This window comes from Pseudomonadota bacterium, from assembly GCA_039815145.1.
GTDB lineage: Bacteria > Pseudomonadota > Gammaproteobacteria > Steroidobacterales > JBCBZW01 > JBCBZW01.
Genome location: JBCBZW010000031.1, coordinates 1 through 48,035, shown reverse-complemented (window position 1 = coordinate 48,035; position 48,035 = coordinate 1). Strand labels below are relative to the sequence as shown.

At 65.3% G+C, this 48,035-nt stretch carries 19 protein-coding genes; 8 read left to right on the top strand and 11 right to left on the bottom strand.

The window, feature by feature from the left end; all coding sequences use genetic code 11:
* The 3 genes from AAF184_10475 to AAF184_10465 form a co-directional block, all read right to left on the bottom strand.
* On the bottom strand, positions 1-382 hold a 382-nt coding region (locus AAF184_10475; protein ID MEO0422751.1), incomplete at its 3' end, for a PEMT/PEM2 methyltransferase family protein.
* Positions 379-861, bottom strand: coding sequence for a rhodanese-like domain-containing protein (locus tag AAF184_10470; GenBank protein ID MEO0422750.1), 483 nt, complete (start codon positions 859-861; stop codon positions 379-381). The genes AAF184_10470 and AAF184_10475, both read right to left, overlap by 4 nt.
* Entirely contained in the window at positions 858-4,145 is a 3,288-nt protein-coding gene (locus AAF184_10465) for a glycosyl hydrolase (GenBank protein MEO0422749.1), read from the bottom strand. The genes AAF184_10470 and AAF184_10465 overlap by 4 nt, the downstream gene beginning before the upstream one ends.
* 469 nt (positions 4,146-4,614) lie before the next feature.
* Between AAF184_10465 and AAF184_10460 the strand changes: the two genes are divergently transcribed.
* The 4 genes from AAF184_10460 (at position 4,615) to AAF184_10445 (ending at position 11,213) form a co-directional block, all read left to right on the top strand.
* Positions 4,615-6,870: an NHL repeat-containing protein gene (locus tag AAF184_10460; GenBank protein ID MEO0422748.1), complete on the top strand. Its 2,256-nt coding sequence runs from the start codon at positions 4,615-4,617 to the stop codon at positions 6,868-6,870.
* Between the two features lie 188 nt (positions 6,871-7,058).
* Positions 7,059-7,559, top strand: coding sequence for a hypothetical protein (locus AAF184_10455; protein MEO0422747.1), 501 nt, complete (start codon positions 7,059-7,061; stop codon positions 7,557-7,559).
* 607 nt (positions 7,560-8,166) lie between these two features.
* Positions 8,167-9,288, top strand: a complete 1,122-nt coding sequence (locus AAF184_10450; GenBank protein ID MEO0422746.1) for a hypothetical protein — start codon at positions 8,167-8,169, stop codon at positions 9,286-9,288.
* Positions 9,285-11,213, top strand: coding sequence for a DUF3857 domain-containing protein (locus tag AAF184_10445; protein ID MEO0422745.1), 1,929 nt, complete (start codon positions 9,285-9,287; stop codon positions 11,211-11,213). Before AAF184_10450 ends, AAF184_10445 begins: the two co-directional genes overlap by 4 nt.
* 91 nt (positions 11,214-11,304) lie before the next feature.
* Here AAF184_10445 and AAF184_10440 read toward each other — a convergent pair whose 3' ends face one another.
* The gene (locus AAF184_10440) at positions 11,305-12,009 is read right to left on the bottom strand and encodes a hypothetical protein (protein MEO0422744.1); all 705 of its coding nucleotides are present in this window, start codon (positions 12,007-12,009) and stop codon (positions 11,305-11,307) included.
* An 840-nt stretch (positions 12,010-12,849) separates the two neighbouring features.
* On the opposite strand from AAF184_10440, the gene AAF184_10435 reads away from it, so the two are divergent.
* On the top strand, positions 12,850-15,768 hold the full coding sequence (locus AAF184_10435) for a hypothetical protein (GenBank protein ID MEO0422743.1): 2,919 nt from the start codon (positions 12,850-12,852) through the stop codon (positions 15,766-15,768).
* Positions 15,769-15,783: 15 nt separating this feature from the next.
* Here the strand turns inward: AAF184_10435 and AAF184_10430 are convergent, their stop codons facing one another.
* The 3 genes from AAF184_10430 to AAF184_10420 are packed head-to-tail and all read right to left on the bottom strand — an operon-like array spanning position 15,784 to position 18,044.
* Positions 15,784-16,593: a caspase family protein gene (locus tag AAF184_10430; protein ID MEO0422742.1), complete on the bottom strand. Its 810-nt coding sequence runs from the start codon at positions 16,591-16,593 to the stop codon at positions 15,784-15,786.
* 4 nt (positions 16,594-16,597) lie between these two features.
* Entirely contained in the window at positions 16,598-17,095 is a 498-nt protein-coding gene (locus AAF184_10425; GenBank protein ID MEO0422741.1) for a hypothetical protein, read from the bottom strand.
* A 1-nt stretch (position 17,096) separates the two neighbouring features.
* Positions 17,097-18,044 carry a caspase family protein gene (locus AAF184_10420; GenBank protein ID MEO0422740.1) on the bottom strand — a complete coding sequence of 316 codons (948 nt, stop codon included), beginning with the start codon at positions 18,042-18,044 and terminating at the stop codon, positions 17,097-17,099.
* A gap of 388 nt (positions 18,045-18,432) precedes the next feature.
* On the opposite strand from AAF184_10420, the gene AAF184_10415 reads away from it, so the two are divergent.
* Positions 18,433-20,373 carry a tetratricopeptide repeat protein gene (locus AAF184_10415; protein ID MEO0422739.1) on the top strand — a complete coding sequence of 647 codons (1,941 nt, stop codon included), beginning with the start codon at positions 18,433-18,435 and terminating at the stop codon, positions 20,371-20,373.
* A 263-nt stretch (positions 20,374-20,636) separates the two neighbouring features.
* Here AAF184_10415 and AAF184_10410 read toward each other — a convergent pair whose 3' ends face one another.
* The 4 genes from AAF184_10410 to AAF184_10395 all read right to left on the bottom strand — a co-directional run bounded on the left by AAF184_10410 (position 20,637) and on the right by AAF184_10395 (position 24,229).
* Positions 20,637-21,572, bottom strand: a complete 936-nt coding sequence (locus AAF184_10410) for a cupin domain-containing protein (GenBank protein MEO0422738.1) — start codon at positions 21,570-21,572, stop codon at positions 20,637-20,639.
* A 135-nt stretch (positions 21,573-21,707) separates the two neighbouring features.
* Entirely contained in the window at positions 21,708-22,682 is a 975-nt protein-coding gene (locus tag AAF184_10405; protein MEO0422737.1) for a hypothetical protein, read from the bottom strand.
* A gap of 148 nt (positions 22,683-22,830) precedes the next feature.
* A complete protein-coding gene (locus AAF184_10400; protein MEO0422736.1) occupies positions 22,831-23,766 on the bottom strand; it encodes a hypothetical protein in 936 nt (311 codons plus the stop codon).
* Between the two features lie 268 nt (positions 23,767-24,034).
* Positions 24,035-24,229, bottom strand: a complete 195-nt coding sequence (locus tag AAF184_10395) for a hypothetical protein (GenBank protein MEO0422735.1) — start codon at positions 24,227-24,229, stop codon at positions 24,035-24,037.
* 376 nt (positions 24,230-24,605) lie between these two features.
* Between AAF184_10395 and AAF184_10390 the strand changes: the two genes are divergently transcribed.
* Together AAF184_10390 and AAF184_10385 are read left to right on the top strand one after the other, a co-directional pair.
* Positions 24,606-25,931, top strand: a complete 1,326-nt coding sequence (locus AAF184_10390; GenBank protein ID MEO0422734.1) for a TolC family outer membrane protein — start codon at positions 24,606-24,608, stop codon at positions 25,929-25,931.
* A gap of 133 nt (positions 25,932-26,064) precedes the next feature.
* A partial coding sequence (locus tag AAF184_10385; GenBank protein ID MEO0422733.1) for a DUF4347 domain-containing protein occupies positions 26,065-48,035 on the top strand: 21,971 nt, incomplete at its 3' end.

Below are 48,035 nucleotides of genomic sequence, written 5' to 3'. Positions count from 1 at the left end.
CCTCCGGGAGGATCTGGAACACGCTGATCCAGGCGACGAAGACCGCGAGCGTCAGCACGCCCAGGGGCTGTCCCAGCCACAGCACCCATCCGATCAGCACGCTCAGCATGCCCACGTACATCGGGTTGCGACTGAACCGATACCAGCCGCTCACCACCAGTTCACTGGTCTTGTCAGGGGCCAACGGCGTGATGGTGGTCTTGGCCCGAAAGAACGCGATCACCGCCGTCACATCGATCGTCAACCCTAGGGCGATCAACGCCAGCGCCACCGCTTTCTGCCCCGGTAGGTGAACTTCCCCGATAGGCCCCCAGCGATCGAGTCCCCAGGCGGCCGTCGCACACAGCAGCCCCACCACCGGGGGCGGGATCAGCAACTTCATGGCGTAGACGCGTCCGCGCTAGCGGCCGCCGGCGAGTGTTGCGCTGGATCGTAGGCTTCCATGGGCAAGCCACGCCGCACCCAGCCGGGTCCAACGCCGCTTCGCCCCGCGACGCCTTCACGCACGTTGGCGACGTTCAGGAAACCGGCCCTCATCAGCAGATCCGCGGCGATGCCGGAACGCCGTCCGGTTCGACAGATCAGCAGGATGGGATGGTTAGGATCGCGGTCCGCCTGCAGCATCACCTTGCGCAGCAGGTCGGGGTCCTGCAGGGCGATCGTGATCGCGCCGGCGGGTACGCCCGACTCCTGCCACTCCTCGGGCGTGCGCACATCGATCAGCGTGACCTTGCCCGCCTGCGTCCACCCGTGTGCGGTGGGCGCATCGACCACGGGTACCTCGCTGGCCGCGAGGCCAGCGAGCAAGAGCAGCCACAGGCCGATCACCCAGCGATAGCGCACACCGCGCGAGGGGATCACTGGGTCGCGGCCCGCCCCGGCGTCCACGGTGCACCGGCGGCATCGAGTGCCATCTCGATCTCCACCAGCTGCACGTCGAGCAAGTCCGTGAGCTCGGCCGCGATCTTGGCGAACTCGGCCTCCGCCAGGCGCAAGCTCATCTCATGGCCCTGGGTGGGTCCGTAGGTGCTGAGCACGCGACCGATACCGGCGTGGAACAGGCGATCGCCCACGGCTGGGGTGCCAGCATCGTTCGCCATCGCCCGCATTTCGTTGCCCTGCAAGCGATCCTTCAGGCCCGCGAGCGCCTTACCGATATCGTAGGCGCGGGCGCCGAGGGCGGGATCGGCCTCGCTGGTCCGCAGCAGCACACTGCGCACGGCGGTGACGCGTTGCATGCCCGCATCGATGCGGGCGGCGGCGGCGGAGGCCTGGCCTTCGAGCTTGTCCACGGCGCGATTGAAGGCGAACGCAACGGCGGGCTGGCGGCCCTCGAGGGTGCTCTCGACGATCGACACCAGCTTGAAGGTCTGCGGCTCCCCGAGGCGGGTGAGCTTGCCGTCCACGCGCTTGGCGGCGGTCACGCTGTAGGTGCCCGGCGGGGCGAGGGCGCCGCCGGTGGGGATGTACTCGTCACCGCCGGCGTTCGGCGTCCAGGCCTCGAGGCGCGGGTAGCGCAGGTCCCAGGCCACGCGGTGGAAGCCGGCCTTGGCCGGTTGCTCGATGTGCTGGACCACCTTGCCCTGGGCGTTGCGCACGGTGAAGACGAGCTTGGGCGCCTCCTCGCGCGACTCCTCGATGAGCGTTTCCCAGCCGGGGTAGGGCGTGTCGGCGCCGCGCTCGGCGAGTTCGGTCTGCTCGGCATCGCGTTGCTCGGCGGCCGTCTTCAGGTCGTCGCGCAGGTAGTAGGTGAACATGGCGCCAAAGTCGGGGTTGGGGGCGACGTAGAACGAATCCCCTTGGTAGGCGGCACCCTCCTGGCCGAGGGTGCGGCGCTCCACGTACCAGGGCGCGTCGCGCACGGGGAAGAGGGTGAACTCTTCCGCTAGCTGGGCTTCGGAGACGCCGCGCAGGGGCGTGTAGTCGTCGAGGATATAGAAGCCGCGGCCGAAGGTGGCGCCGACGAGGTCGTGTTCGCGGCGCTGGATGGCGAGGTCGCGGAACGGGATGTTGGGCGCGCCGCCCGTGAGCTTCACCCAGTTGCCGCCGCCGTCGACGGTGAAGAACACGCCGAACTCCGTGCCTGCGAACATCAGGCCTGGCTTCACCTCGTCCTGCACCACGCGCCACACGAGGTGACGGTCCGGCAGATTGCCTGAGATGCTTTCCCACGTGCGGCCACGGTCGGTGGTGCGGTAGAGGTAGGGGGCGAAGTCGCCGGTTTTGTGCTGGTCGACGGCCACGTACGCGGTGTCCGCGTCGTGGAGGTCGGCTTTGATGTCGTTGACGAAGAACATGTCCGCGACGCCCGGCAGGCGATCGATCTTGCGCCAGGTCTCGCCGCCGTTCTCGCTCACCTGGATCAGGCCGTCGTCCGTGCCGGCGTAGAGCAGGCCTTCCTGCACCGGCGACTCGGCGAGGGACGTGATCGTGCTGTAAGCGGACATCGCGTAGGTGTCCCACACGGCGTCGCTGCTCCACACGCGGCCCATCATCGGCTCTTCGAGACGATCGATCTGGCGCGTGAGGTCGCCGGAGGCGGGCAGCCAGCTGTCGCCGTAGTCCTCGCTGCGCCACACGCGGGAGGACGCGTAGTACAGGCGCGAGGGCTTGTGCGGGCTGATCAGGACCGGTGCGTCCCAGTTGAAGCGCTCGGACGGTTCGCCTTCACGCGGCTGCGGCTTGATGTAGACGACCTCGCCGGAGCGGCGGTCGTGGCGCACGAGGTTCCCCTGCTGCCACTCGCTGTAGATGATGTCGGGGTTGGTCGGGTCGATGGCGGGCTGGTGGCCGTCGCCGAACACGGTGATGAACCAGTCGCTGTTACGGATGCCGTTAGCACTGTCCGTGCGCGAGGGGCCGGCTTGGGTGGCGTTGTCCTGGGTGCCGCCGATCACGTTGTAGAAGGGCACGTCGTAGTCCACGGCCACCTTATAAAACTGGGTGACGGGGAGGTTCGCCACGTACTTCCAGGTGTCCGCGCGGTCGAAGGTCTCGTAGAGGCCGCCGTCGCAGCCGGCGAGCATCCAGTCGGGGTCCGTCGGCGAGAAGACCAGGGCGTGGTTGTCGCTGTGCTTGTACTTGTGGGGCACCACGGTGAAGGTCTTGCCGCCGTCGTGGGTCACGTGCATGCGCACGTCCATCTGGTAGACCGTATCGAAGTTGTGCGGGTCGGCGACGAGCTCCTGGTAGTAGTGCGGGCCCGTGCCGCCGGAGATGTAGTCGTTGCGCTTCTCCCAGGTCTCGCCGCCGTCGGCGGAGCGGTAGAAGCCGCCCTTGCGGTGGGCGAGTTCGATCGTGGCGTAGACCACGTTGGGGTCCTGCGGGGAGATGGCGAGGCCGACCCGGCCCATGTCTTCGCTCGGCAGACCCGTGCTCAGCTTACGCCACTGCTTGCCGCCGTCCGTGGATTTGTAGATCGCCGTCTCCGGGCCGCCGTTGATCAGCGCAGCCACCGTGCGGGCGCGCTGGTGCGTGCTGGCGTAGAGCACGTTCGGCTGGTCCGGGTGCATCACCACCTCGTTGACGCCTGTGTAAGGGCCGGCGGAGAGCACGTTGGTCCAGTTGGCACCGCCGTCTTCGGTCATGAAGAGGCCGCGGTCGCCGCCCGAAGACCAAAGGGGGCCCTTAGCTGCCACGTACACGACGTTCGAGTTGGTTGGGTGGACGATGATGCGGGCGATGTGCTCGGACGCAGCAAGGCCTAGGTTCTCCCAGGTCTTGCCGCCGTCCTGGCTGCGGTAGATGCCGTCGCCGAAGCCCACGTGGCGGCCGTCGACCGCCTCACCGCTGCCCACCCAGATCGTGTCCGGTCGGCTGGGGTCGATGGCGAGGGCGCCGATCGAGTAGGAGGCCTGCTTATCGAAGATGGGCGACCAGGTGGTGCCGGCGTTGGTGGTCTTCCACACGCCGCCGCTGCCGACGCCTACGTACCAGGTGCTCTCGTCTTCGGGATGTATCGCAATGTCGGCGATGCGGCCGGACATGAAGGCGGGGCCGATGCTGCGCATTTCCAGGCCGCTGAGGGTGGTGGCGCTCAGGCGGGGGTCGTCGGCCTGTGCGAGGGGGCTGACGGCCAGTAGGGCCAGCATTGCGCCGAGGAATCTCGGGTGGCGGGAGGCGAGACAGGTGAGCACGTGCAGCATCGTGGCACTCCGGTTGGTCTTCTAGGGTGCGAAGAGTCTGCCATAGGCGCTCGGACGCGTCAGGAGCACCCGCCCCGGGCGGAAGGCGCCTGAGAGCCGCGGTGCGGCGGCGTTTGGCCCAGCGGGCGTCGGATACTCCTGCCCAGCTACTTGATCAGCCTCGCCACGCTCGTCTTCAGCGCGGGTGGCGGGAGGGCGGCGCGTGGTAGGAGGGTGTGGTCAAGCGGAAGCAGGCGGCCTCAGCGCAGAGGGTAGCTGGCGCGCCTGTGCTCGACCGGCCCGAGCAGACGCTGCTCTATCAGGTGGTGTAGCGCCACAGCTGCGGCCCGGCAGGAACGGCGTCAGCGGGTTTGGCCGGGATCGGGCGTACGTCAGCGATAGCGTTTATTCGTCTTATGCTTTCGCAGCGTGGTAGATTGCGTTTCTACTTAGCGGATAGCTTCGGTCCATGATCCACTGAGGGACTTTGATGCTGAACCTCGTGCCACGAGTGGGTGTCGTGTTGTTGCTTGTGGTGCCTGCCTTGCAGGCGTGGGGCACCCAGGCAGACGACAGTTTGGGCGCCCCCGGTGGCATCTTCGCCGCAGCAGACGGGCAGGTGATTTACATCGCAGATGGCGACGGCGATCGCATCTTGGCGGTTGACCCGGTCAGCGGTGAGCGTGCACTGGTCTCTGGGGAGGATGGGCTCGCGCCGCGGCTCAGCGGCGTCCAGGATCTGCTGCAGAGCGCGAGCGGGGAGTTGGTGGTGGCGAACCTGACGGACCGATTGATCGGGGTCGATCCCGAATCCGGCGGTCGTCGCATCGTCTCCGGGGGGCCGGTGGGGACGGGCCCGCTGCTGGAGGGGCCACGCGGGCTGGTCGAAGATGCGGCGGGCATCCTGATCGTCGCCGATGCGGTGGGCGCTCGTATCGTTCGCGTAGACCCGCAGACCGGTGAGCGTACTGAGATCTCGGGGCCTGGCGTTGGCGTTGGCGTTCCGTTCCAGGAACCGGTCGATGTGCTCATCGAGCCCAGCGGTTCTCTGCTGGTCGTGGACGCCGGGCGAGATGTGGTCTACCGAGTGAACAGATCGACAGGAGACCGCGGCATCCTATCTGGCGCCGGAATCGGGACGGGTAGACCCTTCGACGAGCTGACCTCTCTCGCACCGACCTCGAGCGGCGCTATCGCGGTGCTGGATGCGGGGCTTGCCACGGTGGTGTTGGTCAACCCGGGGACGGGCGCACGGTTCCTCCTTCGTCCTGAGGACGCGCCAGGTCCGTGGTTGCTGTCTCCGGCGTACGTCACCGCTGCACCCGACGGCATGCTGCTGGTAAGCGACCCTGCGCTGGAGGCGGTGTTCCGACTCGATCCGCAGGCCGGTGAGCGCTCGGTGCTTTCCAGCAACCCACCGCCGCAGCCCTATGCACAAGTGCTGGGCGTCGCACAGGACAGTAGCGGGATGCTCTACATTGCCGATGACGGGGTCGACGCGATTTTCCGCGTTGACCCCGTCACGGGTGAAGTGCTCGCGATCTCCACCAACGTGTCGGCGGGTGGCCCACCGTTACGCTCCCCCCGCGATCTCTTGATCGACGCCTTCGGCAATCTGCTCCTCGTAGACAACGAGCGGGAGGAGGTGTTGAGGGTCGAACCGACCTCGGGTGAGCGATCGATAGTGTCAGGTGTAGCGGAGAGGGTGGGATCCGGCTTCATCATGAGACAGCCGGATGACATCGCCGTGGCGGGCGACGGCACACTGATCGTCATCGGTGGCCCACGGGACCAGTTGCTGCGGATCGATCCGGTGACCGGTGATCGCTCCTTCTTCGCGGGCGGCTTTAACAGTCCGGTCAGTGTCGCCGTGGAAGCCGATGGAAGCGTGCTGGTGGCGGACATCGCCTTCGCCACTATCTATCGCCTCGATCGGAACGGTGACAACCTGCAGGTGGTCAGTGGACTTACGGTTGGGAGCGGGCGGCCCTTCGGGTTGCCCAGAGATATCGCCTTGGGTGCTGACGGCACCATCTACGTGGTGGACTCGGAGCCCAACAGGCTCGGTGTGTTCGCCGTAGACCCGGTCACCGGTGATCGCGAGGTCGTGTCGTCGGCTCGCTTGGGGGTGGGTGATGGGGAGCGCTTCAGAAATCCCATCGCCTTACTCGTGGAACCCGGCGGTTCGTTGATCGTGGCCGACGAGACCGATACCCTCGGCGGGCTATTTCGGGTAGACCCGGTAACCGGCGATCGATTCCTGTTCTCGCCCCGTGAGGTGGCCCTATCGGTCGACTTCGAGTCCGGCGAGGCTGAGTTCATCAACTTCGGCGGCGGTGTGTCTGAGGTGGTCCCCAATCCGTTCCCTGACGCCGACAATCCCAGCGCGTTCACCGGTGAGACGCAGAAGTTTTTCGGCGAGACCTTCGGTGGCAGCACACTGGTGCTGAGCGATCCGATCCCCCTCACCGACGGCGCTTTCTTCCGCATGAAAGTGCGGGCAGCTCGCCGGGTGGACGTGCTGTTCAAGCTCGAGGTGATCACCGCTGAACGCACGGCCACCTATCAGGGCACCGGAGGATGGGAGGAGCTGTGCTTCGACTTCGATGGCGTGACCGGTGACGGCGTCAATATCACCTTGCTCTTCGACCTGGGCGTTGTTGGGGATGCCGACAACGACCCGACGAACTGGACATTCCAGTTCGATGACATCGAGCAATCCGACAGAGCCTGCGGGGAAGCGTAACTCCACCAGTAACGCGTGTGCTGGCTATGCTTCCGCGGGGCGTTCGATACATGGCCGCAGATATGTTGCACCTGAGCTGTCGGCAAATCAGATGTCTATCGCTCGGCACCATGCGTAGCGCCAGGACAACAGTTCGCGGCGTCGTAGCGGCGGCACTGCTGATGATGACCTCAGCAGCCCCGGCACAATTGAGCATCACCACCTCGATCCAGCGCACCCTCGAGCTACCTGGCCATCAGTCGCTGATGTCGCGGATCGCCGCCCCCGACGCGACGCTCGCACCATTCACGACCGATGGCTGCAGCGGCGGGCTCTCCACGGCATGGCGCGTGGCGGCCGATGTCTTTCCCGATTTCGAGGCGACTCACGAAGGACGGCCACCGTGGGAGCGCTGCTGTGTCGCGCATGACCGTGCCTATCACGAGGCCGGGCGGGCGACCGAAGCAGCGCAGAGTTTCGACGCCCGGCTGGCAGCCGATGATGCGCTCCGTTACTGCGTGATCGCGGAAGGCTTCACCCGTCGCACGGAGCTGGCCGAGGCGTACGGTGTCGATGCGACCAGCGTCGATCGCGCCTATGCGGCCATCGCCGAAGCGATGTTCAATGCGGTGCGACTCGGTGGCGGGCCGTGCACGGGGCTGCCGTGGCGCTGGGGGTTCGGCTATCCGGCGTGTGTGCCCGGCCTCTAGACCCGCGTTTCCTGCGAACTCTCCTTACTTTTCGTCAAGTGACCACCTACAAGAGCTGTTCGGCTATAAGCCTACCATCGCGGACGCCAAGCCTTCGGCTGACCGATCAGTCCGGTGCCGCGCGCCAGCGGGTATGCGCCAGCGGGTGAATTGGGTGCGGGAGCCCGGGAGTTGCGTGGCGATGGGGTGACTCTGAGGGCCGCCCGTGTAGCGGCTTGTCGGGGGCTGCCGGTCAAGGATATGCGAGTGACCGGAAATGGCCGTCGCCAGGTCTCGTTCGTCACGAGGCGGCGTGACATTGGAGCACTGGGCGAAGTCGGGTGAGAGGAGCGCAGCTTGTCTTATGTGTAAGACGTGGCGGTAGCGGCTGTGGATGTGAAGGTGGGGAGCGCAAGCGGGTTCGTAGGCGCCCGAGCATACTTGGCCGATAGCCTCTATCCCTCTTTTGCTTTCGGTTCGCTGTCCAGGATGGGGTAGATTACCGGAGCCTGTTTTCTCCGCTAACGGGCCGGGCGGCAGGACGCTGAGGTCGCCATTCGTTAGCGATGACGAGGAGACGATCTGCAAGCGATAGGGCGATTTGGTCTGGCCTTCGAGAAGTCACGTCATGAGTGAACACAGCGACGACAGCGTGCCGCAGGATGGCGCGCCAGCCTTGGACGAAGCTGCCAAGTCCGTGGCAGCCGCGGATGCCGACACCGGCACCGAAACGAAGGAGCCGCCGAAGTGGCAGGCTCCCCGTTCCTGGTGGATTGACTTCCTGGTCCTCTTCCTGACCTTCGGCGCCTACTTTCCCTTCTGGCTCTACGCCCGGGCGCGGGAGATGGGGGCCCTTGGCCGCGAGCCTCGCCGCGCCATCCTTTGGTTTCTGATGCCCATCGGTGGGCCCCTCGTCTACGCTATCGCCGTGCCTCGATTCATGGAGCCCTACGCAGACCTCGGCCGCGAGCACGGCGTAGACGGGCGAGACAACGTGCGCGGCTTCATCGTCTTCTGGATGTTTGTGGCGTCCATAGGTGCCGCGGTGAGCAGCCGCATCGAACTGCCGATGTGGATGTACGTCGCCATCGTGGCGGCCATCGCTGCCGGGGCGACCGGTATGAGCGCCGTGGTGAACGGCACCAAGCGCGCCCTTCCCGAGGGACTCGTTCGGTGGCGGCGGAAGAAGTCTGGTCTCGGCGTGTTCGAGTGGCTGACCGTGCCCATCGGGCTGGTGTTCTGGCTGGGGCTTGGTCTTGCGATCCTGACCGGGGCCAACAGCACGCCACTGGTGGCGGGGAGCACCTACGAGGATCCTGAGGGGCGTTTCGCCATCCCGATTACGGACGGGAACTGGTCCCTCGTGCAACAGGGGTTTCTCGCCGACGAGGAGGCGGAGGTGGAGTTCGCCGGTCCTGCCCTGACGTCGCTCTACGTCTTTGACTACAGCGGTGAGCTGAGTGTGGACGAAGTGATCGACTACCATGTGCAGAATGCCCACGACTACGCCCTGACCTCCGTTCGCGAGTGCGAGGAGACGAGGCGGATTGCAAAGGACGAGGTGAGTGTAATTGCGACGGTGGTTTGCGAGGGGAGGTCGATGGGGGATCCATGGGTGCTGGTCGCCTCGGTCATCGGCGGTGAGGGGCAGGTGCTGGAGTTTTACGCCGAGACGACGGCCGCCAAGATCTCCTTTCCGACCCTTCGCGATAACTTGGTGGCGCTGGTCAGCGGATGGGATCGCCCTTGAACGCCGGTCGAACGATGTTTGCGAACGCCTGGGCTGTCGGCGTGTTACTGCTGCTCGCGCTCACGTCCGTTCCCCGCGCGCAGGACGTGGAGCGCGTGCAACTCGCCCAGACCGAATCCGACGGCATCATCCGGGAGGCACGCAAGCTCAGTGCTGAGACTGCGCCTTCCTCCGGGGTCGATCAGCTACTCGTTCGCGTCCACTATCAGATCGGTGAGGACTCGGTGGAGACGCGGGTCCGCCGCGTGGTGCGTTTCGGCTCCCAGGAAGCTATCCAGGCTGAGGCTGACCACAGCATTGTGTTCGATGGTTTCTCCGATCGCCTCGAGATCCGACAGGCCGCGAGCGTCTCGCCCGATGGCAGCGTTCGCTGGCTCACGGAGAAGGATCTCGAGGTCGACGACTACCCCGATGATTACCAGGTGTACACGGACAGCAAGATCGTCAGTCTCCTGTATCCGGCCCTGCAGGAGGGGTCGCTCACTGTCATCGACTACGTCCTGGTGACCGACCTGAGGTCCTCCGAGCACCTGTGGTCGGAGGATGTCTTTCTGCAGAGCGAGTATCCGCGCCATCGGCTGGAGGTCAGTGCGGCCTGGGCGCCTGATCTCGCGGTGCAATGGACCCGAGATCTGCCCTTTTTGAGTTGCGAGGAGGGGATGCGCAGCGTCGCCTGCCGGGGGGAGGACATTCCGGCGCCGGTGATCGAGGCGGGCGTGGACTGGTACGACGAACTACCCGCGTTCGTCATCACCGTGGCCCAGGACTGGTCAGACGTGGTCAAGCGTGCACGCGATGCCTTCGATTCGGCCCTGACCCAGCGGGAGCAGATCGGGCCCCTGGCGCGTTCGCTGACCAGCGAGAGCGATGGCGAGGAGGAGGCCTTCGCGGCCCTGTTCGATCACGTTGCGCGCGGTGTGCGCTACGTCAGTCGGTCGACGGCGGGCAACCTGATCACGCCCCATGCCGTTGACGACACGGCCACCAGCCGCTACGGAGATTGCAAGGACAAGTCCGCTCTGTTGGTCGCCCTGTTGCAGGAAGCGGGCACGCGGGCTTGGCCGGTACTGGTCAGCACCGAGCGCAGCAAATTGACCAGCGCTCCCCTGGCCGGCATGCACTACTTCGACCATATGATCGTCTGCGCGCGTCTGCGCGGCGAGGTGCGGTGTGTGGATCCGACCGACGCCTACACGGACCCCGAGCACCTGACGGCATCCGTCCAGGGGGCGATGGCCCTGCCACTGCTTCCGGGTGCGCAGCTGCAGCTATTGCCCGCGAGCACCTATCGCTGGCGCCTGGAGGTGGATACGGAGCTGCGCTTCGATGAGAAGGGTGGCCAGCACGAACGTCAGGTGCGGCGCTATCTTGGCGAGTACGCCGGGCTCATGCGCGCGGGCTACGCGCCGATGGACGTGAAGGAGCGGCAGCGGCACGCGGAAGAGAGCTACGCCGATGTGGTCTCTTCCATGGGCGAACCCACCTTCACCTTCGAAGGCCTCGGCGATCTGTCGCCGACCCTTGTGGTGAGCTCAGAGAACCACTTCGAGGAACTGGTGGCGACCGGGGAAGACATCTTCTACACCGAGCCCAGCGTGTGGATCAGGAGCGAGTTGGCCAGCGTGTACCCCGAGCAGGAGTCCTACGGGACCTCCTTTCCCGGCCTGCAGGTGACCGCCCGCTACCGTCTCGACTACGGCGGCAGCTGGCGCCATCGCTTCGCCGGTCCCGTGCTGGACCTGCAGCATCGCTTCGGCAGCTTTAAGCAGTCGGTGGAACAGCACGATGACCACATCGAATTCACCTCCACCCTCTACGTACCGGCTCGCGAGCTGGCCGTGCAGGAGATGGAGTCCTTTCGTGAGTTCATGAATCTGTTTTACAAACAGGCCAAGCTGCGCGTGTACGCCAAGTCACGGCAATAGGGCGTGCAGGGGACGCTACCGAGCCAGGCTAGGTGGCTCTTCCCCGGAGCAGATCAGTATCAGCGGATGGGGGACCTGATCTTTTTGTCCGTCACGGAGGATCGCCCGCCGTACCATCGGCCACGGTCTCGGCATCGAACGCCTCGCCGGAAAAGATCAGCGGCGGTGCGTACGCGGCGAAGTCGGCGGCGCGCATCGGCGGGCCGGCGACCTCCGAATGCCGCGACTCGATCAGCGGCAGGTCACGGGTGCGCTGGTCGCGCAGGACGAAGAAGCCGCCGTCGGCCACTGCGATGCCGAAGATGTTCTTGCCCCAGGCGCCGTAGCTGAGCAGTTCCCCGAGGTACAGCACCTCATCGGGCCGGATCTCGAACGGGATGGAGAACTCGTCGGAAACGTGGGTTTTCTCGACACTGCCGTTGTTGTAGTAGAAGCGGATGCGGTAGAGCTCGTACTCGCCCGGTGTAAGCGGCAGCGCGAACACCACGCCCTTGGTCTGTTCCGTTTCGTAGTCGGGCTCCGTGCGGAACATTCCCTGGGCGAAGCGCAGTGTCGCGCCATCCTCTGAACCGATTTGACGATAGTCGATGTAGCTGAAGTCGTTGCGGGAGACGTACTCTCCCTCGGTCTGCACGCCGATACTGCCTACCAGGTAGCCGGCCGGGGCGCCTGGCTCGGGCGTGAACGCTTCCTGTGGCAAGACCGCGTTGATGGTGCAGCCTTGCAGCAGCAGGGCATTCGTCGACAGCAGGCAGGCCAACAGCAGGGAGTAGGGCGAAACGAAACGGGAATTCATCGGCGTGGGTTCTCGTTGCTGGAAGTTAGGCCCGGCGTCTTGGACGCCACGATAAAGCGGCTTCCAGGGCTAAGCGGCTAGTTGACTCGGTGCGCAAAAGTAGACCTGATCTGCCATCCATCGGCAAGTGCCTGATGACACCGTTCGGTATAACAGAACTCGAAGCGTCCCCCTGGCGATCGATGAGCGTGCGTCAGCGAGCGACTGCGATCACCGGGGCCCGCTTCTCGGTTCAAGGGGACTGGCCCATCCGGGCAAGGCCCGCCGGATGAGCATTGGCTTGCGCTGCCAATACTGGGACAGGAGTCTTCGGCGTACTGGCCGCCCAACAGCGGGTTGGTGTCTGACACGACGCGCTTGCTCAGGCTTGGGCGACGAGCTATCGCCGCACTGACCTTAACCCGACTACCGTGAGTGTTCGCGTGGGCGCTACGGTTTGGATCGCGGCGTGTGTCGGGGGGCGCTGATCGAGTGCTGTATGGGCCGCATCGCTGTCGCGCCGAGCTATCGCAGGTCGAAGGGGAACACCCTACCGCTGGTGGCGCCGAACGCAAGTGAGTACATCTTGATTGGGCCGCGATCGACGGAGGGTGCCTCCGCCCGGCTGATACAGGGGATCGCTCGCGCACTTGGCCGGTGACTGGGCTGCAAGCCGTGGAGAGCAGCGTCTGCCCTGAAACGGCACTCCCAGCGTTGGCTTACTATATTCTGTTGCGGCTGCCCCGTCCGGGAAGGGGTACGCGCCTACGGTGATAACGTCGATGGAAACGCAATGACTCTGTTTATCGGACTGCGGCCCCCACCAAGTTGTTTTTCCAGCCGCGCGCTGGCGGCACGTCGATGAGCTACGACGCGTTCATCTCCTACAAGCACAGTAGCGAGCTGCCAGTCGCCACGGCGCTGGACGACGGCCTGGCACGCTTCGCCAAACCCTGGCACAAGCTGAGGGCGCGACGGGTCTACCGTGATCTGGACAGTCAGGCACTGACCCCCAATCTACTCGCCGCGGTGCAAAGCGCCATGGATGCCTCCGAGTACCTGATCCTCCTGGCATCGCCGGAGTCCGCAGCCTCGCCGTGGGTGCCCGCGGAGGTGGCTTACTGGATCGCCAACCGGCCCCTCGATCGCATGCTCATCGTGGTGTGCGCCGGCAACGTGGCGTGGGACAACGCGGCCGGTGATTTCGACTGGGAGGCGACCGATTGCCTGCCGCAATGCCTGCGCGGACGCTACAAGTCCCAGCCGCTGTATCTCGATCTGCGCTGGGCGCGAGGGCAGCGCGAGCTGGGACTCGAAAACGCGCCCTTCAAGGAGGCGGTTGCCAGGTTGTCGGCAACGCTTGGAGGCGTGTCCCTGGACGACATGCTGGGCGAGGAGGTGCTGCAGTTTCGTCGTGCCATGCGTATCCGCAATGTGGCCATCGCCGCGCTCTCCAGCCTGTTCGTAGCAGCATCGGTGTTCGCCGTGCTGGCGGTGCTGGCGCAGAATCGGGCGGAGCGCCAGCGTGATCGTGCTGTCAAGAACAGCCTCCTCAATGAGGTGCGCAACGACCTTGATCACGAGCGCCTCGCCCATGCGGTGCAGGTGGCGCGCGTGGCACGGGAGCGCTTCGGTAAGGACGACCCGAAGGTGCAGGACATCGCCTGGGAGTTCGTCCGCAGCCCCGCGGTAGTGTTGGCGGAGTTCCCGGATCTCGCCTGGGACTTCGCCCGCTACTCGCCGGACGGCTCGACGTTGATGGTGGCCTACGCGTTCGACGACAGGCTAACGATCGAAGTCAGGGATCGCTTCGGCGGTGGCGTCAGTGCGTTGCCCGAGCCCGTCCACGGCGCGCGGTTCATCGGCGATGGCAGCCGACTGCTCGTGATCAACGAGAGTGACCCGGTGACGACGACGGTGGAGGGCGTGGACGCGCGCGGCGAGGCACTGCTCGCGCAATGCGGCAATGAGGCTGAGTTCGCAATGGACATCCATCCCGGCGGCCTCGGCTTCAGACTCGCGCCGCGGCGCACGTCGGCCGAGGCGAGGATCTGGAACATCGCCAGCGGGGAATACGAACCGCGCGGCGACAGCGGTAATGCGCGCCCCGCCTGGTTCGGTGAGGCGGTTCAAGTGTGTGATGACGTGCTCCTCGTGTTTACCCCTGCCGGCGAGCTGCAGCAGCTGGTGCCGGCACCGGGCGCGGAGCGCGCGGTGGCCGATCCCGCCCGAGAGCGCTTCGCGGTGCAAGACCCCAGGGGCACCGTGTTGATGGACGCCGACGGCGTCGCCCTCGCCAAGGTGGGGGCGCGCGACGCGGTATGGTCCGCGGACGGCACGATGCTCGCCATGACCGTCTACGGGGAGCTCGCAGACTACCTCGCCTTTACCGGTCGCGATGCCTATCCGTTTAAGCGGCAGGAACAGGTCGGCGCCGGTCCCGTAGGCGATCAGCCCGATGCTGAGCTGGTGGTCACCGGTCAACGCCCAAGCGACTACCCCAACGCCCAGGCAGGCAACGGCTACACCGTGGTCATGACCCGCGACGGGGAGCAAGTGGCCAGCGTCCCCGGCACCCATGCCTACTTCGCTCTCGGCGGGCTGATCACCACTGGCGGCTTCGCCGTCGACGACACCTGGGATCGCCATCCTCGCCTGTGGTCCCTGGAACCGGGGAGCGACGGGCGCCACGAGATGCGCCTGGAGATGCACGGCTTCCACGCGGTGGTGTCCCCAAACGATCGCTGGATTGCCAGCGGCGACGAGGTGGAGGAGCGGACCTGGATTTGGGATGCTGCCGGGCGTTACCACGGCGAGGTGGAGGGCGGTCTACCGGTGTTCCACCCGGTCGACCCGGTGCTGACGACCAACCACCATGGCTATGTGCGCGAGTGGCATCTACCTCGCCTACCGTCGGCGTCCGGCGAAATCGTCAGGGAACTGCTTGGCATCGAGCAGGGGGAATGGGAGCGCGCTGATCTCTACTACGGTAACGACGACTGTCGCTTCGATTGTACCCCGCCCGACGGCGTGACCGTGGATGTGCTGGACAGCGAAGAGGTCACGGTCACGGGTGGTACGAACCGCACGGACGTCGCTTTGACCACAACCGAGACGCTGATCGTGGTGCGCCGGGCGGATGATCGAGGCGACGACTTCGGTGAGGTTCAGTGGCGGGTAGAGCCCTGCGATTTGCTATCACAGCGGTTCCGCGACGATCTGTTATTGCTTGCCTGCGCGCGTGATGAGACATGGCGCATCTACGATCTCGCAGCAGTTGCGGCCGGCGGCGAGACAGCGCCCAGGAAGGCGTTGGCGTCGGGCCATCAGCCCTTGATACAGAAGGCGACGCTCACGCCTGATGGTCGACAAATTCTATCGCTAGGCGAGGACGATGCCCGCCTGTGGGACTGGGCCCCATCGTCCGGTTCGCCATCACCGCCGTTGTTGCTAGCTTTCGGTGCCGAGCCGCAGCGCGTGGTGCTATCGTCAGATTCGCGGTTGCTCGCCATGTTGCCCTTCAACGGCGCAGCGCAGCTATGGGATCTTGAGGGGCAGCGAAAGGCGTCGATCGCGCTGCCGACACGCACCGCCTACTACTGGAACGTAGGCTTCTTCAATGGCCACCGACACGTCGTGACGGTGGTGTATGACACGTTAGATGACTCAGAGAATGCCTACTACGTGCCGCGCATCCTCGACTTCGACGAACTGTTCCGAGCCTTTGACTGGGTACCCGCATTGCCCCAGGTTGAGTACCGGCGCCTAGGCCTCGAGTAGCGCGGCGAGGACCGGTCAGATGGTGAAGGGTGATTGCTCGTCGTAGGTGGGGTCGGGGCGGCCGAGCACGAGGTGGTTGGGCTGCTGGGTGGCGCTCATCCGTTGGGCCAGCGCGAGGTAGAAGGCGCGATAGTTGCCCTCGAAGCGCCCCTCGTCCCACAGCGCCAGGAGGGCACGGGTAAAGTCGCCGTGACCGTCTTGTTCGCGGGCGCGCTGATCGTCCTGGCAGCCGGCCAGCAGCCTCACGCTGGCGTTGATCGCCGGCCGGGGATTGGGCAGGTCGTACTGAAGGTTGTCGTAGAACTGCCAGTTCTTGCGCACCGTGGCGCGCGCGGCGGCGCGCGGCAGGAAGCGTGCCGTCGGGTCATTCTCGTCCTCGCCGCCCGACGCCCCTTTGGTGACGGACCCACTGTGACAGCTGTCTGCCAGCACCAGAATTCGCACGCGAGGCTGGAAACGGGCCCAGAGGACGTTGAGTTCGTCATCGAGCACTTGGCCGTCCCACAAGCACCAGGTTTCGTCCCTACCGTCGCCGCCCTGCTCATCGCCATCAACGTCTTTGACCTGGCCGCCATGGCCCGCGTAGGTCAGGAAGAAGAGATCCCCAGCGACGAGGCGCCTAGCCGCGTCCTCAATGGCGCCGATCACCCGATCGCGGGTCACCTCGGCACCGGTGATTTGTGTGGCTGTGAAGCCCAGGGAGACGGACATCTCGTGCATGGCCCGGGCGTCCTCCTCGCAGTACTGCAGGGGGCTTGACCAACCGCTGTAGTGCTCTGGATCGACGTCGTTCAGGCCAATGTGTAGTGAAAGTCCCCTGCTCATGGGATTATCCTGCCGTGTGCATTTGTATCCAACGCACAGCGCTGAACATGAATACGGCGCCGTGCAACATCATGAAGGTCGCCGGCACGATGGACTCGATCGTACTGAAGCCCCCGTGCCCCGCTTCGCGTTGTTTCAAACGTACCCATTCTTCCTCGTAGGCGGCGAAGGGCAGGCGCTGCTCGAGTTGGTTGATCACATCGAACTTAGCGGCGTTCAAGTTGCGGTAGGCGGTGATCAGTCGGCGCCAGGTGAAGCTGAATAGGATGCCGGCGAAGGCCGCTAGCCAGATCAGGCTGTCCCCGTCCTCGCTGAAGTAGCCGGTGAGCGCCAGCAGGGCCGTGTTGGCCGTGAGGAAAAAGGAGTTCGCGAGCTGGCGGCGGTCCGAGATGCGATCAGCGGATGCGACATAGTCACTATATAAGGTGAGATAGTCGTTGTCGTAGTTCGGGCCGTACTCATTGCGTTCACGGCGAAAGGCGCTGGTCGTGGGGGTACCCAACTTAGAAGCGGCCCTGCTTGGCCAGGCGCCAGTAGAAGCGTCCGAGCGGGGTGAGCATCACGTGGCGGCACTGCATGGCGACGAAGTACAAGTCCAGACCGTCCTCGGTGGTGAGCAGGCCGGCGTTGCGTAGGGCCTTGAAGCGGTTGAAGGTGGCAACGTTCTGCGGGTCTGCCTGCTCGCTGGTGTGCTCGTAGCTGGGGTCCATGACCACGGGCCGATCGGGTGAGCGAAACAACTCCTGCAGGAGGCGTAGCTCGGCATCTTCCACGGCGGGGGCGCAGCGGCGCAGAGGCGCGAGGTGCCGCGCATGCGACTTGTACATGGGGCGCTGCTGCCAGGCGCCCAGGGCTTGTTCCGCATACGCATATGCGGCGGCGGCGGACACCTGTCCGCGCACGTCGGCGGCGCCGCCATCCAGGGCGCTCAGCAGGAGCTCCGTGAACAAGCTGTTCGCCATCCCTTCGTGCGACTCCTGGGAGGCAGTGGAGGCGGCCAGAATCGTCACCCCTTCTGCTAGGTTGGCGTAACCGTCTTCGCCCGTGCTGCCCATGCTCCCGCTGTGGCAGCAGTCGAGGATCACCGTGATCGAATTGACGCCGCTGCGATTGGCGGCGTCGAGGAGTTCGCCCATGGGATACCCCCCGCCCGGTTGCGCTTCCTGCGTGACCAGCCAGCCTCCCTCATCAGTGCCCAGGCCGTGGCCGGAGAAGTAGAGCAGCGCATCACCGCCACGCAGATCGCTCAGCAACTGGCCCACGCGCTGGCGCAGTAACGAGGCCGTGATGCGCGTTTTGTCTGACGTCAGCGTGAGGCAATCGTAGTTGCGGGCGCCGTCGTGATGGGTCGCAAGGCGCTGCGCAAGGGCATTTGCATCGTCGACGCAGCAGGTGAGGCTCGGCTGGTGATCGTACTGGTTGATACCGACGACGAGGGCGCGCCTACTCATGCTTCAGGCCGTCGGATGGCGCTAGTGTTGAGCGTTATCAGGGCGCGTGTCAGGCGGACCGTCTCGCTCCCCGGGGCGCTTGTCCGGTGGCCCACGGCGCTCGCCCGGGCGCTTGTCCGGCGGGCCGCGTCGCTCGCCTGGACGCTTGTCGGGTGGGCCACGTCGATCTTCAGCTCGGACTGGTGCTTGCATGGTGTCTCTCGTCTGTGTTGGCGTGCCCGAGTACCATATACCGGTCGGCTGATCGTGGCGAGCCATCGCCGTTAGGGGGTGCGCCGGGCACGAAGTCTTTCATGGCACCCGATTTCAAGGACGAGGGCGACCCGCCATCCTGCGCTTTCTTAGAACTCTCGCCACCGAAGCCCGTCGCCGAAAGGTGTTGCGTGCGGTGACAGCCTATGCCGTGGCGGCATGGCTGGTCCTGCAAGGGGCGGAAGTGACCTTCGAGCCCCTGGGCCTGCCCGAGTGGGCGATGCGTGCCACCATCGTGGCAGCCCTCGCCGGCCTGCCGGTGGTGTTTTCCCTGGCTTGGTTGATCGCCATCGAATCCAATCGCCTGGTGCTCGATCTGCCCCTCTGGCGCGGTGAGGGGGAGGACGCGGCGCGAGGGCCACGCTCGGCGGATGCGCTGGCGCTCGCGATCGTTGCGAGTGCTCTGCTGGCGTGGGGTTGGAGCGTGAGCACCCTGTTGGCCAACCCCGACGTGTCCCGCCAGCCCGTGCCGGCGATGCTGCCCGATAGCATCGCGGTGCTGGCCTTCGAGAACCTGGGCGGGCGCGAAGAGACGGCCTACTTCGCCGCCGGCCTGGCGGAGGAGATCCTCAATCTACTGGCCGGCCTGAACGAACTGGAAGTGGCGGCCCGCACCTCTTCCTTCCGCTTTCGCGACGCGCAGCTCGACGTGACCGAGGTGGCCGACCTGTTGCGGGTGAAACACGTGCTGGAAGGCAGCGTGCGCCAGGAAGGGAATCAGATTCGGGTGCGCGCCACCCTCGTCGACGGCAGCAACGGCTACCACACGTGGAGCAAGACCTACGAGCGAACGTTGGACGATATCTTCGGTATCCAGGAGCAGATTGCGAGGGCTGTGGTCGACGAGTTGAAGGTGGCCTTGTCGATGGAGTCGGTGGCCCAGCTCAAGCGTCGACCGACGGACGCGGTAGGTGCTTATGTTTACTACCTGCAGGGCCTTGATCAGCTGCGCCGTTCCCCGTCGGCGGCGGCGATGCGCCGGGCGGCGGCGTTATTCGCGGACGCGCTGGCCATCGATGCCGACTTCGCCGCGGCCTATGCGGGCGTGTGCCAGGCGAAGCTGGGCCTCTACGAGGTCACCTCAACGGTGGATGACTTCGATGCCGCCGAGCAGGCCTGTACACGGGCCCGCGCACTGCAAGGGCAGGTGGAGCCGGAGGTCGAGCTTGCCTTCGCGAGGCTCTACCGCCAGCGCGGCTGGTACGAGCGCGCCCTGGTGAGCGTGGATCAGGTGTTGGCCCTCGACGAGGGCAACGTGGAAGCCCTCGTGGAACGGGGCGAGATCCTCGCCCAGCAGGACCGCAACGAGGTGGCGCTCGCCTCCTTCGATCAAGCCATCGCCCGCCGGCCCGCGGACTGGCGGGGCCACGAGGCGCGGGCGGCACAACTCTACCGTGCGGAGCGCTATCGGGAGGCCGCCGAGGCGTACGAGTACGTCAACCGGCTCGCTCCCGATGTGGCCTCGGGCTTCGCCGGCAAGGGGGCGGCCTACTGGATGCTCGGCGAGCTACCGCGGGCGCGCGCGGCCTTCGAGCGCTCGCTGGCGTTGGCGACCACGCGTCAAGGGTTGACCAACACCGGCATCTACTACTTCTATTCCGGTGACTACACGCAAGCCGTGCAGATGCAACGCCGGGCGATAGAGCTCGCGCCCGATGACCATGCGCTGTGGGGCCGCTTGGGCGATGCGCAGCGCTTTGTGCCGAGCGAGCACCCGCGGGTGCAGGGCACCTTCGAGCGTGCGGTGGAGCTTGCGCAAGCGAGCCTCGAAGTGAATGCAAACGACTGGTGGACGCTCTCCCTGCTGGGTCTCTACTACACCCGACTCGATCAGGTGGACACCGGTTTGCCGTTGCTCGAGCGGGGTGTCGAGATGTCCGGCGGCAACGCCGAGGTGCTCTATTACCAGGGTCTTGTTCGGCTGGCCGCGGGGGACGCGGTCGGCGCTCTCGATGCACTAGAGAGCGCGGTTGAGGCTAACGAGAGCTATCGTATTTTGGTCGCTCAGGATCCGGATCTGCAGGTCCTTCGCGATAGCCCGCGCTTCGCTTCCTTGCTTCGGCCTTCGGGGACGTGAGGGTGGCGACGAGGTCGGCTAGTCAGCGGCCGCCTGTGGACGCTAAGCGGGAAGGGTAACCGCTACTTCCGCAGACGCGCCCGAAACTTCTTGCCCTTGATCGGTCGACTGAAGACCTCTGGATCGGTCGATACAGTCTTCGCGTAGGACGCGACCTGCGGATACATCGACCCCGTGCGCTCAATCGCTCGCGCCGCACGCTAGGATTTGATCGCTTCGTCGTATTGATAGAGCTTCCAGTGGTATAGCTCGCCAAGAAAACCCTAGCCTATGCGCCGACCGTTTCGATACGTCGCCCCGTTCCAGTCTGCCTGACGTTTCTCATCCGTGAAATTCAGTAGATCGGGGTACTTCGGCGATGTCATGAAGCGCGCCAGCCAATCGCCCACCAACTCATCGTCATCGATCAACTCCAGTAGCTGACGCTTCGCCTGGGCGACGAACGCCGTATCGATGTCGTCCCTGGCCATAGCCGGATGCAACGGCGGATCCTGGTAGATGGCCCTCGCGTCACGTTCCAGCAGATCACCCGCCAGATCCGCCAACATATCCGCGACGCTGGGTGAGCGAAAACCCACGGAGTACGTTACGCACTTGGTGTGCGCGACCCCCCAATGGCTTACCCGAGGCGGCAGATACAACATGTCACCAGGACGCAGCAGCCACTCATGCTCTGGGGTGAACTCCGCCAGGATCTTGAGATCCGTGTCTTTCAGCAAGGGGGTACGCTCGTCACACAGCGCTCCCACCTGCCATCGTCGCTCGCCCACCACCTGCAGCAGAAAGACGTCATACTGGTCGAAATGGGGTCCTACACTTCCGCCGGGGGCAGCCAGGCTGGCCATCACGTCATCCAGTCGCCAACGTGGGATGAAATCAAACCGGTCGAGCAGGGCGGCCACTTCGGGAACCCACAGATCCAACCCTTGCACGAGCAGGGTCCACCCTGTCTCGGGAAGTTCAGCGAAGGTGAGCTCGGAAAACGGCCCATGGCGCAACTCCCACGGCGATGTGCCGTGCTCGAGCACCAGGCGAGACTCGATCTCCTCCTCCAATGCCAAGCCCGCTAGCTCTTGCGGCTCGAGGGGATTGGCCCATCCGGGCAATGCTTGCCGTATGAGCAGGGGCTTGCGCTGCCAATACTGGGACAGGAAACCTTCGGCGTGCTGGCCGCCCAACAACGGGTTTGTGTGTGACACGAGGCGCTACTCAGGCTTCGGCGACGAGCCATCGCCGCATTGACCTTAACTCAAGTATCGTGAGTATGCGCATGGGCGCTACGAGCGAGGTAGCCTGGGACCGACGTCGGCAATCGCCAGGGTGATCAACCCAGGTTAGTCCACCGTGCCACGCAGGGTCACCTGCACGATCTCCCGGCCGTTGAGACTGAGCCCTGCCCGCTCACAATCCCACACCGCACCTATCGTCACCCAATTCAGACGTTCGCCAAGCGTACGGTTCGCGCATTGCACCGGGTCGGCCACCGTGAAGCCCTCTGCCGTACCGTTGAATCGTCCCGGGTCTTGAGGAAAGACGAAGGCCCGGGCCGTGATGCGAACCTCATCGCCTGAGCTAGCGTGCAAGCCTGCCGCTTCACAGTCCAGAGTGGTGACTGGCGGGGCGCCCTCACCGGCGATCGTGACGCGCTGTGCGTTCGTGAGGTTTTCGCAGATCCCGGCGAGCGTGACTACGCCGGCGACGGTGATGCCGACGCTAGCCGGCGCGTTGGTCTCGAGCACGAGGCGGGTGTCGGAAGGCAGTGACCCGGAGTTGCCGAACAGGAACTCGCCTGGGAGTTCAGGCGCCGTGGCGTCTAGTGCGCCGCCGAAGGCGATGCGTTCGCCCCGTCGTGCGTTGAGGGCCTCGATGGCGTCTGCGTTGAGTGGCAGGGTGATCGTGGCGCCGCGGTCGCGCCCGGTGGCCGTTAGCTCCCCGTAGAGCACGCCACCTGCCAAATCTGCGTGCGCCTCGGTCCCGCCCGCACCGGCGATCAGGGCATCGATTTCGCTCGTGACCTCGAACAGCGAGTAGGTTTCGAAGCCTTCGTCCGTGACGAAGCCGTTCTCGGGCACGAACAGGCGCAGGCCGGCGTTGGTGATCTCTTCGGACACTCCGGCCAGATCGAACACGAAGAAGTTGTGGGCGATCGATCTGTCTAGGAACTCGCCGGCGATGTAGTTGGGATTGTCGGGGTCGTGGAAACCATCACTGTCGTACCAGCCACGGTCGATCGCCACGATGTCTTGAGCGACGACGGGGAGGGAGGCGGCGGTCAGGCAGGCGAGGAGTAGGCAGGTCGCAGGCTTCATCGGGGCACCTCTCAATTGCATCCGTTCAATTGAGGTCGAGGCCGGTCGGCATTCGAATTGAACGCCGCCAATGGGTGATACGCAGGTGCGCCGGAAACTGATCTAACCCGGCGCCCTGGCCTTGGTGAGGTTTTGCTTGACGGTAGCCCTAACCGTCGGTGCCGATGTTGGTGCCGGTGGTCATGGGCAGCCAGCTGTAGATCTGCAAGCCCGGCTTCACCCGCGCGTGCTCTTGCGCGTTGTAGCAACGCTTGGTCGCCAGCCGTGAGCCCAGCTCCGTGTTGTCCACGCAGATGGTCTTCGGAATGCTCTTGTTGTTGGAGTAGTGCAGGCTCGAGCTGAGCACCGTCATCGGCTTCGGGGTGCCCCCGACGAGGCCGGGGATGAACTGCGAGGCTTCCACCGACGCATGGGCCTTCTCCATCAGCGCGTCTGCATCGGCGGTTAGTGGATTGCGTCGGCTGCGTGCATTGGTGGGGGTGCCTGCGTCATCCACATCCACGTACACCACCAGGCGGAAGGCGCCGTCGTCCACGCACGGCTCGCGGGCGGCCTTACCGTTCTTGCAGGCGGCGTCCTTGAGCATGCGTTCGTACCAGGTGGCCTGGCTGCTCAAGATCTCCTGGGGGGCCACGTAGTTGTCGCCGTGCTCCTGGGTGTACAAGCCGAGGTTCGGGTAGGCGCTGACGTTACACTTGTCACCGATACAGCGAACCTTCACCCGCACACTCATCACCACGTCCACTGCCTTGCCTTCCACCTCGGCTGGTTGGAACTTCGCGCGTCGCAGGCCGGCGTAGGTGGCGCCCAACACGCTCTCGGACGTGCTGCCCTTGATCCCCTCGGCGAGGCCGCACTTCGCTCCCCCCGCCTTCCCCTTACGCGTGACCAGCACCTGGCAGTTCACCTCGGCAGTCCCGTTCGCCCAGCGCACATTCTTCGGCCTTTCGACGACTTCGCTGAGCGGGATCTTGCCGCCATCCGGGAGCGCCGGCGTATAGGCGGCGAAGGCCCCTGGGGCGACGAGCAGGGCCGCGCAGAGCAGGGCCGTGTTGAGGTGCTGGCGTACGGTGCCAAGGATCATGAGGCTCCTCCGGGAGGGCGATATTGAGTGACTGCAAGGGTGATGAAGCACATCACCTATGCACGAACCAAGTCGCCACAGAGCTTACAACGATCGTGTTCGCGTTACTGCGGATCGGTAGCGCGTAAAGCATTGGGGGTTCAAGGGACTCGCCTTCGGTACCAGTGGTCCTAGGCCTGCGGCGTCCCTGGTCCTGCCGCCTCAATCGCTCGGGATTCGGGACTCCGTAGCGATCAATATAATTAGGGCAGGGGGAGCACTCGTAGCATCACCCTGCCCGTTCACAATCCCACACCGCTCCGATCGCCACCCAGTGCAGGCGCTCGCCGAGCGTACGGTTTACGTATTGCACCGGGTCGGCCACCGCGAAGCCTGTGGCGGTGCCGTTGAAGCGCCCCGGATCTTGAGGAGGGATCAAGGCTCTGGCCGTGATGCGGACCTCATCGCCGGGGCTTACTCGCAAGCCTGCCGCCTCGCAGTCCAGGGTGAAGAGTCGGACCTAGACGTCGCCACCCTGTCGCCGACGGCAGGCAGCTGGACTGACGGGGACCGGCAGATCCAGTGCTTTCTTCACCCGGTCGACGCTTCCAAGCTCATCGGAACTGCACAGGGGACGGCCCGCTAGGGCAGTCTGGGCAGCGGGCTTGACTTAACGCAGTGCAGCGTAGCTGGCGGCGGCCGCTTCATTCGCTCAATTGTGAATTCCTGTGACATCGACAGAAGGGCTTGTGTAGTCTCAGAGACATGTCGGTTACGCCGACCAGGGGAAAACAAGAACAGCGGGTGGACCACGGATGCTCCAACTATGCAGGCGATGCTGCATTGCACTAGTCGTGTACATGCTGATGCTGCCGGGGACGCAAGCTGGCCAACTCGCCGAGCTCTACGAGCGCGCCCTGAGTGAGGATCCGCGCTTTCTAGCGGCACGCCACGAGTACGACGCCCAAGCTCAGGAACGGCCCCTCGCACGATCGGCCTATCTGCCTTCCCTCGACATCGTCTACGAGAACATCGAGACCGAGCAGAACATCGTGCGCAGCGACAATGAGGTGTTCGGTGCCGGTCGCTCCACGTTTCCCACCGACAACCTGATCATCAGTCTGCGCCAGCCGATCTTCCGCTACGACCTGTGGCAGTCGATGCAGCGCGCCAAGGCGGTGGTGCAGCAGGCAGCCCAGACCCTGGCAGCGGAGGAGCAGGAACTCATCTTCCGCGTCACCGAACGCTATCTCGCCGTGCTGGCAGCTAACGATGGCTTTGACTTGGCGCTGGCTGAACAGCTGGCGATCAAGGAGAACCTCGAGCTGGTGCAAGCCCGTCGCGCGGCGGGGATGGCCAATCGCGTGGATGTCTACGACGCGAAGGCACGGGCCGCCGTCGCCGACGTCCAGGTGTTGGAGGCCGAGAACCGCCAGCAGGACGCGCTCCGCGCGCTGGAGGAAACGGTCGGCCCCGTCGTCCTGCGTCGCGAGGCGCTGCAAGCGACGATCAATCTTACGCAACCTGATCCCGTCGATGGCCAGTCCTGGGTCGATGCCGCCCTCGCGCAGAACCTGCGCATCGCTGCCGCAGGTCAGGCGGTGGAGGCTGCTCAGCGTGAGGTGCGAGTCCAACGCGGTGCCCGCTACCCCAGCCTCGATCTGGTGGTCACCGATTCCGATCGTGACACGGGCGGTACCCTCTTCGGCGGTGGCAGTGAAGTGGAGACGCAGGAGCTGCTCCTGCGCGTGCAGGTGCCCATCTACAAAGGCGGTGCGGTCAACGCTCGTGTTCGTCGTGCGCTGGCAGAGCTGGGGCGGGCGCGAGATGAGCTCGAGTTGCTCGAGCGCCAGAGCGAACGCGAGGCGCGCGGCGCTTACCGCAACGTGGTCACGGGCTTGTCGAAGGTGCCGTCGCTGCTGGAGTCGCTCGAGGCCCAGCGCAGTGCCCTGGAGTCGAAGGAGCGCGGCTACGAGGCGGGACTGAACACGGCCCTCGACATCCTCGACGCGCAACGCGACTTCTACCTCACGCGCGGGGACTATCTGCAGTCGCGCTACGACTTCCTGCTCGACTCCCTGCGCCTGAAGCGGGTGGCTGGCATTTTGAATCAGGCAGATCTCATGGCTGTCGACGCCATGCTGGTCGACGCGCCGGCCAGTCGGGTGCCTGGGGCCAGGGACTGAGGGGGGCACGGGCGCGGTGTTCTTGACCCGCCCCCGCAGAGACTTGAGCGGGCTCAGGAGCCGCTACTACACGACTTCCAGAGGGGCTTGAGTCGTGCGTCACGGATGGCATCGCAGACTATTGCAGGGGCAGGTGGCACGGGCCAGGTCGCTGCGTGATTTCTTCGCTCGACGCTTGGCGCCGCCGAGCCGTGCCCCCGACGAGCCCTGGCAGTTCGAGGCGCTGGAGCCACGCCTGCTCCTGTCCGCCGATGCGGCTCTGCTCGCCGCCGACGTGGAACAGCTCACCGTGGCTCAACTCGACGCCGCGGGCCTGGATCCGACCTTTGCAGAGCGCCTTCAGGCACACCTGCCCGAGGCACCGGCCGCCATCGGAATCGTGCCGCCGGTGGAGCCCGCAATCACCTTCAACGAGCCCGCCTCGGCGCCGGGCGATGAGCTCGTCACCGACAGCCCTGCTGTGCCAGCTGCGGAAGTGGGCGTCGACCGGCCTGCTGAGGTGCCAACTGCGGGCGAGGGCAGCGCTGAGCCGCCCACGATCCACTCGGCCGTACCCGTCGAGTGGTTCGATCTCGACGCCGCGCGGGCTTCCCTCGCCAGCGATGCCCCGGCCGCGAACGCGCCCGTGCCGGCGGGGGAGCGGGAGAGCGACGTGCCCCTGCCCGAGGCAGACGTCGACTGGCTCGCGCCGCTACCGGTGCTGGCTGCGCCCATCGCTGAGGCGCCGGCGCCAGCGCCCACACTGGTCTTTGTCGATGGGGGCATCGATGACTACGAGAGCCTGCTCGAGGCGATCGAGGCCCGGGTGGCGCAGGCGAGCACGGTCGATGCAGAGGTCGTCGTCACAGTGCTCGATCCGGACGTCGACGGTGTGGCTCAGATCAGCTCCGTGCTCGCCCGCTACGACGCGGTGGGCGCCATGCACATCTTCAGTCACGGCGCGGTTGGGCAGCTCCGCCTTGGCAGTACCACCCTAAATGCTAACGAGCTTGATCGCCATCGCTCCGCGCTGAACGGATGGGCGCACGCCCTGCAGCCCGGAGCGGACCTTTACCTCTACGGGTGCGAACTGGCTGGCGACCAGGCCGGAGAGCGCCTTGTCCAGCTGCTGGCCGAGGCCACAGGTACCGACGTCGCCGCTTCCGAGGACCTCACGGGGCACGCTGCCCTCGGCGGCGATTGGGACCTCGAGTATCAGGTGGGCGATGTCGCCAGATCGACCTTCGCCGGCGGGGATGCCTTCGCGAGTTTCAAGGGCGTACTCGACGGCGCGGGCGAGCTCGATCTAGACAGCGACGAGGTGCGTGAGGGCCTGCTGGCCGCCCTCGAGCCGTTGCTCGCGGTGTTCGACCTCTTCGCCGAGCTGCCCGTGGATCTGCCCGTGGGTGAGGAGCAGCTACGCGACCTGTTTGAGCCGCTGCAGAGCGTGCTCGATCTCCAGGATGCGGCGGAAGACCTCTTTCGCCTGGTAGATGCCTTCACCTTCGATCTCAACGATCTCGATGCCGAGATAGGGCGCCTGATCGGCCTGGGCGCCTTCCAGCCGGAAGCACCCGAGCATATCGCGAGACTCGTTGACACCCTCAACGGTGAGTTCGACCTCGGCCTCACCACCGAGGGCTTCGACTACACTGAGTATCGGCCGTACATCGCCAGCCTGGTGGCGGGCAATCTGTTCAGTTTCACCGCCCTGGCCGATCCCATCGGCGATCTGCTCAGCAATGCCGATGACACGCGCGGCGACGACCTGCCGTTCGATCCCGGTTCCGTGGCCGACAACGAGGCGCTCGCCGACCTCATCAACGAGCGCTTCCCCGACACCATCACCGAGACCGTCGGCGCCAACTTCGACTTCAGTCCCTATCGCAACGAAGTCTGGCAGCTGCTCGGCAATGCGCTCACCTTCGATCCCGCGGAGAGTCTGGCCAGCATCGGTTCGCTGATCGGCCTTGGGTCCGGGGAGCAAATCGACCTCACCAGCCTGGCGCAGATCGCCGACCTGGCCGCTGAGTTGGGTCTGGATGTGGCGAGCGAAGCCGAGGCCTACGCTGCCCTGGTCTTCTCCCTCGAGAACAGCCTGGATCTGCTCGGCGATGCCCTGCGTCTCGGCGTCTTCGACGTCAGTGGCGATATTCCGGCCCTGCGCTCAGCCCTGGAAGATGCTCTCGGGGAGTCCTTCGCCGACCTGTCCGAGGAGACCTTCGATACCTTCCGCGGCGAGCTGCTGGAGTACTTGAACGGCGACCTGACGGAGTTGTTGGGTCGGCAGGAGAACATCGATGCCTTGAGCAGCATAGTCGGGTTCCTGCGCAGCGACGCCGGTCAGCTCGCCTCGATCGAAGCTGCCCTTGCCGAACTCGATCTCTACGTGGGCGAGGGGCTCACGGCCGATACGCTGGGCGAGTTCATCCCGTCCCTTGCCCAGGCCCTGGGCCTCGAGCTGCTGCTGGGCGTCGATGATTACCCGGCCGTCGCCGACATCATCAGTTTCGCGGGTGATTTCGATCCCACAGACGAAGATGCGCGCGATGCGCTCGAATCCTTCGTGCTCGACCGTTTCCCCGAGGTGTTCGTCACCGGCCTGGGCGCCGACAACGTGGTGGACTACGCGTGGAGCATCTTCGAGCTGATTCGCGGCGACGCGGGCGATCAGCTGCTGGCGGTCGGAGAGGCGATCGGACTGGGTGAGGGCGTCCCCTTCGATTTCAGCGTGGAGGAACATCGCGAGGCCCTGGCCTCCGCGCTGGCGCTCGATCCGGGCGCGATCACGTCGACCAACGTGGGCGAGTTCCTCGGCCAGGCGTTGGGGTTGGTTGGGATCGACTACGACTTTCAGAGCGAGCTGGCCCAGGTGTACGACACCCGGTCTCTGGGTGACATGGCCCGCCTGGCGCGCACGCTTGAGAGTTCTGATGGGCGCGTCGACGGTGTGGAACTGCTATCGATCTCCGCAGCCAGCACCCACCTCTACGGCGAGTTGCTATTCGCCTATCTGCAGGCCGATCAAATCGCCTTGGCGCTGGGCCTGGGCAGCTTCGATCCCCAGTCGCCGACGGATCTGGCTGCCCTGCAGGTGGAGCTGTCGGCGCGGTACGGGCCTGAGGTCATCTCGCAGCTCGATGCGGACAACGTACCTGGCGCCTTCGAGTGGCAGCTGTTCCAGATCTACCAGCCTGACTGGCTCAGCAACAGCCTGATCGAACTCGGCGAGACCCTCGGTCTGCAGGTCGACCCGACCTTCGATGTCGACGAGCCAGCCACGCTCCAGGCGCTGCAATCGGAGCTCGAGAACGCCTTCGGCTTCGACATCTTCCCCGACGGCGCGGTGCTCAGCGCCGAGTCGCTGCTCGAGTACCTGCCCTTTATCGACGGCCTGCTGCAAGGGGCGGACGCAGACGGCAACTTCAATCCGTGGACCACCGAGGGGCGCGAGATCGAAGTGGGCGCGCTCTACGCCACCATCCGCGATGCGCTCTACACCGCGCCGGACGGCGGCGGCGAGTTCACGGTGAGCATGCGCGTGCTACAGCTCCTCCTCGAGGACGTCGTTTTCCCCGAGTACTCCGGCGATAACCCGGCACCGCAGACCTCGCCCCTGGATGTGAGCCTGGTGGCGGAGAACGTGGCGTCCTACGCCTGGGCCGTGTTCGATTTCAATCACCCCGACTTCCTCGCCGACAACGCTCAGGCAATCGCCGATGCGCTGGGGATCACCGACGCCGGCGGCTTCGACCCCGACAACGTCGATCACCTGGATCTGCTCGCCGCTGCCCTCGGCGAGCAGTTCCCGGACCTGCAGTTCACGGACGGCAGCCTCAGCCCGAGCAACATCCAGCTCGTGCTGGTGCAGATCAACGACTGGCTGAACGATGAGACCACGAGCCTCGAAGATCTGCTCTTCGACGCGATCGGCGACACCCGCTACACGAGCCTGCTCGCCGCGGCCGAGGTTTTCGATCTGGAGAACGATCAGGACCGACGCGACCTGCAGCTCTACATCGAGGCGTCCTACGGTATCCGTATCGATGGCGGTCTGCGCATCGAGCCCGACGCCCAGAATCGGCCCGCGAATTTCGAGGACTTCACCTGGACGATCCTCAACCGCCTCGAGCCGACCTACATCGCCGACAACACCGACGCGATCACGGCCAGCTACACGCTCACCGGAAGCCGCAGCTTCGATGCGGCCAGTGCGCAGGATGTCGATGCCCTCGAGAGTGCCCTGCAGGCGGACGGACGACTGCTCGGCGAGGACCTCACGCCGGACAACCTCGTGCAGTTCCTGCCCGAGGTGTTCCGCTGGTTGAATCAACCGCTGGCGGGTGAGGAAGCCGTCGAGCCCTCGATCGACGTCGACATCACGGATCTTGATGAACTCCTCGCGGTGCAGACGCAGATCAACGAGGTGGAGGCGGAGGCGGGCGTCGCCCTGACGGATTTCGTCGGGACGCTCAGCGCCACCAATCTGCCCCTCTACGCTTGGCACATCACGGGGCTGCTGCAGCCGAACTTCATCACCCAGAACGCCGACGCCATCGCCGAGCTGGCAGGCATCGACTTCACCTTCGACCTGAACAACCAGGCGCACCTGGATGCCGCCGGGGCATTGGTGGGTATCGAGGCGGGTGTCCTGTCCACGGCGAACCTATCAGAGTTCTTCGCCGAGTTCTCACTCCTGCTCGGCGACAGCTTCGACCTGGCCAACGGGGCGGCGCTCCTCGGCGACGCCTTGGGGCTAGGGGCCGCTTACGACCCCGATGCGCAGGCCGATGTCACCGCGTTGATCAACGAGCTGAACCGGGTATTCGATCTGGGGCTGGATCCGAACACGCTGCCGGAGAACTTCGACGCCAACCTGTATCTGCCCCAGGTGGGTGAGATCGCCGGGGCGGTCGATCTGCCGGCCGTCGACGGGGCGGTGATCGACTTCGTCAGCAACGCCAACCTCGGCGCGGCCCTGGATCTGATCGCCGACTTCGACACGGCTGCGCTCAGCAATTGGGATCAGCTCGCCGGCGCCCTGAATCTGCGTTTCGCCGGCGATGCCGACTTCGACGCGCTGGTAGCGCAGGTGACGGGCGACGCCCTGGCAGAGCTTACCGGCGCGGACCTGCAGGGTGACATCGACACCTACGGGCCGTTCCTCTCGTACATCGCGCGCATTGCCGTCGACGAGCTGTCGATCACCGGCTTCGTCGATCAGATCGGCAGCGCCCTCGGCGTGATCTTCGATGTCCGCATGATCACCGATGTGCTCGCGTCCCTGACGGGCGAGGACCCGGATGCGGACCTCGCCACGCTGATTGCAGCGGCGCAAGGCGTGTTGGCGGACGGCGCCAGCGTGGATCTGCTGCTGCAGTACCTGGCGGATGTTTACCTGCCATCCCTGAGCGCCTCAGCAGACTTCGACGGCGTCGCGGTCACGGCGGCCTACAACGCCGATACGCAAGCGCTCAATCTCGGACTGGAGGTGAATCTCGCTACCGAGCTGGTCACCGACGTCAGCGAAGGAGATGTGCAGTCCCTGCTCAACGAACTGCTGCAGCCGCTGCGCTCCAACGAGGTGTTCGCGAGCATCCCGGGACTCGGCGATGTGGACTTTGCCGACGTCGGGTCCCTCTCGATCGATGAGGTGGTGCTCGGCGGCGAGGTCGCCCTCGCCGTCGACGTGGCCGTGGATCTGAGCGAAGCCCTGGACGGGGATGACGCCACCGCCGTGGGCGTTGACGACGTGACCGTCGATGTCGCCGAGCTCACGCCCACGGTCAGCCTCGATCTGGACGGGATCGACTTCGAGCTGCGCTTCTCCGAGGCCGATCGCGTGACCATCCTCGGCGGCGATGCGTCCTTCCGCGCCAGCGTGCCGCTCACCGATGCGCCGACGCTGAACTTCGCCAGCACGGGCCAGAGCATCACCGAGACCGTCGATCAGTGGATCGATGAGTTGCAGTTCGACCTCGTCGCCGCCTTCGACGCCACCTTGCCCCTTGGGGCGACGGTAGGGGGTGATCTCGACCTCGGCGCCACCTTCGGCTCGCCCATCCTCAGCCTGTCGAGCGAAGACGCGCTGGATCTGTCCGCTCTCGAGGTGTTGATCGACCTGGATATCGGCGCTCTGGAGGCGAATCTCCAATCGCTCTTCGCGCCGCTTGCCGATCTGAACTTCGACGGACTGGACTTCCCCTTCGAGATTCCCCAGACGGGCCTCGGCGCCATCCTCGCCGATCTCGGCAATCTCCTGGATTTCTCCGGTTCGATCACCGACTTCTACGACCTGATCGCCGCCTTCACCTTCGAGGTGACCGACTTCGAGGCGGACCTGGCTGCCCTGCTGGGGGTCATCGATCCCCTGGGGGACGATCTCGCGGCCCTGGCGGCGGCCCTGGAAGATCTCTTCGACGTCGACATCGATCTCCCGAGCTTCGACCCGGACGAGTACCTGGCCGAGATCGCCAGCTACCTGAGCCTCAACGGCATCGACCTGTCGTCCCTCGGCCTCGAGGCAGACTTCGACATCCGGGACTACTACGAGGCCCTGCAGGCGCTGCTGGGACTGGCTGAGCTGCCCGTTAACCTGGACGGCATTCGAGTCGAGCTGGGCGATGCCCTTGGCAGCCTGCCCACGCTGTCGGGTCTCCTGCGCTACATCACCAATACGCAGCTCACCACCTTCTCCGGGGAACTGGACTTAGGTCCCCTCTCCCTGGCCGGTGGGTTCTTCGTCGAAGACGGCGTCAAGGCCTTGCGCATCGATCTGCTGATCGAAGCGGACGGGCAGGCCTCGGACAGCTTCAGCGAAGCGGACTTGGTCACCGCTCTGGTCGGTGATGCCGATGATCCCAACGACAGTGGGCTGCTCGGCGATGTCGGTGGGGCCCAGGCCGTCCTCGATCTGATCGGCGCTGAGGCAGGAGATCTCGGTGTCTCCCTGTCGGGCAGCACGGATGTCACGGTGGAAGGCAACGTCCTCGTCGACCTTTCCGCGGTGATCGACCTCACCGATCTGATCGACGCGTCCGAGGCGCTCACGGACGACGATCTGTACCTGGATTTGCGCGCTCTGGAGGTCGATGGCCGCCTGCGTGCGGACGCGGTGGACTTCTCGATCAATTTCGCCGGTGATGTCAGCGTCGGTGTCGCCGACGGCCTGCTCGATGTCACGGCGGGTCTGGCCCTCGCCTCAGTGATCAACGAGGCCTTCGATGAGAACGAAGATGGCCTCATCAGCCTCGGCGAACTCGGCGAGGGCTTCGGCAATCTGGCCGGCCTTTCCCTCGCGGGCAGTGGGGCGCTCACGGGCGCCCTCAACGCCGCGTTGCCGCTGAGCGTCTCCACCGAGAACTTCGACGCCAGCGAACTGGGATCGCCTATCCTCTTCGTTGATGATGTCAACGTATTCGACGAGATCGATCCGTCGGTCAGTGTCGATATCGATCTCACGGCCCTGCAGGACACGCTGCTCGAGATGCTGGCGAGCCTCGCCGAGCTGGTGCCGGACGTCGATCTGCTGCCCTTCGATCTGCCGGACATCGGGCTGGCGGAGCTGTTCGCCGGCGTCGCCGAGCTGTTCGATCTGGAGGCGCCTACGCTGGCGTTCCTCGATCTGTTCGCCCTGGAGGTGCCGGACTTCGGTACCGTCGACCTGTTCGGCTTCGACATCTCCCTGTTCGGGTTGGAACTCGGCGAGCTGCTCAACCTGGGCGTGGACTTCGACTTCAACCTGCCCGGCGACTGGGAAGCGCTGCGGGAGCGCCTGGCGGCGCTGTTCCCGCACTTAGATCTCGACGGCATCACGCTCAGCCTCGGCAACTGGACCGATTACTTCGCCGAGATCTACACGCTGCTGAACTTCGAGGCCCTGAGCCTCGCCCTGGATCTGCCGGCTCTCGACCTGGGTGAGTTCGATGTCGACCTCGGCGAGTTCGTGGTGGGGGATATCGGCGACTTCCTGGCGCGCCTGGCCTTCCACTTCAACACGGACTTCGGCCTGGATCTCGATCTCCAGGCGCCGGACCTGTCGGGGCTGTTTGCTGAGCTGCTCAGCCTGCAGCTACCCGACTTCGACATCCGCGAGTACCTGGAGGCCTTCGCTGGTCTGCTCGAATTGCCCGATGTCCCTCTGAGCTTCGACGCCATCCGTGCCGAGATCGAAGCGCTGCTCTATCGGGTGCCGACCCTCGGCGGCCTGATCGATTTCCTCGGCGAGTTCCATTTCGCTACCGTGTTCAGCGATCTCGAGCTCGGGCCCTTCACTCTGGGCGGCGGTTACTTCGCCGATGTCGAGGAGCTTCGCCTCGATGTGGCCTTCGACGCGACCGGCGAGCTCTCCTCCCTGGTCACGCTCACGGATCTGGCCGATGCCCTGACGTCCGTGCTCGGCGAGCTGGGGTCCGATGCGGATGTGGCGGCCCTGCTCGGCGACGGCTTCGACTCCCTGGATCTCGAGCTCACCGGCTCGAGCTTCGTCACGGCGGTGGCGGGGCTCGCCGCCGAGGCCAGCGTCGGTGTCTCCCTCACTGATTTGCTCGACGGCGATGATCAGACCCAGGCCGGCAGCGACGATGTCTTCCTCGAGGTGGATGCCTTCGATGCCAACGCATCCTTACGCCTATCGGATTTGTTGACCGAGATCAACTTCGCCGATTCCGTGCGCCTGGGCGTGGAGGGCGGTGAGGTGCTGCTGCTGGCGGGGATCGCCCTGGAGGCAGACCTCGGCCGCTACACCCTGGCAGATGGCAGCATCGCGGACTACCTCGCCGGCCCGCCGCCGGAGGATCTGGGCGAGGATGAGGTGGTCTGGCGCACGCTTGCATCGGCCGAGGCCACCCTCCCGCTGCAGCTCGAGATCAACGGCGCGGACTTCAGCAGTCTCGGTTCGCCGGTGCTGCTGATCAGCAACCCGGATGTCTTCGCCGATCCCTCGCAGCTGTCGGTGACCGTCGACCTCGACCTGACCGAGCTGCGCATGACCCTGCTCGACATACTCGAGCCCCTGGCCAGCGCCGCCGTCGACTTCGCCGATCTGCCCTTCGATCTGCCCGACGTCGGCCTGGACGAGTTCTTCGCCGAGATCGGCAACCTCCTCGACTTCGCCACGCCGGCCATCGAGTTCTTCGACCTGTTCGCCGTCGATGGCTTCGACTTCGGTGCGCTGGGCTTCGACATCACCGGATTCGGCGTCGAACTGCAGGATCTGCTCGATCTCGACAGTCCCTTCGACTTTAACCTCGACGCGGATTGGGATGCCCTCGCCGCGTACCTGGAGGACCTGTTCCCCAGCCTCGACGGTCTGAACCTGTCCCTCGGCAACTGGCAGTCGGTGATCGCCGAGCTGTTCGTGCTCCTGCGCTTCGAGGCGATCGCGCTGAACATCGGTATCGATTTGCCGGACGGCTTCGATATCGACCTCGAGATTGGGCCCTTGCTGGGCCGCCTGGCCGCCGTGCTCGCCGCCGACTTCGGCGTGGACATCGATCTCGAGGTGCCGGACTTTACCGGCCTGCTGCCCGAACTGGTGAGCTTGGGGCTCGACGGCTTCGACATCCGCGATTACCTGCCGGCCTTCGCCGCGCTGCTGGATCTACCCGAGGTGCCCCTGAGCTTCGACGCCATCCGCGTGGACGTCGACAACCTGTTCCGTGATCTGCCCACCCTCGGCCAGCTGATTGACTACCTGGTGGAGGTGAAGCTCGGCAACCTCACCGGTTCCCTGGCCCTCGGTCCCTTCACCTTGAGCGGCGGGTACTTCGCCGACCTGGAGGAGATCCGCCTCGACCTCGAGGTGGATGCGGAGGGCTCCGCCGCCACCACCGTGTCGTTGGCGGACTTCGAGGAGGCGCTGGTCGGCGAGGACGGCGTGCTGAGCGGCATCGACGCGGTCACGGCGATCACCGATCTCATCGGCAATACCGCGGATGGCCTGGGTGTCGGTCTTGCCGGCTCCACGCAGGTGACGGTCACCGGCGCGGTCGCCGCCGCCGCCTCCGCTGGGATTCGTCTCGCCGATGCCCTCGACGGCAACGGCTTCTCCAGTGACGACGCCTTCCTCACGGTGGACCGCTTCGAGGCCGACGGCGAGGTTGAGCTCTCGGATCTCGAGTTCTCCCTGGCCTTCGGGCCGGACGGGGACGTGATCGATGTCGGCATCGTCAACGGGCTGATCGATATCGTGGCGGGACTCACGCTGGATGAGCCCCTGAGCTTCGTGATCGGCGATTCCCTGGGCGACCTCGCCTTCTCGCTCACGGGCGAGAGCTTCGCGGTGCTGCCGATCTCCGCCGATATCGGCGGTGTCGACATCGATCAGTTCGGCCGTCCCGTGCTGCTGATCGAGAACCCCGAGCTGTTCCCCACGATCTTCGACGTGGAGGACGAGCTCGCGGGCCTGGCAGCCCTGATCGGCGAGGTCGACTTCGACGTCGACGACCAGGCGGACTGGGATGCGCTGGCACAGCTGCTGAACGATCGCTTCGACTCGGCGATCGTCGACGGCGACCTCAACCTCGACAGCTGGCGCGCGCGGGCGGAGGAGATTCTGGTCCTGCTCCAGTTCGACGCCCTGCAGGACGCGCTGGGGCTGGAAGGCCTGGATCTGCAGGTGGAGGCGGATTTCGATGTCTTCCTGGCCACCTTGCTCGTCCGCCTCACTACCGACTACTCGGCCTTCATCACGCCGGATGGCGACACGGGCGAGGTCGACCTGTCCGGCGCCTTCGACAACCTGACGGATCTGCTCGGTCTGGATCTGTACGCCGCCTTCCCGATCGATGCGAGCGTCGATCTGGATGTCTCGCTTCTGGTGGACACGATCCTCGACATCGTGGAGCCCCTGGCTGACCTGCGGCCGAACCTGGACGATCTCGACTTCACGCTGCCCGGCGGCATCACCCTCGACGATATCTTCGGTGGCCTGACGGACCTCTTCGACCTTGAAGGGGTCATCAATCGCTTCGTGGATCTGTTCGCCCTGGAGCTCGGCGCCTTCGGGCCCTTCGGCTTCAGCATCGAAGGCTTCGTGACGCAGCTGGCAGATCTCCTGGAGCTGGGCGTCGACTTCGACGTCGATCTGCAGGCGGACTGGGACGCCCTGGCGGCGCGCCTGTCCGAGCTGTTCCCGGCCCTCGACCTGCCGAGCGACTTCCTCTCCCTCGGCAACTGGACCGACTACCTGGCCGAGATCTACATCGTCCTCAACTTCGATGCGCTCCTCGCCCAGCTCGACCTGCGCTTCCCGGACGTGGACCTCTCGGGCCTGACCCTCGATGCGGACTTCGGTGTTTTCCTCGACTACCTGCTGTTCACCCTCAACACGGACTTCGATCTAAGCCTCGACCTCGAGCTGCCGGACTTCGACGGCCTGCTGCCGGAGCTGTTCAGCATCACCATCGACGGCTTCGATATCCGCGACTACCTGGACGACTTCCAGGTGCTCCTCGGCCTGCCCGAGGTGCCCGTGTCCTTCGACGCGATCCGCCTCGACATCGCCGACGTCTTGCTGAACTTCCCGAGCCTCTCGCAGTTGGTGGACTGGATCATCGACACGCAGCTGGGCAGCTTCGATGGCGGTGTAGATCTCGGGCCCTTCCGCTTCATCGCCGGCTACGATGCGGGCGCCCAGTCCCTGTTCTTCGACGTGATCTTCGATGCGGACTTCGGCGTGACCTTCGAGGACATCTCCCTCGAGTCCCTGGCGAGCGACCTGGAGGCGTGGCTGGAGCCGATCCTCGGTGATGCGCAGCTGCAGGAGCTGATCGGCTTTGCCGGCGATGGCGTGGGCTTCGACGCGGAGTTCACGGGCGATGTGGGCATCGATGCGGGCCTCATCTTCGACGTGGGCCTCGCTGCCGACGTATCGGACTTCTCGAACTTCGGTCTCGATGACATCGCCCTCAGCCTGAACGAGGTCGCCGGCGCCGTGGAACTCGCGGTGACCGAGTTGGTGGTGGAGGTCTCCCTGGGCGGGGTCGGCATCGCCATCGGCAACCTCGACGAGGAGACCTTCGGCGAGATCACCCTGACGGGGACCTTAGGCCTCACCAACGCGCCGGCGCAGGTGGATCTGCAGACGCTCACGGACGACGGTGGCTTCGGGGCCTTCATCGACAGCCTGGACTTCGATGCCACCATCAGCATCGATGTCTCCCTGCCCCTGTTCCTGAGCCTCGACCCGGACAACCCGATCCCGGAGGAGCTGGCGGCTGCCCTGAACTCCTTCCAGCCGGTGATCATCTACCAGAACCTCGACTTCGACCCGACCGATCCCGGCGTGGGCGGCGAGTTCATTCTGGGCGTGAACCTGGATTTCGGTGCCCTCCTGTCCATCGGCGTGGACGCGGCGGCAGGCGGCTTGTTCGAATCGGATCTGCTCACCTCGGACATTCCCCTGCTCGGGCAGTCCCTGACGGATCTGTTCGGTCTGCACGTACAGCTCACTGACGTGCAGGCGCAGATCGTCGCCGCCCTGGCCACGATCCCCGCCGTGACCGTGCGCTTCGTCAAGGATGGCGAGAACTACCGGGTCGAGTTCCAGGACGGTGATCTGGACGAGTTGAACGATGCGCTCACGGACGGCGTGCTCGGCGACTGGTTCGGTGAGACGCCCCTGCGCTTCGTGCAGGTGGATACGGACGACGACGACGTGCTCGACGCGGGCATCGTGGTGGTCGATCTCGACCTGCAGCTGGACCTGCTCGATCTCGAACTGCCCCTCGATTTTGATCTGGCGGCCCTGGGCGAGCTGCCGACGCCCTTCGAGGAGTTTGCGGACTTCCTCGACAGCTTCCTGGCCGTGGGCGTGGGCGGCACGCTCACCCTAGGGGCCGACATCAGTCTCGACGGCACCATAGGCCTGGACCTGTCGGATCTGGCCGGGGTCGGCCCGCGCGTGCTCCTGAGCGATGACTTCGGCGCTGGCGTCAACCTCGGCGCCACGGGGGAGGGCCTCGAATTCACGGCGGCCCTGGAGACCCCCCTCGGCGAGTTCGGCCTGTTCGTGCGCGACGGCAGCGCGACGATCGAATCGGTGAACGCTGGCGAGCCCGCCTTCGGCGTACTGGTCGACACGGCCGGGGCGACGGCTGCCTTGAGCGAGGTGGACGTCGACGGCGAGGACGGCGACGCGGTGGCAGATCTCTACGTGGTGGAGGACGTCGGCTTCACCCTGGTCACGCCGAATCTCATCTTCACCGCCGCCTTACCCCTGTACTTCCCCACCGAGGCCTTGCCCGTCGGCGGGTACACGGACGATTTCCAGGTAGACAATGTCCTGACCTTCACCGGGGCACTGGATACCAGCGTCACGGACGGGATCAGCCTGTCCGTGGCCGAGTTCGATGCGCCGGACCTGGCGGCCAGCATCAGCATCATCGGCCTGGTCAACGATCCGACCTTCATCGTCGACTCCATCGACGGCTTGTTCGAAGGTCTGCAGGATCTGCTCGGCAGCGGTCTCGCGGTAGACGTGCCGGTGGTGGGGGATGGCTTCGAGGCGGCCTCGGGCTTCATCGGCGATCTGCGCGACGCGGTGCTTGCACCGCTGCAGGACGCGCTTGCCGACGCGGGCAACCCGAGCACGATCGAGCTGTTGCAGCAGGTGCTCTTCGACTCCCTGGGGCAGCTGGTCACCCTGCGCACGGAGTTCAGTGTCCCGGCCTTCGCGGCCGAGCTCGGGGCCTTCATCGGCCTCGCCGAGGGCGAGAGCTTCGACGTCTTGAACGACGACCACTGGAGCGCGCTGGACGCCCTGGTGGACGACGCGGACGTGAGCCGTGACACGGCCGGCGAGATCGATGTACTGGAGGCCATCGCCACCGCCCTCGACGACTTCCTCACCGACCAGGTGCTCGATCCCTTCGTCGTCGACGACGAGGATCTCGACGGCGACATCCAGCGCCTGCTGGTGAACGTGAACGCGGCCAGCCAGATCGGGGTACTGGTGACCGATCGCGAGATCCAGCTGAACCTCAGCCTGGCGGACGTGATCGCCACCTTCGAGATCCCCCTGGACTTCCAAGCCGCTATTCCGGGCTTTGCCTTCGAGGTGGATGGCGGCATCGAGGTGGTCATGGACTACCTCCTCGATCTCGGCATCGGTTTCTACGCCGACCCGGTGGTGGTGAGTGCGGACGGGGTCGAATTCGGCGACTCCTACCTGTACCTCGACATCCTCGGCGACGAGGCGCAGTTCAACGTCAGTGCCTCCCTGCCCGATGACTTCTCCGCCAGCGCCGTGATCGGCATCCTCGAGGCGACGCTGGAGGAGATCGTCGATACGGATGGCGCCAGCCGTATCGAGGGCACCATCGCCCTCGACATCTCGGACCAGGATCCCCTGGTCGCCGACAACTTCGAAGACGGCCGCCTGATCATCCTGTCCCTGACCGGTGATCAGGTGTCCGAGATCGGCCTCGCCACGGCGCGGGTGATCCGAGCTGAGCTGGACTTGCTGGCTGACGCAGACTTCAGCGCCGCCATCGGCTTCGGCGGCGGTTCCCAGTTCCCTGAGATCGAGGCGGAGATCCGCTACTTCCAGGAGTTCTCGGGCAGCTTCACCGTGGGGGTGGGCTTCCGGGCCGAGCCGTCGAGCCCCTCGATCCTGATCAGCAATGCCGCCCTGGATCTGGGCACCTTCATCAGCGAGTTCATGGCGCCGGTGCTGGAGGTGATCCAGGACATCACCGACCCCATCGCGCCCCTGATCGAACTGGCCAATACGCCGCTGCCGGTACTGTCGGACCTGTCCGGGGAAGACGTGACCTTCCTCGACATCGTCGCCGTGGGCGAGGACGGCGCGCGCTTCGCGGCCTTCGTCGAGCAGATCGCCTTCGTCATCGAGCTGATCGACTCCATCCCGACCAACACGGACACCGTGATGATCCCGCTGCCGAACGTGGTGTTCGGTAACACGGGTATCGACCTAGGGGAGGTGTTCGGTGAGGAGTTCGACGGGCTGGAGTTCGTCGACCTCAGCGCAGATCTGGTCGGCGACGACGCTGATACGGACGGCATCGACATGGATGCCTTCTCCGGCGCCGACAGCTTCGATTCACGCCTTGATCAGTCCGGCGCCGGTATGGCGACGAGCAATTTCTCGCGCACCCTGACCACAGGCAGCGGCAGCCTGGAGATCCCCCTGCTCACCGATCCGGGCACGGTCTTCCAGCTGATCCTGGGGAACTTCGATTACCTGGCGTCCAACCCCGTCGACCTGTTCATCTACAACCTGCCGAGCTTCGAGCTCGGCGCCGAGTTCGGCGCCAGCTTCCCGATCTTCCCGGGCCTCAACGCGTTCCTCGGCGGTGGCGTCGCCATCGGTATCGACTTCGCCTTCGGCTTCGATACGACCGGCATCATCGAGTTCCTGGAGACCGATGATGTCGCCGACATCTTCAACGGGTTCTTCATCGTCGACGACCCGACGCCGGGCGACGGTGACGATCCCGACGAGGCCTACATCACCGCCGGTATCGAGGCGGGAGCGTCGCTGGGTATCGGTGGCCTGGTGGAAGTGGGCGTCGTTGGTGGGGTAGAGGCGACGATCGGCTTCGATCTGGCCGATCCCAACGACGATGGCCGCATGCGCATCGACGAGATCGGTGAGCGCTTCCTCCTCGGACCCCAGTGCATCTTCGACATCGGCGGTACCGTCGATGTGGGGCTTGCCGCGTTCCTGTGGGTAGGCATCGATGTTCCCCTCATCGGCGAGGTCACGATCTTCTCCGATGAGTTCGAACTGTTCAGTGCGACCATCGCCGACTTCTCCATCGAGTGTCCGCCGGTGGAGCCGCCGGTGCTCGTCGACCAGTCCAACGTCGAGCAGGTGATCCTCGCCAACGGCGAGACCGGGGCGCGCCTGATGGACGACCCCGTCGCGCCGGATGCCGCCGGGGCCCTCGCCACGGGCGGCACCCTCACCCTGAACATGGGCGATCGCGCCGGCGACCGACGCAACGTCAACACGGACGGTGGCGACGAGCGCTTCGAGATAACCCAGGTGGAGTCCGAGGACGGCATCGTCACGCGGGTGAAGTACCTCGGCTTCGAGGAGGAGTACCTCAACGTCGGCACCATCGTGGTCAACGCCGGTGATGGCGACGATGACATCGTGGTCAAGGCTCTGGAGGGCAGTGGTCTCACCGTGGTGGCGAACGGTGGCGAGGGCAATGACTACATCACCGTGAGCGGCGGCGCCACGCTGATCGCAGACGGTGGCGCGGGCAACGATACGATCATCGCAAGCTCCGGTGACGATCAGCTCGACGGCGGTAGCGGGAACGACTACATCCAGGCCGCCGACGGCAACGACTTCATTCGTGGCGGTGCCGGGTCTGACACGATCCACGGCGACGCCGGCGACGACATCATCTACGGCGACGACGAGGCCGCCGTCGACGCCGCCGACACGGGCACGGTCGCCCGCGAAGCCGGCGATGTGATCTTCGGCTGGGACGGTGACGATGAGATCTACGGCTCACGCTTCGACGACACGCTGGCCGGCGGCGCCGGCGACGACCTCGTGTTCGGCGCCGCCGGCGACGACGCCATCAGCTGGTACGACGACGCCTACGAATGGCCCGAAGGCTTCATCGGCGTACGCGGCCAGGGCGGTGGCGACGATGTCATCGAAGGCGGTGAGGGTGACGATCGCCTGATCCTCCTCGGCGCTAACGACGGCGTTGGGCAAAGCATCGATGCGATGGTCGACAACGCGCTGCGGGCCGGTTCCGTGGGCATCGACTGGGGCGATCGCGGCGAGATCACCTTCGACGACATCGAACTGCTCGACCTCACGGCCAGCACGGGTGGTGATACGATCACCTTCGGCGACCTGCGCGCCAGCGACCTCATGCAGGTGGACGTCGGCATGGGTGGGGAGCGGCGCTTTGAGGAGCGCACGGTCACGGACGAGAACGGCGAGTCCTTCGTCACCATCGTGCCCGTGGGCGACAACGACGGTGCCGCCGACACGCTGGTGCTCCAGGGCGGTGCTAACGACCGCGATTTCTTCGAGGTCTTCACCGAGAACGAGTTCTGGCAGATCGATCGCTACGACCGCGACCTGGTGCCGGACGGCGAACCGGAGAACGCGGACGCAGCCCTGATCACGTCCTTCACCCTGAACCAGTCGAGCGCTACCGAGGACGGCGATCGCCTGGTGATCCAGGCCTTCGACAGCGTGTCCGACGATGACCTGGTGGACGATTTCCTCGACGGTCGAGGCGTGACCAACCAGCTCGCCCTGCTCACCCTGGAGGCCGGGGCGGGCAACGATACGGTATTCGGCTCGCGCTACGGCGACACGCTGAGCGCCGGCGCCGGTGATGATGTGATCTCCGGCGGCCGCGGCGTCGACAGCTTCCAGGACGGCGGCGGCACGGACACGCTGTTCGAAACCGTGGGCCAGGATGGCGAGCCCATCGACTTCTTCATCTCGGACCAGAGCCTGATCATCGGCCTGTACGACGACGCCCGGGCGGGCACGACGCAGACCTTCGAGGATCAGTGGGGTAACACGGTCACGACCTCCGCCGCCTTCGACGGCGAGGCGGAGATCGAATCCCTGCTGGATGAGAACGGCCAGGCCGTGTTCGAGATCGTTACCCTCACGGGGGTCGGCACGGATGCCTTCCGCAGCGCGAACACCTTCGTGGTGCAGGACTTCACCGGTGAGGAGTTGATCCTCGATGGCTTCGAGGGTAGCGATACCTACCTGATCGGTTTGTCCGCACCTGAGGTCTCCGTTCGCTCGGGCGAGTTCTACGACACGCTCTTTACCGTGGACGACACGGGACTTGCCGGCAACGATACCCTGGTGGTCTCGGGCAGCCCCGGCGACGACCTGTTCCACTTCCTGACCGAGGGCAACGACGGCCTCGTCCGGCGCCTCGACGGCGACGGGCTGTTCGAGGCCTTTGCCTCCTTCAACGTCGATGAGCTGGTCGACGACCTCCTCGATCAGTCGGAGACGCCGCAAGAGGACGACGGGGTTCGCGACACGGGGTCTTTGCTGCCGGGCCGCGTCTTCGACGACGAGGTCAACACCCAGACGATCAGCTACATCACCAGCGACGGCAACATCATCGCCGACATCAGCTTCCGCGGCGGCGACGGCGACGACGTGTTCGTCTTCGACGATACGGCGCGCAGCCTCGAGGTTTACGGCGATGAGGGCGATGACAGCTTCTTCGTCGGCAACGTGCTGGAACAGGTGATCGAGACCCAGGACGACGGGTCGCTGTTGCCCGTGGTCACGGCGATCACCGACGGTGTCGGTTTTGGGGCGCGCCTGTTCGGCGGTGCCGGTGATGACTACTTCGAGGTCAATCGCAACGTTGCCGAGCTGTGGCTCTACGGTGAGGACGGCGACGACATCTTCTTCCTCAAGGCCCACCTCACCTATACGCCCTTCGACGAGACCAGTTCGGAAGACGTGGATGCCCTGGAGGCTGCGCTGCTGGATGCGGGCCTCATCGATGCCAACACCGACGTCACCGTGGGCAACGTGGAGGAGTTCTTCCTCCTCGCCCAGCAGCTGCTGATCGACAACGACGTAGCGTTCGAGGACGACCCTCAGGACTACGACGACATCGCCGAAGCGCTCGGTAACTTCCTGCGCCAGAGCACACGGGAGAGCGTCGAGGGTCAGGATCAGGTCAACCTGACCTCACGCGCCGGCGAGAACGATCAGGTCAGTTACGTGCGCAACGCGCCCGTCTACATCTTTGGTGGCGAAGGCTTCGATTCGGTGGTGATCGCCGGCACGGCGATCGCGGACGAGTTCTACGTCTTCACGGAGATCGATCCGGCCACCTCGGAACTGGTCCAGCGGATCTATGGCGCGGGCTTGGTGGTGGAGGAGATCGTGGGCGTCGAGCAGCTGGTGCTGATCACCGGCGGCGGCGACGATGTGGTGTTCGTCTACGGCAGCCTGCCGGGGCAGAACATCATTATCAACACGGGCAGCGGCGACGACACGGTCGAGGTGGGTGGCGATCTAGGCTTCGGCACCTTCATCATCCCCGAGCGTGGCTCGGATGTGATCGCCGATCAGGCCACGACGGTGGTCGACTCGGTCGAGTTCACCTACACCCGCTGGAACGCCTACGATTTCTTTCAGCGTGGGTTCTTTAGCCTCTTCTACGACGTTCCCCAGCGCGTCAGCGCCGAGTCTGGCAGCCGTACCGTCGAGGTATGGGGCAGCGACATCTCGGTGACGCGCACCAGCGAGACGGACATCGTCACCGGCGAGGCCTTCGAAGACTTGGTCGATCAGTTCATCCTCGACCTGATCGACGATCTGCAGGCGAACGACACCAACCCCGACGATGACGATCTCGTGGTGGACGGCGAGTTCGTCAACTGGTGGTGGCACACGAGCATTCCCCAGAGTGGGTTGGAACTGCCGCAGCTCTCCTTCACCGAGCAGTTCGACTTCCCGGATGAACCCGTGGACAGCGAGGACATCAATTCCTCCGCGCAGTCTCTCGGCTTGTTCTCCGCCGTGGTGCTGACGATCGTCGACGACGGCTCCGGCGTCGACGAGGACGGCAACCCGGTGCCCATCGATGCCGGTGGCCTCACCGAGACGGTGGAGTTCAGCCTGACGGAGTTCGAGACATTCATCGCCAGTGAATGGGAGGATCCGAGCACGGGCGACCCCTTCAGCGACGAGATCGGACGTAACGCGGATCTAGGGGTTTCCGATACGGTAGGCGTGTACGACGGATTCTTCCCCTACACGTTCGTGTCGGACTGGATCTTCGGCTTCTGGTTGTTCGGTTTCGGCGAGTTGCGCGCCGACATCTCGGACTTCGAACGGCTCGAGAGCATCGACCTGGAAGCCGGCGACTCGAGCTCCATTCGCACGGTGATCGGCACGGTCACGGTGGCCGAGGAGACCGATACCTTCGTCGCGCCCGAGACGCGAGCCCTCGATTCCTTCTCCGGCAACCTCGAGCTGGTCGGTGCCATCGGCGACGACACGCTCATCATCAACAACCAGTTCGGTTCCGACTTCCCCAATGGCACGCTGATCGAGTACCGCGATGAGGACACGCCGGCGGAGGACGATCCGGACGGCGTGCAGCTCACAGGCTTCGGGATCGATGGAGCCGCCCAAGTGGTGTTCGAAGGCTTCAACACCATCAACTTCAATTTCTCCGATGCGAGCGATGTGCTCACCATCGACTATACGGAGCCGGGCACCACCCTGGTGCTGAACCTGGCCGGTGGCGATGACAGCGTACAGGTGAATGCCAACGCCGCAGATCTGACCATCGTCGGCGACGCGGATGGGCTGGTCACGCGCCGCATCTGGGACGACCTCAATGGCGATGGGGTGGTCCAGGAGGACACGGAGATCACGATCGTTCGGGAAGAGGATCAGTCCGAGAATCCCGATCCCCAGGGCAGCGATCGGGTCACCGTGGGAAACGGCGACGGATCGCTGGAGGATATCCTCGGCCCGGTGGTGTTCCTGGGCGACGGGGGCAGCGATGAGGCCGGCACCGACACGCTGGTGCTGCGTGGTGATGGTCGCACGGACTCGCTGGCGCCGACCATCGATCTGCTGACCTTCTCCATCGACGGCGTGTCCTTCGACGGCGGTTCCATCGACGGACTCGACGGCAGTACCGATGACGACGTGTTGATCGCCTACGACGATCTCGAGACCCTTCGCGTCGATCTGGGCAGCGGCGCCGATGACGTGCTCGTCGCCGGCGTGGAAGCGGTGCTGCAGCTCAACACCGGCGCGGGCGATGATCAGATCATCGTCTCGTCCGACCGGGAGCTTCGCGCGGGCAACCTGTCCGCCATCGCTTTCGATGTGACCATCGACGCTGGTACGGGCACGAACACCCTCATCGTCGATGATTCGTCTGACAGCACGGGCGACGTCGTGACCATCGACGAGGATGAGATCAGCGGTGCGTCCGTTGGACTCATCACCTACCTGGCTGACCAGAACGCCGGCAGCTACGCAGGAGGTCTCGCCTTCTACGCCGGCACGGGAAGCGATGAGATCTCCGTGACGGGCCTGCGGGCCCAGGACCTGACCCGAATCTTCGCCAACGATGGCAACGACCTGGTGGTGGTGGAGGCCAGCGTCAGCCAGGGCATCCTCGAGGTGTTCGGGGAAGGCGGCGCCGATACGCTCGACGCGCAGGCGAGCAGCCTCGGCGTGGCTCTCATCGGCGGGCGCGGAGACGACACGATCATCGGCTCTTCGGGCACGGACCTGCTGGTGGGCGGTGCGGCGCTCATCGTTCGAGACGGCAGCTTCCGCCTCACACGCGTCGATGCTGAGGTGCTCGAGGATGGGGACGACCGCGTCGAAGGGCGCGACGGCGCCGACGTCCTCGTGGGTGGGACCGGCGCGGATGAACTGTTCGGTGAGGTGGGGGCCGACACGCTCGTCGGTGACCTGGCCTCGATCCTCTGGTCCGCGATCGACCAGACGGTGATCGAAGTGGATAGCCGAGGTGGCGACGACACAGCCGGTGCGGGCGATACGCTCAGCGGCGGTATTGGCGGCGATCTGCTCCTCGGCGGCATCGGCGAGGACAGTCTGAGCGGCGACGATGGCGCCGATGTGCTCGTGGGTGACCATGCCCTGTACCTGGCGGAAGCGGCGGTGCTGGTGCGCCTGACGTCGGTCTCCACAGGCACTGGGGCAAGGGATGAACTCATCGGTGGCGTGGGTAAGGACATTCTGGTCGGTGGCGCCGGCGGCGACCAGCTCGAAGGCGATGAGGGCGCCGACGTGTTGTTCGGCGACAGCGCCGCCATCGTCGGCGATGACGGCAGCGCCGCCGCCAACGACTTGATCGCGATCGATGCCGCCATAGGGGGCAATGACGTCCTCACGGGCGGCGGCGGGGCCGACTTCCTGGTGGGCGGTGCCGGCGCCGACGACCTCACGGGCGGCGGTGGCGATGACCTGCTCCTTGGCGATGCGGGCAGCATCGAGCGTGCGCAAGACGGCACGGTCCAGCGCATCTTTACGACGGATGCGGCCATCGGCGGTGATGACACGCTCGCGGGAGACGAGGGGCGTGACGTCCTGCTAGGCGGCGCCGGTGCCGACGAGCTGTCTGGCGATGCCGG

Bases quoted from the DNA above. Each gene is read 5' to 3' on its own strand.
- AAF184_10435 (MEO0422743.1), top strand. From the start codon at position 12,850: ATGAGCTACGACGCGTTCATCTCCTACAAGCACAGTAGCGAGCTGCCA.
- AAF184_10420 (MEO0422740.1), bottom strand. From the start codon at position 18,044: ATGAGTAGGCGCGCCCTCGTCGTCGGTATCAACCAGTACGATCACCAG.
- AAF184_10465 (MEO0422749.1), bottom strand. From the start codon at position 4,145: ATGCTGCACGTGCTCACCTGTCTCGCCTCCCGCCACCCGAGATTCCTC.
- AAF184_10390 (MEO0422734.1), top strand. From the start codon at position 24,606: ATGCTGATGCTGCCGGGGACGCAAGCTGGCCAACTCGCCGAGCTCTAC.
- AAF184_10400 (MEO0422736.1), bottom strand. From the start codon at position 23,766: ATGATCCTTGGCACCGTACGCCAGCACCTCAACACGGCCCTGCTCTGC.
- AAF184_10450 (MEO0422746.1), top strand. From the start codon at position 8,167: ATGAGTGAACACAGCGACGACAGCGTGCCGCAGGATGGCGCGCCAGCC.
- AAF184_10405 (MEO0422737.1), bottom strand. From the start codon at position 22,682: ATGAAGCCTGCGACCTGCCTACTCCTCGCCTGCCTGACCGCCGCCTCC.
- AAF184_10430 (MEO0422742.1), bottom strand. From the start codon at position 16,593: ATGAGCAGGGGACTTTCACTACACATTGGCCTGAACGACGTCGATCCA.
- AAF184_10440 (MEO0422744.1), bottom strand. From the start codon at position 12,009: ATGAATTCCCGTTTCGTTTCGCCCTACTCCCTGCTGTTGGCCTGCCTG.
- AAF184_10460 (MEO0422748.1), top strand. From the start codon at position 4,615: ATGCTGAACCTCGTGCCACGAGTGGGTGTCGTGTTGTTGCTTGTGGTG.